This window comes from Microbacterium schleiferi, assembly GCF_020781975.1.
GTDB lineage: Bacteria > Actinomycetota > Actinomycetes > Actinomycetales > Microbacteriaceae > Microbacterium.
The window spans coordinates 1-56,372 of the sequence record NZ_JAJGNI010000012.1 but is presented as its reverse complement, the minus strand read 5'-3'; the positions used below and the strand labels follow the sequence as shown (position 1 = coordinate 56,372).

57 protein-coding genes (1 of these 57 running past the window's edge) are annotated in these 56,372 nt (G+C 67.2%); 28 read left to right on the top strand and 29 right to left on the bottom strand.

Going from position 1 to position 56,372, the window contains the following annotated elements:
- From LL236_RS13280 to LL236_RS13260, 5 genes are all read right to left on the bottom strand, one after another.
- Positions 1 to 1,088, bottom strand: the 5' portion of a protein-coding gene (locus LL236_RS13280; protein WP_228179304.1) for a serine hydrolase. Its footprint begins 244 nt before the window's first position; the window shows 1,088 of its 1,332 coding nt (coding positions 1–1,088); it begins with the start codon at positions 1,086 to 1,088; the stop codon falls past the left edge of the window.
- A 53-nt stretch (positions 1,089 to 1,141) separates the two neighbouring features.
- Positions 1,142 to 1,294 (bottom strand): hypothetical protein, encoded by a 153-nt coding sequence (locus LL236_RS15060; RefSeq protein WP_228179303.1) that lies wholly within the window; start codon positions 1,292 to 1,294, stop codon positions 1,142 to 1,144.
- A gap of 202 nt (positions 1,295 to 1,496) precedes the next feature.
- Positions 1,497 to 1,679, bottom strand: a complete 183-nt coding sequence (locus LL236_RS13270; protein ID WP_133177950.1) for a hypothetical protein — start codon at positions 1,677 to 1,679, stop codon at positions 1,497 to 1,499.
- Positions 1,676 to 2,881, bottom strand: coding sequence for a CPBP family glutamic-type intramembrane protease (locus LL236_RS13265; protein ID WP_228179302.1), 1,206 nt, complete (start codon positions 2,879 to 2,881; stop codon positions 1,676 to 1,678). Before LL236_RS13265 ends, LL236_RS13270 begins: the two co-directional genes overlap by 4 nt.
- An 8-nt stretch (positions 2,882 to 2,889) precedes the next feature.
- Complete coding sequence (locus LL236_RS13260) at positions 2,890 to 3,357, bottom strand: DUF6326 family protein (protein ID WP_195692604.1); 468 nt, start codon at positions 3,355 to 3,357, stop codon at positions 2,890 to 2,892.
- Between the two features lie 86 nt (positions 3,358 to 3,443).
- On the opposite strand from LL236_RS13260, the gene LL236_RS13255 reads away from it, so the two are divergent.
- The 5 genes from LL236_RS13255 to LL236_RS13235 all read left to right on the top strand — a co-directional run bounded on the left by LL236_RS13255 (position 3,444) and on the right by LL236_RS13235 (position 7,787).
- Positions 3,444 to 4,100, top strand: a complete 657-nt coding sequence (locus LL236_RS13255) for a TetR/AcrR family transcriptional regulator C-terminal domain-containing protein (RefSeq protein WP_195692603.1) — start codon at positions 3,444 to 3,446, stop codon at positions 4,098 to 4,100.
- Positions 4,101 to 4,462: 362 nt separating this feature from the next.
- The gene (locus LL236_RS13250; protein ID WP_228179301.1) at positions 4,463 to 5,665 is read left to right on the top strand and encodes an acyl-CoA dehydrogenase family protein; all 1,203 of its coding nucleotides are present in this window, start codon (positions 4,463 to 4,465) and stop codon (positions 5,663 to 5,665) included.
- 32 nt (positions 5,666 to 5,697) lie between these two features.
- Positions 5,698 to 6,273, top strand: coding sequence for a flavin reductase family protein (locus LL236_RS13245; RefSeq protein ID WP_228179300.1), 576 nt, complete (start codon positions 5,698 to 5,700; stop codon positions 6,271 to 6,273).
- Positions 6,274 to 6,328: 55 nt separating this feature from the next.
- Positions 6,329 to 6,715, top strand: coding sequence for a RidA family protein (locus LL236_RS13240; protein WP_195692601.1), 387 nt, complete (start codon positions 6,329 to 6,331; stop codon positions 6,713 to 6,715).
- A gap of 142 nt (positions 6,716 to 6,857) precedes the next feature.
- Positions 6,858 to 7,787: an alpha/beta hydrolase gene (locus LL236_RS13235; protein ID WP_228179299.1), complete on the top strand. Its 930-nt coding sequence runs from the start codon at positions 6,858 to 6,860 to the stop codon at positions 7,785 to 7,787.
- 232 nt (positions 7,788 to 8,019) lie between these two features.
- On the opposite strand, the gene LL236_RS15055 is transcribed toward LL236_RS13235, so the two are convergent.
- Positions 8,020 to 8,850, bottom strand: coding sequence for a helix-turn-helix transcriptional regulator (locus LL236_RS15055; protein WP_195692599.1), 831 nt, complete (start codon positions 8,848 to 8,850; stop codon positions 8,020 to 8,022).
- Positions 8,851 to 8,958: 108 nt separating this feature from the next.
- Between LL236_RS15055 and LL236_RS13225 the strand changes: the two genes are divergently transcribed.
- Positions 8,959 to 9,651 carry an AMP-binding protein gene (locus LL236_RS13225; protein WP_228179298.1) on the top strand — a complete coding sequence of 231 codons (693 nt, stop codon included), beginning with the start codon at positions 8,959 to 8,961 and terminating at the stop codon, positions 9,649 to 9,651.
- Here the strand turns inward: LL236_RS13225 and LL236_RS13220 are convergent.
- The 4 genes from LL236_RS13220 to LL236_RS13205 all read right to left on the bottom strand — a co-directional run bounded on the left by LL236_RS13220 (position 9,648) and on the right by LL236_RS13205 (position 14,024).
- Entirely contained in the window at positions 9,648 to 9,815 is a 168-nt protein-coding gene (locus LL236_RS13220; protein ID WP_228179297.1) for a hypothetical protein, read from the bottom strand. The two genes, LL236_RS13225 and LL236_RS13220, sit on opposite strands and share 4 nt — an antisense overlap.
- A gap of 2 nt (positions 9,816 to 9,817) precedes the next feature.
- Positions 9,818 to 11,788 carry a Mu transposase C-terminal domain-containing protein gene (locus LL236_RS15050; protein ID WP_228179296.1) on the bottom strand — a complete coding sequence of 657 codons (1,971 nt, stop codon included), beginning with the start codon at positions 11,786 to 11,788 and terminating at the stop codon, positions 9,818 to 9,820.
- Positions 11,789 to 11,801: 13 nt separating this feature from the next.
- Positions 11,802 to 13,045 (bottom strand): IS3 family transposase gene (locus LL236_RS13210; protein ID WP_374198034.1). Its coding sequence is split into 2 segments (ribosomal slippage): positions 11,802 to 12,733 and positions 12,733 to 13,045, totalling 1,245 coding nucleotides; the frame shifts between segments, so codons are not numbered across the junction.
- Between the two features lie 154 nt (positions 13,046 to 13,199).
- The gene (locus LL236_RS13205; RefSeq protein ID WP_036294967.1) at positions 13,200 to 14,024 is read right to left on the bottom strand and encodes a TnsA-like heteromeric transposase endonuclease subunit; all 825 of its coding nucleotides are present in this window, start codon (positions 14,022 to 14,024) and stop codon (positions 13,200 to 13,202) included.
- Positions 14,025 to 14,209: 185 nt separating this feature from the next.
- Between LL236_RS13205 and LL236_RS13200 the strand changes: the two genes are divergently transcribed.
- Positions 14,210 to 14,581 (top strand): ArsR/SmtB family transcription factor, encoded by a 372-nt coding sequence (locus LL236_RS13200; protein ID WP_228179294.1) that lies wholly within the window; start codon positions 14,210 to 14,212, stop codon positions 14,579 to 14,581.
- Positions 14,582 to 14,583: 2 nt separating this feature from the next.
- Entirely contained in the window at positions 14,584 to 15,564 is a 981-nt protein-coding gene (locus LL236_RS13195) for an SRPBCC family protein (RefSeq protein ID WP_228179293.1), read from the top strand.
- Between the two features lie 109 nt (positions 15,565 to 15,673).
- Here LL236_RS13195 and sufU read toward each other — a convergent pair whose 3' ends face one another.
- The 5 genes from sufU to LL236_RS13170 all read right to left on the bottom strand — a co-directional run bounded on the left by sufU (position 15,674) and on the right by LL236_RS13170 (position 22,324).
- The gene (sufU, locus tag LL236_RS13190; protein WP_228179322.1) at positions 15,674 to 16,120 is read right to left on the bottom strand and encodes a Fe-S cluster assembly sulfur transfer protein SufU; all 447 of its coding nucleotides are present in this window, start codon (positions 16,118 to 16,120) and stop codon (positions 15,674 to 15,676) included.
- Positions 16,117 to 17,400, bottom strand: a complete 1,284-nt coding sequence (locus LL236_RS13185) for a cysteine desulfurase (protein ID WP_228179292.1) — start codon at positions 17,398 to 17,400, stop codon at positions 16,117 to 16,119. The genes sufU and LL236_RS13185 overlap by 4 nt, the downstream gene beginning before the upstream one ends.
- Before the next feature lie 69 nt (positions 17,401 to 17,469).
- Entirely contained in the window at positions 17,470 to 19,467 is a 1,998-nt protein-coding gene (locus LL236_RS13180) for an APC family permease (RefSeq protein WP_228179321.1), read from the bottom strand.
- A 142-nt stretch (positions 19,468 to 19,609) separates the two neighbouring features.
- Positions 19,610 to 20,623: a LacI family DNA-binding transcriptional regulator gene (locus tag LL236_RS13175; RefSeq protein ID WP_228179291.1), complete on the bottom strand. Its 1,014-nt coding sequence runs from the start codon at positions 20,621 to 20,623 to the stop codon at positions 19,610 to 19,612.
- A 15-nt stretch (positions 20,624 to 20,638) separates the two neighbouring features.
- On the bottom strand, positions 20,639 to 22,324 hold the full coding sequence (locus LL236_RS13170) for a glycoside hydrolase family 13 protein (RefSeq protein WP_228179290.1): 1,686 nt from the start codon (positions 22,322 to 22,324) through the stop codon (positions 20,639 to 20,641).
- A gap of 118 nt (positions 22,325 to 22,442) precedes the next feature.
- On the opposite strand from LL236_RS13170, the gene LL236_RS13165 reads away from it, so the two are divergent.
- Positions 22,443 to 22,964 (top strand): adenine phosphoribosyltransferase, encoded by a 522-nt coding sequence (locus LL236_RS13165; protein WP_228179289.1) that lies wholly within the window; start codon positions 22,443 to 22,445, stop codon positions 22,962 to 22,964.
- A gap of 177 nt (positions 22,965 to 23,141) precedes the next feature.
- Here the strand turns inward: LL236_RS13165 and hpxO are convergent, their stop codons facing one another.
- The 4 genes from hpxO to LL236_RS13145 are packed head-to-tail and all read right to left on the bottom strand — an operon-like array spanning position 23,142 to position 26,210.
- Positions 23,142 to 24,320 (bottom strand): FAD-dependent urate hydroxylase HpxO, encoded by a 1,179-nt coding sequence (gene hpxO / locus LL236_RS13160; protein ID WP_228179288.1) that lies wholly within the window; start codon positions 24,318 to 24,320, stop codon positions 23,142 to 23,144.
- A gap of 46 nt (positions 24,321 to 24,366) precedes the next feature.
- The gene (uraH, locus tag LL236_RS13155; protein ID WP_228179287.1) at positions 24,367 to 24,690 is read right to left on the bottom strand and encodes a hydroxyisourate hydrolase; all 324 of its coding nucleotides are present in this window, start codon (positions 24,688 to 24,690) and stop codon (positions 24,367 to 24,369) included.
- 4 nt (positions 24,691 to 24,694) lie between these two features.
- A complete protein-coding gene (uraD, locus tag LL236_RS13150; RefSeq protein ID WP_228179286.1) occupies positions 24,695 to 25,210 on the bottom strand; it encodes a 2-oxo-4-hydroxy-4-carboxy-5-ureidoimidazoline decarboxylase in 516 nt (171 codons plus the stop codon).
- Positions 25,211 to 25,244: 34 nt separating this feature from the next.
- Entirely contained in the window at positions 25,245 to 26,210 is a 966-nt protein-coding gene (locus tag LL236_RS13145) for an IS481 family transposase (protein ID WP_228179285.1), read from the bottom strand.
- Between the two features lie 188 nt (positions 26,211 to 26,398).
- On the opposite strand from LL236_RS13145, the gene allB reads away from it, so the two are divergent.
- From allB to LL236_RS13120, 5 genes are read left to right on the top strand one after another with little or no spacing between them, the layout of a single operon-like run.
- The gene (gene allB, locus LL236_RS13140; protein WP_228179284.1) at positions 26,399 to 27,757 is read left to right on the top strand and encodes an allantoinase AllB; all 1,359 of its coding nucleotides are present in this window, start codon (positions 26,399 to 26,401) and stop codon (positions 27,755 to 27,757) included.
- The gene (locus tag LL236_RS13135) at positions 27,754 to 28,854 is read left to right on the top strand and encodes an acetamidase/formamidase family protein (RefSeq protein ID WP_228179283.1); all 1,101 of its coding nucleotides are present in this window, start codon (positions 27,754 to 27,756) and stop codon (positions 28,852 to 28,854) included. Before allB ends, LL236_RS13135 begins: the two co-directional genes overlap by 4 nt.
- Complete coding sequence (locus tag LL236_RS13130; protein ID WP_228179282.1) at positions 28,847 to 30,478, top strand: AtzH-like domain-containing protein; 1,632 nt, start codon at positions 28,847 to 28,849, stop codon at positions 30,476 to 30,478. Before LL236_RS13135 ends, LL236_RS13130 begins: the two co-directional genes overlap by 8 nt.
- Complete coding sequence (locus tag LL236_RS13125; protein WP_228179281.1) at positions 30,475 to 31,716, top strand: pyridoxal-phosphate-dependent aminotransferase family protein; 1,242 nt, start codon at positions 30,475 to 30,477, stop codon at positions 31,714 to 31,716. The genes LL236_RS13130 and LL236_RS13125 overlap by 4 nt, the downstream gene beginning before the upstream one ends.
- A gap of 3 nt (positions 31,717 to 31,719) precedes the next feature.
- Entirely contained in the window at positions 31,720 to 33,018 is a 1,299-nt protein-coding gene (locus LL236_RS13120; protein WP_228179280.1) for an allantoate amidohydrolase, read from the top strand.
- Positions 33,019 to 33,494: 476 nt separating this feature from the next.
- On the opposite strand, the gene LL236_RS13115 is transcribed toward LL236_RS13120, so the two are convergent.
- Together LL236_RS13115 and LL236_RS13110 are read right to left on the bottom strand one after the other, a co-directional pair.
- Entirely contained in the window at positions 33,495 to 34,373 is an 879-nt protein-coding gene (locus LL236_RS13115) for an endonuclease domain-containing protein (RefSeq protein WP_228179279.1), read from the bottom strand.
- A complete protein-coding gene (locus LL236_RS13110; RefSeq protein ID WP_228179278.1) occupies positions 34,370 to 34,579 on the bottom strand; it encodes a hypothetical protein in 210 nt (69 codons plus the stop codon). The genes LL236_RS13115 and LL236_RS13110 overlap by 4 nt, the downstream gene beginning before the upstream one ends.
- A gap of 270 nt (positions 34,580 to 34,849) precedes the next feature.
- Between LL236_RS13110 and LL236_RS13105 the strand changes: the two genes are divergently transcribed.
- Entirely contained in the window at positions 34,850 to 36,229 is a 1,380-nt protein-coding gene (locus tag LL236_RS13105; protein ID WP_228179277.1) for an amidohydrolase family protein, read from the top strand.
- Position 36,230: 1 nt separating this feature from the next.
- On the opposite strand, the gene LL236_RS13100 is transcribed toward LL236_RS13105, so the two are convergent.
- Positions 36,231 to 36,572 carry a TraR/DksA family transcriptional regulator gene (locus LL236_RS13100; RefSeq protein ID WP_228179276.1) on the bottom strand — a complete coding sequence of 114 codons (342 nt, stop codon included), beginning with the start codon at positions 36,570 to 36,572 and terminating at the stop codon, positions 36,231 to 36,233.
- A 110-nt stretch (positions 36,573 to 36,682) separates the two neighbouring features.
- On the opposite strand from LL236_RS13100, the gene LL236_RS13095 reads away from it, so the two are divergent.
- From LL236_RS13095 to add, 8 genes are all read left to right on the top strand, one after another.
- Positions 36,683 to 37,864 (top strand): XdhC family protein, encoded by a 1,182-nt coding sequence (locus tag LL236_RS13095; RefSeq protein WP_228179275.1) that lies wholly within the window; start codon positions 36,683 to 36,685, stop codon positions 37,862 to 37,864.
- 184 nt (positions 37,865 to 38,048) lie between these two features.
- The gene (locus LL236_RS13090) at positions 38,049 to 39,131 is read left to right on the top strand and encodes an ABC transporter substrate-binding protein (RefSeq protein WP_228179274.1); all 1,083 of its coding nucleotides are present in this window, start codon (positions 38,049 to 38,051) and stop codon (positions 39,129 to 39,131) included.
- A 98-nt stretch (positions 39,132 to 39,229) separates the two neighbouring features.
- The gene (locus LL236_RS13085; RefSeq protein WP_228179320.1) at positions 39,230 to 40,012 is read left to right on the top strand and encodes an ABC transporter ATP-binding protein; all 783 of its coding nucleotides are present in this window, start codon (positions 39,230 to 39,232) and stop codon (positions 40,010 to 40,012) included.
- Positions 40,002 to 40,835, top strand: coding sequence for an ABC transporter permease (locus LL236_RS13080; protein ID WP_228179273.1), 834 nt, complete (start codon positions 40,002 to 40,004; stop codon positions 40,833 to 40,835). The genes LL236_RS13085 and LL236_RS13080 overlap by 11 nt, the downstream gene beginning before the upstream one ends.
- 2 nt (positions 40,836 to 40,837) lie before the next feature.
- Positions 40,838 to 41,719, top strand: coding sequence for an ABC transporter permease (locus LL236_RS13075; protein ID WP_228179272.1), 882 nt, complete (start codon positions 40,838 to 40,840; stop codon positions 41,717 to 41,719).
- Positions 41,720 to 41,726: 7 nt separating this feature from the next.
- A complete protein-coding gene (locus tag LL236_RS13070; RefSeq protein WP_228179271.1) occupies positions 41,727 to 42,761 on the top strand; it encodes an adenosine deaminase in 1,035 nt (344 codons plus the stop codon).
- Positions 42,758 to 43,375, top strand: coding sequence for a helix-turn-helix domain-containing protein (locus tag LL236_RS13065; protein WP_228179270.1), 618 nt, complete (start codon positions 42,758 to 42,760; stop codon positions 43,373 to 43,375). Before LL236_RS13070 ends, LL236_RS13065 begins: the two co-directional genes overlap by 4 nt.
- Positions 43,372 to 44,412, top strand: a complete 1,041-nt coding sequence (gene add, locus LL236_RS13060; protein WP_228179269.1) for an adenosine deaminase — start codon at positions 43,372 to 43,374, stop codon at positions 44,410 to 44,412. Before LL236_RS13065 ends, add begins: the two co-directional genes overlap by 4 nt.
- On the opposite strand, the gene LL236_RS13055 is transcribed toward add, so the two are convergent.
- Positions 44,409 to 44,972 carry a hypothetical protein gene (locus LL236_RS13055; RefSeq protein WP_228179268.1) on the bottom strand — a complete coding sequence of 188 codons (564 nt, stop codon included), beginning with the start codon at positions 44,970 to 44,972 and terminating at the stop codon, positions 44,409 to 44,411. The two genes, add and LL236_RS13055, sit on opposite strands and share 4 nt — an antisense overlap.
- Positions 44,973 to 45,155: 183 nt before the next feature.
- On the opposite strand from LL236_RS13055, the gene LL236_RS13050 reads away from it, so the two are divergent.
- On the top strand, positions 45,156 to 45,698 hold the full coding sequence (locus LL236_RS13050) for an RNA polymerase sigma factor (RefSeq protein ID WP_228179267.1): 543 nt from the start codon (positions 45,156 to 45,158) through the stop codon (positions 45,696 to 45,698).
- Positions 45,695 to 46,162 carry a hypothetical protein gene (locus LL236_RS13045; protein ID WP_228179266.1) on the top strand — a complete coding sequence of 156 codons (468 nt, stop codon included), beginning with the start codon at positions 45,695 to 45,697 and terminating at the stop codon, positions 46,160 to 46,162. The genes LL236_RS13050 and LL236_RS13045 overlap by 4 nt, the downstream gene beginning before the upstream one ends.
- A gap of 165 nt (positions 46,163 to 46,327) precedes the next feature.
- Here LL236_RS13045 and LL236_RS13040 read toward each other — a convergent pair whose 3' ends face one another.
- Positions 46,328 to 46,960, bottom strand: a complete 633-nt coding sequence (locus LL236_RS13040) for a LysE family translocator (RefSeq protein WP_228179265.1) — start codon at positions 46,958 to 46,960, stop codon at positions 46,328 to 46,330.
- Positions 46,961 to 47,035: 75 nt separating this feature from the next.
- Between LL236_RS13040 and LL236_RS13035 the strand changes: the two genes are divergently transcribed.
- Both LL236_RS13035 and LL236_RS13030 read left to right on the top strand, forming a co-directional pair.
- Positions 47,036 to 47,380, top strand: a complete 345-nt coding sequence (locus tag LL236_RS13035) for a TfoX/Sxy family protein (RefSeq protein WP_228179264.1) — start codon at positions 47,036 to 47,038, stop codon at positions 47,378 to 47,380.
- Positions 47,381 to 47,500: 120 nt separating this feature from the next.
- A complete protein-coding gene (locus tag LL236_RS13030) occupies positions 47,501 to 48,322 on the top strand; it encodes an alpha/beta fold hydrolase (RefSeq protein WP_228179263.1) in 822 nt (273 codons plus the stop codon).
- A gap of 137 nt (positions 48,323 to 48,459) precedes the next feature.
- Here LL236_RS13030 and LL236_RS13025 read toward each other — a convergent pair whose 3' ends face one another.
- From LL236_RS13025 to LL236_RS13005, 5 genes are all read right to left on the bottom strand, one after another.
- Positions 48,460 to 50,025 carry a GMC family oxidoreductase gene (locus LL236_RS13025; RefSeq protein ID WP_228179262.1) on the bottom strand — a complete coding sequence of 522 codons (1,566 nt, stop codon included), beginning with the start codon at positions 50,023 to 50,025 and terminating at the stop codon, positions 48,460 to 48,462.
- Positions 50,026 to 50,038: 13 nt separating this feature from the next.
- The gene (locus LL236_RS13020; protein ID WP_228179261.1) at positions 50,039 to 50,656 is read right to left on the bottom strand and encodes a thiamine pyrophosphate-dependent enzyme; all 618 of its coding nucleotides are present in this window, start codon (positions 50,654 to 50,656) and stop codon (positions 50,039 to 50,041) included.
- Positions 50,653 to 51,153: a thiamine pyrophosphate-binding protein gene (locus LL236_RS13015; protein ID WP_195692721.1), complete on the bottom strand. Its 501-nt coding sequence runs from the start codon at positions 51,151 to 51,153 to the stop codon at positions 50,653 to 50,655. The genes LL236_RS13020 and LL236_RS13015 overlap by 4 nt, the downstream gene beginning before the upstream one ends.
- Positions 51,154 to 51,373: 220 nt before the next feature.
- Positions 51,374 to 52,795 (bottom strand): NtaA/DmoA family FMN-dependent monooxygenase, encoded by a 1,422-nt coding sequence (locus LL236_RS13010; protein WP_228179260.1) that lies wholly within the window; start codon positions 52,793 to 52,795, stop codon positions 51,374 to 51,376.
- Entirely contained in the window at positions 52,792 to 54,294 is a 1,503-nt protein-coding gene (locus tag LL236_RS13005) for an aldehyde dehydrogenase family protein (protein WP_228179259.1), read from the bottom strand. Before LL236_RS13005 ends, LL236_RS13010 begins: the two co-directional genes overlap by 4 nt.
- Before the next feature lie 309 nt (positions 54,295 to 54,603).
- Between LL236_RS13005 and LL236_RS13000 the strand changes: the two genes are divergently transcribed.
- A complete protein-coding gene (locus LL236_RS13000) occupies positions 54,604 to 56,358 on the top strand; it encodes a reverse transcriptase domain-containing protein (RefSeq protein ID WP_228179258.1) in 1,755 nt (584 codons plus the stop codon).
- Positions 56,359 to 56,372: the final 14 nt, after the last annotated feature.

Below are 56,372 nucleotides of genomic sequence, written 5' to 3'. Positions count from 1 at the left end.
ATTGGCGCAGTGGGCTGGAGTGCTGCCGCGCCTGGAGCTGTCCCGTCGAGGTTCGCTTGCGCCCAGATCGCCAGGTCGGATGCTGTGGTGAAGGTCGCTGATCCGGCGGGGAGGTACCCCTCTCCCCACCAGCGCGGGGCGCGCGTGCCGTTGAGAAGGTACCCGGGGACAGCATCCTCGGGTACCTGGTCGGCGGTCGCTGCGACGACGGTGTGGTCCATGCCGAGCGGTTCCGTGAGGCGTTCCCGGAGGAGCGTCGCGTAGTCGTCGACCCCTGCCGCTTCGACGAGTGCGGTGCCGATCAGGGCGACGGCGAAGTTCGAGTAGACCGTGCCCTGGTCGGGGTCGACGGGTGCGACGGCGGCGTCCGCGATCAGTTGTTCTGTGCTCGTCGAGGCGTAGGGGTTCTCGTTCAAGAGCAGGCTCTCGAGCGTGCTCGCGACGGCGGTTTCGCCCAGGCCCGGAAGACCCGAGGAGTGCTGCGACAAGGATGCGAGCGTCACCGCACCTGCGGGTGTTCCCGTCAGCGCGTCGAGGTATTGCGAGAGCGGGTCATCGGGGGAAACTTCGCCGCGCTCGATCGCGTCCGCGAACAGCGCGCCCGTGAAGGTCTTGGTAATCGATCCGAGCTCAAAGACCGTGTCTGGGCCGGGAGCGCCGGAATGTGCGGGATCCGCGTCGCCGATGCCCGCGAAGACAGGTCCGCTCGGACCGATCTCTGCGACAGACAGGGAGCGGAAGCCATCAAAGCTGCCGGGGAGGGACTGGATGCTGTCAGCGAGGCGTTCGTTCCCCGTCTGTGATGTGCTCACGGTCTGATGGTGTCCTCGACGAGGCGAGACGAGCCAACCGGCGCTGACGAGCTGGCGCAGGTGGTGATACAGCTGACCAGTGGAGGCGAACTGGTCGAGCTCGAGAAGCTCGGCTGTCGTCTGTGTGCCGGTGAGGATGCGGCGCACCAGTTCCAGACGAACAGGATGCCCGAGGGCCTCGACCGGACGCGCGAACTCGCTCCAATCCCTGTCGAGAAGGTCCTCGGCACGTAAGCCGTACTGCCAGCGGATCGGGCCGGCCGGCACCTCCACCACGCCAGCAGGTCTTAACCGCCCGTGTCGGTAACGCGGTGGGATGACACTGGATGTCACGCGTAACGGGCATGCGTTGAGAGCATCGAGCCGCCCTTGTCGTGACACTTTCCCGAGACGCCTTGCTCGAACTCGAGTCGGGCGTAGAGCGACCCGCGTCCGACGCGCTTTATAGACCTGGCTTTGAGTGGTTCGTCGACGACGGTCACTTCGATCCGCTCTTTGCCCGCGGGCGATGTGAAGGAATCCGGGGAGAGCGAAGACGCCGCGGAGGGCGCCGTGGGCCGAGGAAGGCGCCGCAGACGACGTCAACGCCGGGGATGCGGCCGAAGACGAGGAGGAGAATGCCGCGGAGGCGGATGTCGAGGCAGCGGCCGCGGCCGCGGATGTTGTCTCGCGAGGGGCCCGACGTCAGGTTGTCTCGTTGGTCATTGCCGCGTCGATTCGCTGAATGAAGTCGTTCGCCCACTCTGCCGCAAGTGATGCCATCGGGATCGCCGCAGCGGCCCAGATCCCCAGCACCTGCCGCACCGTGTACTGGAGATCGGAGTTGCTCGCAGTGGGTGGAGGAGTTGTTTCAGCGTAAGTAGTCACAGTGCCACCGCTTCCTCGTCGTTCACAACCTCGGCGCTGCCCGCGACGACCTGCCAGCGGCCCCCGACGATCGCCCACGAACGGCGATAGGTCATCGTCGCCTCCGCGAAGCGCCCGCGGTCGACAACGTGAACGCGTGATCTCGACACTGTGCTTCCCTTCCCTTTCTGCTGGTCCGTCGTTCGGTGCGTCTCGTCGATCTGCAGAAACCTCAGTGCTCCGGACGCGTGTGCGTGCAGATCGGCTGCGCGATCGACCACCGAACCGTCGGGCAGGCGGAAACGCAGATCCTCGGCAAGCAAAGCGCGCAGGGCGTCGACATCGCTCGTGCGCAGCGCTTCCAGCAGCGCATCCTCGGTTTCGTCGAGGCTGCGCCCGGTGACGTCTCGCGCGGGTGCGATAAGGAGGCGCCTTCGAAGAGCGAGCATCCCCGCCGCCGCGCCCACCCACGCCGCCCAGCCGAGAGCCTTATACACCCAGAACGCTGGATCGGGAAGTTGCGTCGCGGGTGTGACGAAGGCGGTCGACGCGAAGACGAGGACGGAATTGACCAGTGCATGGCCCCATGCAGCCGGCCACGCGCTCCCGGAAAGCTCGCGCCCGGCGCCGAGGACGAGTGAGGCCACCAAGAGGTCGACCGTCGTTCCGAGCACGGTTCGCCAGGACAGGTCCCCCTGAGCGCCGTATGCGACGAGCAGTGGGAGATGCCAGGCCGTCCAGACGGCACCGACAGCGAGGGCGGTCCACCAGAACCCACGATTCCCTCGGACGCGGGTCCAGAGGAATCCCCGCCAGCCGAACTCCTCACCTGTTGCGGAGAGGAAGGCGAGCAGCGCCACGGGGAGAACAAGCAAAGCGGTTTCGCCGAGGGCGGGATCGGGTGACCACGAGACGACGCCCACGGCGACGCCCACAACGATCTGCGCCGCGGCGACAACGAGGATGGCGGCCGTGGTGAGCCCGATGACAATCCAGGTGCGTGCCCCGCCGAAGGGTGAGGCGCGCCACAAGCTTCGTAGGGCTCGGCTGCCGCGCACGGGTCTGACCGCAAGAATGACCGCAAGTGCGGGAATCCACTGCGCAAGAGGCGTGGCAACCCCCAGGTAGTCGGCATCGACGCCGAGCAGCGCCGGGAGGCACAGCAGCAGGACAGCGCTGAAGGTGATGGTGAGGAACGTGCGCGCTTGTCGTGAGCGGGTCACTCGCGGGCTCACCCTCGCGCGTCCCGGGAGGTTCGGGCTGCCGCGAGGTCTCGCGCCGCGACCAGTGGAGTGTCCTTCCATCGGACCGCGACGGCGATGACCCCTGCGAGGAGTGCGAGCTCGATGCCGCTGGCAACGAGGTAGTAGCTCCACTCGCCGATCGCAGCGCCGATGATCGTGAGGGCGAACACTGCCGCGACCACGATTTGCATCAACCGATTGACCGTGCGCGGGATCAGTACCGACGCGGCGATCATCAGTGAGGGCACTGCGACGTACAGAACGATGCCCAACATGAAGGCTTCGTTGATGGTGAATACGAAAGCGCGTCCTGCCTCGATCTGCTCTCGGAGGTCAGCGCGGTAGAACGCGAAGATGTCGACGAACGCGACGAGGAACATGACGCTCGTCCAGAGCGCGGCGAGCCGGACTCTCGGGTCGAGCGGCCGGAACGGGGAAGAAGGATCGACGATCATGCGGGCTCCCAGCGATAAAACTTACACATGTAAGACTTGCCGCCCGATCCTACTCTTACGACCGTAAGTTACGCAAAGATGTCACAGTGAGCCGACGAGGGACCCTGACAAGGGAACGCGTGATCGCCGCGGCGGCTGCCGTCGCCGACCGGTCCGGTCTCGCTGGTGTCTCGATGCGCAGCGTGGGCGGCGAGCTCGGAGTCGAGGGCATGTCGCTCTATCACCACGTATCGAGCAAAGACGCTCTCCTCGACGCGCTCGCCGAATGGGCCATCGCCAAGATCGATCTTCCTCCGCCAGATGCGCCATGGCGAGAGGCAATGGAAACGCGCGCTCGATCCGCCCGCGCCGTATTCGTCGCACACCCGTGGTCGATCGCGATGATCGAATCACGGCCTGCGCCGAGCGCGGCCCTGCTGACTCATCACGACAGGGTCCTCGGATGGCTCTTCGCCGCCGGCTTCACCGCTCCACTGGCGACGCTCGCTTTTTCAACCGTGGACGCCTTCGTTTACGGCTTTGCGCTCAGTGAGACCAATCTCCCGTTCCAGCCCAACCCGGGCGCAGAAGCTGACTTCGCGGCAACCGTCTCACCCGACCCGGGCGCCTACCCGAACCTCTCACGGTCGCTGACCGAACTGCTGAGCAGCGGCGACTACACCTATCCGAGCGAATTCGACAACGGCCTCACCCTCATCCTCGACGCCATCCAGGCTCAGCTCGACGCCACCCGAGTCGCATAGGACCGCCGGAGAGGGGCCGTCAGGGATCGTTTCAGTTGTGGGCACGGCGTGGGCACGGAATTCGTCTCGCCTCGGTCACCCACTCGACTGCCGCGTCGCGCCCGTTCACATGCAGTGTTCTGTTTGCGCGATCCTCACGCGCCTGATTGGACCGGCGCACCGTGTCCGGCCTTCCGACGACATCATGTCTGGCCATCTCGCCTCCGAGGGTGTCCCTCGCGCATTCGCCGAGCGGACGCACCTGATCAGCGGCCCACCCCTGAATGGGGGTGATGACGTCGCTGCACTCCCTCGATGATGAGCGAGCAGGCAATGAGTTGGAGATTGTCAGCGACCAGTGTCGACCACGAAGGAGTCACTTGATGTCAGACGCAGGTATTCGGCCCGAAGTTGCCGCTGTTATCGACCGCATTGATGACATGCGTGCGGCGCTTGCGGCTGGAGGTAGGGCCGGCGAGGACTTGCGGCGGATCCCCGACGAGATGTTCTCTGCCGTCGCGAAGACCGGCGCATTCAGCGTTTCCGCCCCGACCAAGTTCGGCGGTCTTGCGGCAAACACGCGGGAGTGCAACGCCGTGGCGCGGGCGATCGGACGGGGCGACGGCGGCACGGCATGGGTTTGCGGAATCTTGGACTCGGGCGCCTGGGTTCTGAGCCTCATGAGCGAGCAGGCGCAGCAGGATGTCTGGGGCGGGGAGGGCGGTGTGGATTCCTTCATATCGATCGTTCTCGCGACGACATCCGACACGGAGCAGGTGCCCGGCGGGCTCAAAGTCACCGGCCGATGGGCGTACGGGACCGGGAGCCGTCACGCAGGTTGGTCGCTGCTCGGCATCCCTCTGAAGAATGACGCGGGGGAAGTGGTCGATGCTGGCCTCGCGCTGATCCCGACCACTGACCTGACGTTGGAGGACAACTGGTTCGTCGCTGGGATGAAGTCAACCGGCAGCGTCATCCAAGTAGCCGAGAACGTCTTCGTCCCAGACCATCGCATCTTGCCGCTCACTGCCGCCGTCGACGGCCAACACCTTGGCGACAATCCCGAACAGACCTACCAGACGGTGTTCGTTCCGTCGCTGTTCATGAAGCTGGTTGGACCCCACCTTGGGATGGGCCGCGCGGCACTCGATTTTGTGATCGCGAAGGCGGACACGAAGGCCATCGCCTACACCGGCTATGAGAAGCAATCAGACTCCGCCTCCTTCCAGGTACAGATCGCGAAGGCCGCGCTCCAGTTGGACGCAGCCGAACGGGTGGCGGAGGAGGTGGCGGATCAGATCTACGATGCCGCCGAGCGAGGCTACTATGCGCCGTATGCCGAGCGGATCGAGATGCGCGCGAAGGCCGGGTGGGTGGTCGAGACCATCACCACCATGATCCACGAACTGATGACCGCGCACGGGTCTGCGGGCTTCGCTGAAGCGTCCGTTCTCCAGCGCATATGGCGGGATCAGGCAACGGCGAGTCGCCATGGACACACCCTCGGGATGAGTGGGTACGAAGCATACGGAAAGGTGCTGTGCGGACGCGAAGAGGAAGCACGATTCGTGCTTCCGATCGTCTAATCGGCGCGCGGACCCAGCGAGAAGGACAATCGATGTCCCGAGAACGAGCCGATCAGAACATCTCCGCGGAGGAGTTCACCTACGCCTTTCGCCACCACCCCGCCGGGGTTGCAATTGTCACCGCCGACGCAGGTGACGGACCGGTAGCGATGACCGTCAGTTCGGTAGCCTCCGTCTCGATCGATCCGCCAACGCTGGTCTTCTCCGCCTCGGCGCGCTCGTCGAGCACCCCCACCATCGCGCGCGCCGAGACCCTGATCGTGCACATGCTGGCGTCGGACCAGGTTCAGCTTGCCAAACTGGGCGCTCGCAGCGGAGCTGAGCGCTTTGGTGAAGACATCGAATGGGACAGGCTCCCATCGGGGGAACCATACTACCCGCGAGCCAACTCGTGGATACGGGGACGAGTCGCGGACCGGTTCGAAGTGAGGGACGCCACGCTCGTCGTCGTAGAAGCCATCGGGGCAAGTCCACGTAGGGCGGACGGACCGTGCCAGGAGCCGAACCCGCTCGTGTACCACAACCGAAAATGGTTCGTGCTCGACAGAAAGTCGATGCTGCCCGAATCGCTGGTTCCGTTCTACGTCGTATATGGCCGTGGAGACTAGGCGATCCGCGCTACCCAAGATCGAGCCCATTCGACCGCATCCAAAGGAGAAATGAATGGCGAACGGAAGAATTGCGCATACGAGAGCGCCCGTCGTACCTGGCATCTCGGACAGTGTCCGAGTAACCGCAGGTGACCTTCTCTTCATCTCCGGCCAGGTCGGATTCGAAGCGGACGGTTCGGTCCCCAGCGATTTCGTTCGCGCCATCGAGCTCACCTATGCAGAACTCGAGCGCGCACTCGCGGCAGGCGGAGCGACCTACGAAGACCTCGTTCGCGTGAACGTCTACATCACACAGCTCGATCAAGACAAGCTCGCCATGTGGCGCCGGACTCGAAACGCAATTGTGCAAGTGGCCGAGCCCTCAGCGAGCACCGTCATCGGTGTGCACTCGTTGTACAACGGAGCAACAATCGAGATCGACGCGATCGCGGCGGTCTAGCCATAGGTGCGCACTGCCGAATCTCACCCAACAGCAAACTCACCCGCCGCCGGGGTATCCGGCGAACACAAGCCCTGCTATTCAGGGGAAAACCTGCTAGCGTCGGTTGCCGACTCGCGCAAATGAAAATGAAGGAGACACAATGACAGTGCACCCTGATGCCAGAAGGTTCCTCGACATCGTCGCAGGCTCACCGCCGGCGGACACTCAGACAGTTGAACAGAACCGCGCCGCCCTCAGCAACGCGCTCCCACTCACAGGTGCGACAACGGAACTTCCATATGTCGAGGACACGACGATTGCCGGCGTTCCCGTGCGGCTGTACAGCGCTACCCCTGTGGAGCATGACGCGCCAGCCGTGATCTACTTCCATGGCGGAGGCTTTGTTCTCGGCGATCTCGAAATCGCAGATACGACCGCACGCGACCTGGCGAAGTACTCAGGTGCCCTCGTAGTCAGCGTTGACTACCGAAGGGCGCCGGAGGCGCCATTCCCCGCCGCGATTCAGGATGCTCTCGCGGTAACTGAGGCCGTGCTTCGTGGAGACTCTGCGCTGCCGATAGACGTCTCGCGCGTCGCCGTCGCGGGAGACAGCGCCGGCGGCACTCTCGCAGCAGTCACTGCGCAGCAGCTTCGAGGGCACCAACCCGCGCTCGTGCACCAGGCGCTGATCTACCCCACGACCGAGCTATCGACTGACCTCACCGGAAGCTTCGAGGAGTTCGCGGAAGGTTACTTCCTCACGGCCCGCGATAGCGAGTACTGCTACTCGACATACGCAGGCGAAAACCGGCGCGATGTGTTGGCGTCGCCGGGCTTGAACCCAGATCTGAGCAACCTCCCCGACGCGACAGTGATCACAGGGGGGTATGACCCGTTGCGGGACCAGGGCGAGGCCTACGCACAGGCAATGGCGGAGGCAGGCAACACGGTAACTTCAGTCCGATTCAACGGGTTGGTTCACGGCTTCTTCTACATGGCGGGAGTCATCGATGGCGGCAACAGCGCGCGCCGATTCGTCGGTGTGCAGCTTCAGGCCGCGCTCATGGCCTCCCTCGTGAAGACGGGATGAACAAGCCGCGGGTCGGTGGCAATGTCGGAGTTCGAAAGGCGCTACCGCGCAAGCCGCAGGGAGCCGATCAGCACGACGGTGCGAGCACGCCCTGATCGCGCCAGGATGAAGGAGCGAACCCCCAGCGTCGGCGATCGCTGGGGGTTCGCTCTTGTTGCACCGGGCCGGCGTGGGCCGGGCCAGCAGGTGGTCCAGTCCCTCCGCCGTGGCGAGATGCACCGAAGTAGTCCGCTTAGGGGAGTTCGCCGATTGCCCGGGCGAGCGCGACGGCTTGCGTGCGATTGTGCGCGGACAGTCTGTGCATGATCGACCGCAGATAGCTCTTGACCGTCTCTGCCTCGATTCCGAGGCGGTCCGCGATCTCCTTGTTCGTGTAGCCCACCGCAACGAGGGAGAGCACGTCGATCTCACGGGGAGACAACACGCGTGAGCGATGGACTGCCTGCCCGCCTGACAGACCGTGCGAGATTCGCGCGAGGCGAACGCGTAGATCGCGGTCATCGGTTTCGCGGGCAAGAGCACGCAGTTCCGCATAAGCGGCGCTGACCGCCGCCCGGTCGGGATCGGCCGGTGAGGAACGCGCCGCTTCCGTGATCGTCGCAGCCTCAAGAGTGCGTAGTTGCCGGGCGACCTCGTCGGCGACGGCGATATCGAACTCGACCCTGCGAGCGATCTCGCGCACTCCACGCAAGACGGACGAGCCCAGTTCCGCTGGCACACGGAGTGCCCCGTACAGCATTGCCCGCACCGTTCCGTTGACGACAACGGGCACTACGACGATGGATCGCAAGCGCTCAGCAGCGACGGCGTGGTCGTACTCGTGGGTGATGCTGGGTTCCGATAGGTAGTCGGCGACGGCCGCGATCTTCGCCCCGCGCAGCGCTTTGCCTCCAAGTCCGTGCCCGGCACGAATCACGAGCCCGTTGAGCGCGCGACTCGCGTTTCCCACAGACTCGTTGATCACCATCCGTGTGCCGTTCGCGGAGACCTCGCCCCCGAAGGCGATAGGCAATCCGGTCTCGCGCCGCATCGACGCGAGGGATGACGATAGGACGGATTCCACTCTGAATACTCCCGTTCTCTACTGCGGTCAACTGTCACAGTTTTGAGATCGGTAATCCACCCCTGTATGGGGGTGATGAGGTCGCGAGAGTCCGTCGATGATGTGCGAATGAGCAATGAAGCACTCATCTCTTACGCGTCCGGCACCGGCACCTCACCTTTGCTCGGGCAGACGATCGGGGTACTCCTCGACCAGATTGCACAGGAATTCCCTGAGCGAGAAGCGCTTGTCGAGACCTTCAGTGGGAGGCGTTGGACGTTCGCAGAGTTGCTCCACGATGTCGAGGCGCTGGCTGCCAACCTGATCAAGGCTGGAATCGCAAGAGGCGATCGGGTCGGCGTATGGTCGCCCAATTCCGCAGAGTGGGTTCTCGTCCAGTACGCAACCGCGAAAATCGGCGCCATTCTCGTCAACGTCAACCCGGCGTATCGCACGACAGAGCTGGACTACGTCATCAAGCAATCAACCATGCGGCTGATGATCAGCGCGACCAACTTCCGCGACACCGACTACGCCGCCATGCTCGCCGAGATCAACTACCACGACGTCGTATTCGTTGGATCACCCGGCTGGACGCGACTCCTCCAACCCGGCACCACCGAGGACGTCGGCCGGCTGAGCGACCGGGCCGCGGAACTCACGTTCGACCAGCCGATCAATATCCAGTACACATCGGGAACGACCGGTTTCCCCAAAGGTGCGACACTCTCACACCACAACATTCTCAACAACGGGTACTCCGTTGGAGAAGGTCTGCACTACACGGAGTACGATCGCCTCTGCCTCCCGGTGCCGCTCTAGTCGTCCCGGGCCTGATCGTACGCAGCCCGCCCTCTCGTCGGCAGGGTGGAGTACTCGGCGAACGACAGCGGGGGAGGCGGGGGCGGAAGAGCGGTGAACGCCTCACGCAGTCCGAGCAGGGTGGTCTTGCGCGCGTGGTGTAGCACCAGAGGTTGGACGATCACCTTCAGAACTCCTTCACCGTGACGATGTCGTACTCCGGCGAGTCCCAGTCGATGTCACCGACATCGGCAGGGTCGGTCCATCCGTCCAGGTCGATCGGCTCCGGGTCCGTCGCGCCGGAATCGGACATATAGGGCGCCGTTGCGCCGGTGGCCCTGTCGCGAAGGTTGCGATTGCGGGCGCGCTTGTCGCTGCGCTCCCGCCTCTCCATGACATCCAGGAGCTCCGTCCTCTTCGGGGTCTCGCCTGGGTCACCGGAGCCGAATCGTTCGACCAGCTTGACTGCAGCCTCGGCGACCATCCACGCCGCCTTGTCGTCGAGCGCGGTGTCCCAGCACTCGATCCACTCGTCGGTCTCTGGGTGGCGCACCCACACGGCGTTGGAGTTGTAAGGGTCGTAACTGATGTCGAACTTCCGCGCCCGGGTTGAGCCGGTGGCCGCACCTGTCAACGAGCGGTCGCGCAGTTCGGCCAGCAACGGCGAGTCGTAGGTCCGGTTGTTGAACTCGATGCCTTCGCTGCTGATCACGCGGGGTTTTGTAGGCAGGAGGGCGAAGAAGTCCTCCGCGCGGAACGGCAACTGCACGCCCGGGCCGACCTCGAACAGTACTGCGTACATCTGGTTGGGAGTCCACTCCCGCCCCGGGAACAGCGGCGACTTCAACCCGCCGTGATGTGTGTTCAAGTAGACCGTCGTGATCCATGTCTCGAACGCAAGCCGCACCGAGTCAAGCGTCAGCGTCGGGTTATCCCGCTTACCCCTGTTCGCGACCGAACTGCCAGTCGCGCCGGCCAGCCAGGTCGCAAAGCTGGTCGATGTGGTTCCGAAGTTGCGCTCGACATGCGGCTTCACCGTAGCGGCGTTCGGGGGCGCCAGCACCAGGGTGATGCCGAACGCGCGACACGCAGCCTCAAACGTCGCAGAGCGAAAGTCGGCGCCTCCGTCGATCGTGATCGCGTGAGGGAAGATCCAGGGCACAGCCAACGAGTCGTCGTCGAGGTACGGATTCACTCTCTTCATCAGCTCAATGGGAAGAGTTGCGGATCCGGAAAGCACCGCGGCAGCGGACCCTGGAATCGCACGGCGCCCCACGATGGCACGAGCCAGCAGAAGTGAGTGATCGAATCCGTTCGGCGAGTTAGCGTGGATCGCCCATGCGAGAGGCACTCGACTCGCGACATCGAAAAGCACGGTCGCAGTGGGGCGGTAGGTGTTGCCCCTGTCATCCCACACCTGCACATCCAGCAGCGTCGAGTCGATCTCGCACACCGCTCCGAGTCGGAAGGCGCTGCCGGAGAAGTGTTGGCGATCCGGACTGTTCGCGGCCGTGCGCCGAGTGGTGGCCTTATCGAAGCTGTACCGACCCGCGTCTCGCTCATTGATGTAACCCTGCAGCGTGGTGTCAGTGATATCGCAGACCGGGTCGCCCGGGTACATGCTCTCCAGCATCCGACGCACCAGCAACGCGCAGTGGCGTCGAGTAGTAGTCGGCATATCCCTGCGATCGTCCAGCGCACGGTCGATGACGGCGACCAGTCGCGGATCTGCCCTCGCGATCACAAGTCTTCGCTTGCCCCGTCTGTGCATCCGGGCGTCCAGCCCCGCCACACCGTGCGATTGATAGACCTTCCAGAAGTTGAACAGCGCCTTCCGCGAGCGGGCCAATGACGTGCCGGCCGTCTCCGCGATCTTCGACGCAATCCGCTGCTCCTGTGTCGTAATGGCAGGGTCATACTGCGGGCGCGGCCCGGTTGCAGTCGGGGCCATCGGGATACCCCGAAATGCTTCCAGCAAGTGCCTCTCCATGTCGAGTACGTCACTTGGCCAATCGCCGCCAGCGATCCGCAGCGGAAGATCCACATCACGCTTCGAGCTGCCCGCATGAGCAAGTAACTCGGGAACCGAGATGACCATCCAGTCGTCGGCGGTTCCCTCGCGGCGCAACTTGGGGCCTTGACCCTCGATCGTGGACACGGTGTCGTTTCGGTTATGCCGCTTCCGCGAGGGTAGCTGACGCGGTCGCCGCGTAGGCGGCTTCGTAGGCGTTCGGGCTCACGTGGCCAATCGCGGAGTGACGCCGACGGGTGTTGTAACGGTTGGCCCACCGGAACACAGCCCGGTAGGCGGTGGCCTGGTCGGGGAACGCTGCAGCGCCTTCGAGGAGCTCGCGTTTCAGCGCGGCGTTGACGCTCTCCGCCAGGGAGTTATCGGCACTCGACCCCACCGCACCCATGGACTGCGTCACCTTCAGTCGCTCGCAGAGCTCGGCGTAGGCCTTCGAGGTGTAGACGCTGCCGTGGTCGCTGTGAAAGATCGCGCCGGCCAGTGACCCGCGATCACGGGCCGCGGCGCGCAGCGCATCTTCGACGAGCCCTACGCGCATGTGGTCGGCGACCTGCCAACCGGCGAGCTTGCGGGAGCCGAGGTCGATGCAGGTCGCGAGGTAGAGGTTCGACCCGTCCGCGATCGGCAGGTAGGTGATATCGCCGACGTACCGGCGGCCTGGCTCACCGATGGAAAAGTCCCTCCCGATGAGGTCGGGGAAGCGCCTCCCGGACTGGTCCGGGATCGTCGTCTTCACCCGTCGGCGCAGCCGGATCCCGGCGAGGTCGTTCTCGCGCATCACGCGGGCGACCCGCTTGTGATTCACCCGCTCGGCGGCCGGGACGCCGTCGTTGAGGTCGGCGGTGATGCGCGGTGCCCCATAGGCGCGATCGCCACCCTGATCGGGGTCCTGCAGGACACGAATCCGCGCCGCCAGCGCCGCATCGTCCGCCGCTCGCGCAGCCCGTCCCGGGGCCGCCGCGAGCCAGGCGTAGAACGACGACCTGGCGATCTCGATGACCTCGCACAACCGCTTCACGCCGTAGGCGTCCTTGTGGTCCTCGACGAACTGGAAGCGGTTCACCAGTTCGTCTCCCCGGCGAAATACTTCGCCGCCTGGCGGAGGATGTCCCGCTCCGTCTCCAGCTTGCGTTTCTCGGCTTCCGCGGCCGCGAGCTCGGCCTCGAGGCGGACGATCCGCGCCGCCTGCGACTCCGACCGCCCCGACGCCGGCACCGACGTCGATGCGGTCGTCGCACCGGTGCCGAGCTTCTCAACCCACTCCCGCAGCGCACCCCGGGAGATCCCCAGATCCGCTGCGATCGCTTTCAACGTCGCACCGGGCGTGGACTCATACAAATCCACCGCCCGCTGACGGAAATCGTCCGTGTAGTTCTTCCTAGCCATCCCTTGGATTCTCGCTTCCCCAGCGCCGTGCTGGAATCAGCGTGTCCAAGATCAGGGGTCAGGGGCCTTGGCCTCGGTACCCCGACGCACTCCTTCCCACGCCCACGACTCCCCGTCGATCTCAACGATGTCGCCCAGCCGCAGCTTGTGCTCTTCAGGCATTGGATCTCCCCCCTTCCAGAACGCGCTCCGACGACGTGAACACGGTGTCGCTGTTGAAGACAGCTCCTAGATCCAGGTGGAGAAGACGGCGCCACGCGAGGTTGTCGACCCAAGCTGCCGCCAGCGGTGGGCATTCCGGAGACGCGATCTCGCACAACTCGCGTCGAGTGCGCCCGCCCCGGGCGGCATCGAGGATCAGCGCTTCGATCTCAGGGACCGGCGCGCAGCGCTCATGGCGCGATGCAGACAAACAGTCGAGGTTCCGCGTCGCAAGCGTGTCGTGACCGGTGAGAACTCGGTAGTGCCAGCCGAGCGTCTCGCAGGTCTTAGCAGTTTCGTCGAACTGTAGACGCGTCGCGTGCTTCAGGCTTTCCTCCGGGCGGACATCGAACAGCCCGTAGCTACCGTCTGTGAACTGAGCCAGGAAGTCGGGAACGTGCGAATATCCCGCTAGGCGCGAACCGTGCCCAAAGGCGATCGCCATCGGCTGCGCCCAAAGGCGCTCCACCTGTGCACCGAAGTCGAGCCATAGCAATTCCCAGCGCTCCTCCTGAGACTCGCACCAGACATGGCTACGCGTCCGCTGCCAGAAGTACATCGAGTTGGTGAAGCGGTGCCGGACACCCTTCGATGTGCGAACACGCCTCGGATTTATCGACGCCCAGTCCCGCTCTCCAACGTCTCGTGTGACGATCGCGTAGTCCTGGCGAACGGGGGATCGGACCGTGTCGTCGATTGAGCGGGGCAGCCAGTGGGCCTCCGTGTACGGCGAGCGACGCCGCACCGTGATCTGCTTCGCAGTTTCGACTGGACGCACCGGGACCTCCTGGCACCGGTCTATATGCGGAGAGGCGGGTGACACGCGCGACTCGCGGAGTAAGTGACATTCCGTGTCATCGAGCTCATGCCGTATGTCAGGTAAAGAGCCGTTGTGTCACGCAAACCCGTTCCCGACATCTCCGGGGTTGACGGCGGCGTTCGCACGCTCTAACGTACAACCAAATGGTTGTACAAAAGGACCTCACGGATGACGAGATCGATCGCGTGTTTCACGCGCTCGCCGCGGCGACGCGGCGCGACATCCTGCGCCGGACTATCGAGTCCGAGCACTCGGTCTCGGCGCTCGCGCAGGACTACGACATGTCCTTCGCGGCGGTCCAGAAGCACGTCGCCGTCCTCGAAGAGGCCGGCCTCATCATCAAGCGAGCGGAGGGACGCGAGCGCCTCGTTCGCGCCGATCCGATCATGATCGCCAGAGCGAAAGCGCTCCTCGCCCGCTATGAGGACCTGTGGCGTGCGCGCATCGACCGACTCGACGACCTGCTCGCCGAGCCATCCGACCCATCGGCATCCATCACCACGAAAGGGAACTGACGATGCCCGTCACCACTGTCACCACCGACCCCGACGCACTCACGATGACACTCGTCGGCGACTTCGCCGCGCCCGTCGAGCGCCTCTGGCAGGCGTTCACCGAGCCTGCCCAGCTCGACCGCTTCTGGGGCCCTCCGGGGTGGCCGGCGACCTTCACGTCGTTCGACCTCACCCCCGGGGGCCGCGCGCAGTACCAGATGACCAGCCCGCAGGGCGAGGTGTCGCGCGGCGGCTGGGAGTTCACCGCGATCGATGCGCCACACCGATTCGAGGTGCTCGACTCGTTCCTCAACGGTGACGGCGACGTGCTCGAAGGCATGCCCACGATGCGCGTCGAGTTCCTCTTCGAGGCGACGCCCGAGGGCTCGCGACTCACCAACATCACCTACTTCGACTCGCTCGACGCCCTGGAGCAGGTCGTCGAGTTCGGTGCCGTCGAAGGGTCGACGCTCGCGATCAACCAACTCGACGCGGTGCTGCAGGACCTGCGGGAGTACGCGCAGGGCAAGGGCACGCAGACCGAGATCCTCAGCGATACGCACGTGCGGATCACGCGGCTGATCGACGGACCCCGAGATCTCGTGTGGCGGGCCCACACCGAGCCCGAGCTTATGAAGAAGTGGTTGCTGGGCCCTGATGGCTGGCGGATGACGGTGTGCGAGATCGATCCGACGGTCGGCGGGCGCTACCGCTACGAGTGGACGCCTGAAGAGGGCGTCGAGGGTGAGACCTTCGGCTTCGATGGCGAGACGCTCGTGAGCGAGGCTCCGAGGCGTGCGGTAACCACGGAGCACATGACCGGCACCGACTTCCCGTCGACGACCAACGACATGTCCCTCTACGAAGAGGATGGCGCGACCCTCATCACGCTCCTCATCGAGTACCCCGACAAGGACACCCGCGACATGGTCCTGGCCACGGGCATGACCGAGGGTATGGAGACCAGCTACGCCCGCCTGGAGCGGGAGCTCCTGCCGGCCTGAGTCGCCGCTTGCGGCATCCGTCTCACGCGAGGGGTCGCAACGCGCCGCTGCCACCGTGCAGCGCACGGCGTGTTGCGACCCTTCGGCGTTGAGGGTGGATGCGAAATCCTCAGGATGTCTGGGCGAGGCTCTCTTCGAGGGCGACCCAGGCGAGCATCGCGCACTTGACGCGGGCGCTGAACTTCGAGACGCCCGAGAGGGCTGCGGCATCCTCGTACACGTCCTCGTCGAGCTCGATCGTGCCGCGCGAGCGCAGCGCCTCGCGGAAACCGTCGATCAGTTCAGCTGCCTTCTCGCGCGGGACGCCGTCGATGAGGTCGACGAGCATGGATGCCGACGCCTGCGAGATCGAGCAGCCCTGGCCTTCCCATGTCACATCGCGAATCGTCTGACCGTCGTCCGAGACGCGCACCCGCAGCGTCACTTCGTCGCCACAGATCGGGTTGCGCTGATAGCTCGTGCCGGTGTGGTCATCGGCCTCGGCAAGACCGAAGCCGTGCGGACGCTTGGAGTGGTCGAGGATCAGCTCCTGGTACAGGGATTCAAGACTCATCAGGATGCTCCGAAGAATGCGCGGACGCCACGGGTTGCGTCCAGGAATCGGTCGACCTCATCGGGGGTCGTGTAGACGGATGCCGAGGCTCGGACCGATGCCGTGAGGCCGAACCGGCGGTGCAGGGGCTGCGCGCAGTGGTGACCCACGCGCACTGCCACACCCCGTGAGTCGAGGAACTGCCCCACGTCGTGAGCGTGGACACCGTCGACGGCGAAGGAGGCGAGTCCGACGCGCGGCGCGGCATCCGTGTCTCCGAGCAGACGGATGCCGGGAATCTCGCGCAACCCGTCGCGCATGCGCTGCTCGAGCTCGACCTCGTGCGCGTGGACCGCGTCCATCCCGAGCCGCTTCAGGTAGCGGGTGGCGGCGGCAAGGCCCACGGCCTGCGAGACCGGCTGCGTCCCGGCCTCGAAGCGCTGCGGCGAGGGCAGGTACTGCGCCTCATCGAGGGTGACCGTCGTGATCATCGACCCGCCGGTGAGGAACGGAGGCAGTGCATTCAGCAGCTCCCGCTTGCCGTAAAGTCCGCCGATGCCGTACGGGCCGAGCATCTTGTGGCCCGAGAACACGGCGAAGTCCACGCCGATCGCCGGGAGGTCGATGCTGAGGTGCGGCACTGACTGACAGGCATCCATCACCGTGATCGCATCGGCGCTGCGAGCCAGAGCGATGAGGTCGTCGATGGGGTTGATGATGCCCAGCACGTTCGACACGTGCGGGAACGCGACGATCCGGGTGCGGTCGCCGATCAGTTCGGCGGCGGCATCCATGTCGAGGCGTCCGTCGTCCAGCACCGGGATGTGGCGCAGCCGCGCACCCGTGCGGGCGGCGAGCTCCTGCCACGGGATGAGGTTCGCATGGTGCTCGGACTCCGTGACGACGATCTCGTCATCGGGGCGCAGGGCAAAGCGCCGCGCAGCCTCGCCGCCCCGCCCGAGGGTCGCATTCCCGATCGCGTATGCGACGAGATTGATGCCGGCGGTGGCACCGGAAGTCCAGACGAGCTCCCCCTCGCCGGCGCCCACGAACGCGGCGACCGCCTCACGGGCATCCTCGAACGCGTCAGTGGACTCGGCTGCGAGCGTGTGAGCACCGCGGTGGACCGCGGCGTTCGTGTGGGTCAGAAACTCGACCTCGGCATCGATCACCTGCTGCGGCTTCTGGCTCGTCGCGGCAGAGTCCAGGTAGGCGAGCGGGTGGCCATTCACCTCCTGCGTGAGCAAGGGGAAGTCGGCGCGGATGGCGGCGAGATCCAGCGGGGTCACGGCAGGAACGGTCACCCCTCCAGCGTACGCGCCGTACGTGTCGGCGGATCGGGTGGGCGGTTCCGGGGTGACGGATGCCGCGCGCTAATCCTGGGGACGCTCGAGGCTCGAGTGCTCGGCGTGCTCGAAGTTCTCGACCGGATCGTAGGGGCGCCCCGCCCGCTCCTGGCCGGGCAGGGGACGCGACCGGCGACCGTAGATCAACTCCGAGGAGTCGAGCAACCACGGCACGAGCGTGATCGTGACGCCGTGAATCAGCATGAGCTGCTGGGCGAGCCGCCGGGAGCGGCGGTTGTGCAGCAGCGTCTCCCACCAGTGCCCGACGATGTACTGCGGCAGGTACACCGTCATCACGGCCGGCCCGTTCTTCTCGCGGTAGCGCCGGATGAACTCGCCGATCGGGCCGGCGTAGGTGCGGTAGGGCGAATCGATGATGACGAGGGGGATGGGAACTCCGTGCGCCTTCCACTCCTCCTGCAGGTCGTCGGCATCCTCGTGATCGGTCGCAACGTGGAGCGCAATGGTCTTGTCGTGGCGCGCGGCCATCGCATAGTCGAGCGCCTTCGCCACCGGCTTCTGCAGCCGGCTGACCATGACGAGTGCAACATCGCCGTCCGAGCCGAAGTGGATCTCGTCATCCATCCGGATCTCGTGCTCGACGTCGCGGTAGTACCGGTTCACGCCGAGCATCAGGGTGGCAAGGATCGGGATCGCCAGGAAGACGAGCCAGGCCCCGTGCGTGAACTTCGTCACGGTCACGATGATCAGCACCGCGGCGGTGAAGGTTGCCCCGGTCGTGTTGATGATCAGGCCCGTGATCGCGCCGCGGCGCTCGAGGCCGGATGCCGGATCTCGCCGCGCTTCGATGCGGGTGGTGGCCCGGAGAATGCGGCGCCAGTGCCGCACCATGCCGATCTGGCCTATCGAGAACGAGACGAAGACCCCGATGATGTACAGCTGGATGAGTGTCGTGAGGTTGGCCTGGTAGATGACCAGCACGGCGATGGCGATGAGACCGAGCACCAGCATCCCGTTGGAGAACACGAGTCGGTCGCCGCGGGTGTTCAGCGCCTTCGGTGCGTACCCGTCGCGGGCGAGCACGGCGCCGAGAAGCGGGAAGCCGTTGAACGCTGTGTTCGCCGCCAGCAGCAGCACGAGCGCGGTGGCAGCCTGGATCAGGTAGAAGGGGATCGACCCCATGCCGAACGTTGCGGCAGCGACCTGTGCCATGAGGCTCGGCTGCGGTTGACTCGCACAGTCGAACCCGACGAGCGTGCAGGGGTCTTCGGCGTAGTGGACCCCCGAGATCAGGGCCAGTGCCGTGAGGCCCGCGAACATCAGGATCGCGACGCCGCCCATCATCGAGAGGGTGGTCTGGGCGTTGCGTACCTTGGGTCGGCGGAACGCCGGGACTCCGTTGGAGACCGCTTCGACACCTGTCAGGGCCGAGCATCCGCTCGAGAAAGCCCGCAGCACGAGCAGGATGACGGCAGCCTGTGACAGGCTCTCGGCCTGCACCGCGAATTCGGCGGATGACGCGACCGGCGGGTCGCCGAGCGCGGTGCGCACGAGCCCGGTGCCGATCATGAACACCACCGAGCCGATGAAGACATAGGTGGGGATTGCGAAGACGAGGGATGCCTCGCGCACGCCTCGCAGGTTGATGAGCACGATGACGACGACGAAGCCGATGGCAAGTTCGACCCGAGCCGGGTCGAGCCCCGGCAGCGCCGAGATGATGTTGTCGACCCCCGAGGCCACCGACACCGCCACGGTGAGGACGTAGTCGACCAACAGGGCGGCCGCCACGACGACACCGGGTACCTCGCCGAGATTGGTGCGGGCCACCTCATAGTCCCCACCGCCCGAGGGATAAGCCTTGATGAGCTGCCGGTAGCTGAGCACGACGACGCTCAGCAGCACGACGACAGCGGCGGCGATCCACGGCGAGAAGGCGAGAAAAGCGAGCCCACCGGTCAGCAGGATCATGAGCAGTTCCTGCGGCGCGTAGGCCACTGACGACAGCGCGTCCGAGGCGAAGATCGGCAGTGCCATCTTCTTCGGGAGCAGGTGCTCGTCCATCGCATCGGAGGACAGCGGCTGGCCCAGGAGGATGCGCTTAGCGACGGGCGTCTCGGGTACGCCCGATTCGGGCGCGTCAAGTGTCACGGCGGGCGAGACTACGCCTGCACGGGCGCCCGCGCAAGCTGCAGAAGACCCACGGTCAGGTGCCGATACGCGCGGTGCTGCCCCGCACGACGAGTTCGTAGGGCAGCTCTTCGCGGTCGGGGACGCTGCCTGCCGGTTGCTCGAGCTCGTGGAGGATCGTGGCAGCGGCACGAGCGCCCTGCCTCGCGGGGAACTGGTCGACGGTCGTCAGGTCGAAGAATCGGCCGAGTTCGTGACCGTCGATCCCTGCGATGGACAGGTCTGTGGGCACGCGGTATCCGAGGTCGCGAGCGGCGAGCATCGCCCCGATAGCCATCTCATCGGATGCCGCGAAGATGGCGGTCGGCGATGCTCCGGGCCTGCCCAGGAGCTGCTTCGCTGCGCGGAAGCCGCCCTCGATCGTGAAGTCGCCGGGCTCGAACAGCTCCGGTCGCGGATCGATGCCCGCTGCCCGCAGCGCCGACTCGAAACCGTGCCTGCGGCTGGACGGAATGTGGAAGTCGATGTCGAACTCGGGGTCGGCTCCGATGTGACCGATGTCGAGGTGTCCCATCGCAAGCAGGTGCTCGGTGGCCAGGCGCCCGAGGCCCACATCGTCGATGGAGAGCGTGGGAAGCAGTTCGTTCGGCCCGCCGATCGCGATCACCGGCATTCCGAGCGAGAGCAGCGCCCGCGACTCGTGCTCGCCGAGCTCCAGCGCAACAGCGATCACCCCGTCCACCCGCTGCCGGCGCAGGAAGGTGTCGAACACCTGGCGGCGGTGCTCCCGGTCGGGCGTCACGTTGTACAGCGTGATGTCGTAGCCCGCCCTCGTCACCTCTTCGGCGATGCCGCTGAGGAGTGTGCTGAAAAACCACCGGTCGAGGTGAGGGATCACGACGCCGATGTTGCGGGTGCGGCCGGATGCCAGGCTCGACGCCGACGAGGACACGACGTAGCCCAGGCGCTGCGCGGCCTCTTGCACGCGTTCGCGGGTCGAGTCCGACACGTTGTGCTTGCCGCTGAGCGCGCGCGACACGGTCGCGGTCGACACCCCGGCCGCTCGGGCTACCTCATCGATTCCGACCATGACGACCCTCGCGGCTTACTCGCCGGTCAGCCACACCGCCTGGTCGACCGGCAGCATCCTGCCGGCGAGCGGGCCACTGGAGACGACGACAACGCCTGAGGGCAGCTCGATGGGCTTGTCGCTCAGGTTCGCCACCACGGTGATCGAGCCGTTGCGGAAGGCCACGACATCCGGGCCGAGACCGTCTACCCACTCGAGGGTCCCCGCCCCGAGGCCCCGCGCCCGCCGCTCGGCGAGCAGGCTCTTGTAAAGGGTGAGCGTCGAATCGGGGTCGTCGCGCTGAGCGTCGCGGGCAAGGCCAGCCCACTCGGCGGGCTGCGGCAGCCAGGACTCTCCGGTGTCGTTGAAGCCGAAGGCGGGCCCGTCCGAGGTCCAGGGGAGCGGGACGCGGCATCCGTCGCGCCCGTAGCGCTGGCCGTTCGTGCGGAACCAGGTCGGGTCCTGGCGTGCCTCGTCGGGCAGGTTGATGACTTCGGGCAGGCCCAGTTCCTCGCCCTGGTAGAGGTAGGCCGATCCGGGAAGAGCGAGCATCAGCGTGGTGGCGGCGCGAGCGCGACGCAGCCCGACCTCGGGGATCGGCTTGCCCGGTGACTTCGGCCCGATGCCGGCGCCCTGCGGGTTCTCGGCGGTCAGGGCCAGACGCGACGCGTGGCGCACAACGTCGTGATTCGAGAGCACCCAGGTGCTGGGGGCGCCGACCGCGCCGTAGCCCGCGAGCGAGTCGGCGATCACAAGGCGCAGCTTCTCGGCATTCCACGGGGTCTCGAGGTATTCGAAGTTGAATGCCTGATGCATCTCATCGGGACGCACCCACAGCGCGGTCTGCGCGACCGAGGGAAGCCAAGCCTCGGCGCACAGGGCCCGGTCGCCGTCGTATTCGGCGAGCAGCGCGTGCCAGTCGCGATAGATCTCGTGCACTCCGTCCTGACCCCAGTAGGGGACTGCTGCCTCGCCGCCGCCCATCGAACCGGCATCCTTCGGCGGGGTGTAGTCGGGAAGACCCTCCTTCTTCACGAGCCCGTGCGCGACATCCACGCGGAATCCGTCGACGCCGCGGTCGAGCCAGAAGCGCAGGATGCGGCGGAACTCCTCACGCACCTCGGGGTTGGACCAGTCGAAGTCCGGCTGCGAGGCGTCGAACAGGTGCAGGTACCACTGGCCGGGCGTGCCGTCGGGCTCGGTCAGGCGCGTCCAGGCGCCACCACCGAACACCGACTCCCAGTTGTTCGGGGGCTGCTCGCCGTTCTCGCCCTTGCCATCGCGGAAGATGTAGCGCGCCCGCTCGGGGCTGCCGGCGGGAGACGCGACAGCCTCCTGGAACCACGCGTGCTGGTCGGACGAGTGGTTGGGCACGAGATCGACGATGATCCTGATGCCGCGCGCGTGCGCCTGCGCGAGCATCTCGTCGAAGTCGGCAAGGGTGCCGAAGATCGGGTCGACGTCGCAGTAGTCGGCGACGTCGTAGCCAGCATCCTTCTGGGGCGAGCGCTGGAAGGGGCTCAGCCAGATGGCGTCGACGCCGAGGGCGGCGAGGTCTCCGAGGTGGCTCGTCACCCCGCGCAGGTCGCCGATGCCATCGCCCGACTGGTCAGCGAAGGAGCGGGGGTAGATCTGGTAGATGACGGCGGTGCGCCACCATTCGCCGCCGGGAGCTTCCTCGCGGGAGAGCGCGGGGGTGGCGACGGATTCTGCAGAAGTCATAGAGCACACCATACTGCACCGATGTAAGCGCTTGCATAACGATGTGCGCTCGAATCCGCCCGGGGGATCTGCCTTCGTCCGACATGCCGCCGTCACGCGCACGCCGTAGTCTGGCCGCGTGCCCGACACCGCCGCCCTTGACCGCGCCGAGTCCCTGATCCGGACGATCCCCGACTACCCGAGTCCCGGCATCCAGTTTCGCGACATCACTCCGCTGCTGGCGGATGCGGCTGCCCTGCACGCCGTGACCCGAGCGCTCATCGAGCCGTTCGCTGACGGGTTCGATGTCGTCGGCGGGATCGAGGCCCGTGGATTCCTGCTCGCGGGCGCCATCGCCGCCGAGGCGGGAGTGGGTCTCGTGCCGATTCGGAAGGCCGGAAAGCTACCCCGACCCGCGGCATCCGTCTCGTACGCCCTCGAGTACGGCGAAGCAGCCATCGAGGCTCACGACGACCTCGCGCCGGGCACTCGGATCCTGCTGGTCGACGACGTGCTGGCCACCGGCGGCACGATCGCCGCTGCGCGCGAACTGATGACGACGCTCGGGACCGAGGTGATCGGCACGACGGTGCTCCTGGAACTCGAGGGATTGAACGGCCGTGCGGTCGCGGGCGATGTCCACGCCCTCTTCGTCGTCTAGCTGTACGACCCCCACGTTCGGTCGCGCCGTGTTGCGGGTCTGTTCGGCGCCCGCCGGCAGTATGGCGCGACTGAAAGATGAGTCTGGATTCTCGGTCGCGCCGTGTTGCGGGTCTGTGCGGCGCCGGACAGCAGCATGGCGCGACTGAACGGATGCCGCGGGGCGGCCCCGGCAGGGTCAGAGGGATCCGACGCCGAGGTTGATCGGGCTGCCCTCGATGTTGCCGACGATGCCGCGGATGATGTCGGTTCCGTCGGTGCCGCGCAGGCTCTCGTACCAGGCCTCGGTCGCACCGGGCACGAACCCATGCGTCTCGGCCGCTCGCTTGCGGGCCCGGTTGACGAGGTCTCCCGCGCGCTCGGTGCGCGAGCGCTCGTAGCGCAGCAGCGCATCCTCGACGGAGTTCGTGTTCGTTGCCAGCGAGATCGCGAGGGCGAAGGTGTCTTCGAGCGCCGAGCACGCGCCCTGACCGATGTCGGGCGCGGTGTTGTGGGCGGCATCCCCGAGGATCGCCACTCGTCCCTTCACCCACGTGTGGAACGGGTCGATATCCCAGATCTCGACGCGGTTGAGCGAGGATGCCGGGTCGATCGCCTCCAGCAGGGTCTGAACCCCGGGCGCCCAGTCGCCGAACGCCTCACGCAGCGCGGCGAGGGGCTCACCGGCCTCGGCGGCGTGCCCCGCCGGCTGGGGAATGTCGACGAAGAAGTAGAAGCGGTCGCCCGCGACCGGCATGACCGCGCAGCGCTTGCCGTCGCCGACGTAGGTCGTCCATTGGTTCGCGGGGCCGATCGCGGCATCCTGCGCCACCAGGCCGTTGAAGTTCGTGTACCCCGAGTAGGTGCGTTCGATGCCGCCGCCGGTCACGTAGTCACGCACCATCGATCGCGCCCCGTCGGCGCCGATCAGCAGATCACCGCTGTCGGTGGAGCCATCGTCGAAGGTCACCGTCACGCTCTGCCCGTGCTCGGCAACCGACACCGCCTTGCGCCCCAGATGGATGCGGTCCATCCCGACCGTCTCCATGAGCAGTGCCTGCAGCTCGGCCCGCGCCACGGGGTACGGGCGCTGACCGGTCTGCGCTGTGACCGGCTCCAGCGAGAACTGGCACATCGTCTCTCCGGTGAGGCCGTCGATGTAGGCCATGTCATCCATCCGGCCACCGAGCGCAGCCACCTCGTCGGCAAGCCCCAGCCAGTTGAGCACCTTCACCCCGTTCGACCACAGCGACAGTGCCGCACCGACCGGCTTGTTCTCGCGCATCCGGTCGTAGATGACGACCTCGTGGCCGAGCCGCGCCAGCGCGATCCCGGCACTGGCGCCGCCGATTCCTGCGCCGATGATGATGATCTTCATGTGGTGAACATTAGGGAGCGTGTGTCACGACCGCGTTACGCGGGTCTCAGCTGCCCCGATAGGTCGAGTACGAGAACGGGCTGAGCAGCAGGGGCACGTGATAGTGCCGGGCGTCGGTGATCGTGAAGTCCACTGTGACGCTCGGATAGAAGCAGTCGGTGCCGTGAGCTGCGAAGTACGCGCCGGTGTCGAAGGTGAGCGCGTAGGTTCCCGGAGCCAGCAGCTCAGGCCCGAGCCCCGCGCGACCGTCGGCATCCGTCACAGCCTCGGCGATCGTCCCACCGGATGCGTCGCGCAGTGTCACCGCTACGCCTGCGGCAGGCGTTCCGCCGGTCGTGTCGAGAACATGGGTGGTCAGGTGCGCTGTCACGGGTTCACTCTCCGGTCGAGGGGTCGGGATCGATGGCGGCGTGCAGGCGCAGCATCGCGATCTGCCGCAGCTGGTCGAGCGCCTCGTCGACCTCGGCGTCAACGGTGTTCTCCAGGCGCCGCTGCAGCTCGGCCAGGATCTCGTCGGGCGTGCGTCCGGCGGCACGGATGAGGAAGACCCGCCCGAATCGGGCCTCGTACTCGGCGTTGCCCGTGGCGATCTGCTGGGCCACGGATGCCGCGGCATCCGACATCGCGGACTGCTCGTGCCGCGACGCGTTAGCCTCGGCGCCCTCGCCGCTCGGACGTTCGCCGATGCGGGGATGGTGGGCGAGTGCGTCATCCAGCTCGGGCCGGCCCCATGAGCGCGCGAGGCGGTCGGCGGTGGCCTCGAGCTCGTCGACGGAGGCGAACGGGCGTGTGCCGGCCACGGCCTCGGCCCAGGCCGGGACGCGAGCCCACACCGAGACGACCTCGATCGCTTCGGCCTCGGGCAGGTCATTGAAGTGCGTCAGCTCCATGCGGCCACCGTAACGCGCTAGTTGTACCGGGTCATCACGTTGGTGCCAGTCGGGTGATCGGCGGGTGGCCTCCGAGGGCTGAGTGGCGTCGTCCAGTGTTGTAGTGCTCGAGCCAGGGGGCAAGCGCGGCTGTCCGGTCGGCGTTGGTGAGGAAGACGTGCCGGTAGGCCCATTCGGTCTGCAGGGTGCGGTTGAAGCGCTCGACCTTGCCGTTCTGCCAGGGGCAGTGCGGCTTGATGAACTTCTGCCGGATCCCGTGCGCGGCGCAGACCTCGCGCAGCGAGAACCTGTAGGCCCAGGCGTTGTCGGTGATGAGCCGCTCGATGCGGGGGATGCCGTGGGCGGCGAAGTAGGCGATCGCGCGTTCCAGGAACGCCGCGCAGGTGGCTCCCTTCTCGTCGGGCAGGACCTCCGAGTACGCGAGCCGGGAGTGATCGTCGACGAGTGAGTGGACATAGTCGTACCCGACCTTCGTGTTCCGGTCTCGCAGGATGGATCCGCTGGCGCGGCCGTGTGCTTTCCAGCCGCCGCCGTCGGGGATCTTGCCGAGCTTCTTCACGTCCATGTGGACCAGCTCGCCGGCCCGGTCCCGCTCGTAACGGACCGCGGTGGTCTTCGACGCGCGGATCACCTCCCCCGTGATCGGATCCAGCGCCCGCAGCGGCGGGATGCCGTGACGGGCGAGGATGCGCGAGACCGTCCGAGCCGACATGCCCAGTCGCGCGGCGATCTCCTCACGCCCGATGCGCTCCCTCTGGCGCAGCTCGAGCACTGCCTCCTCGCGCCCGGGACTCGTACGCGTCGGGCTGGTGTACGGACGCGAGGAACGGTCGACCAGCCCAGCCTCGCCCTCGGCGCGGTAACGCTCGATCCAGCGCTTCACGCAACGACGTGAGACTCCCATCGCCGCGGCGATGTGCGCCTGCTTCCAGCCGGCTCGGGCACGTTCAATGATCAACCGCCTGCCATGAACGGTCAGACGGGCGTTAGCGTGGGCCATGGGACCTCCGTGTGCTTCGTGAAGACGTCAGATATCTCCACTAAGCCCGGAGGTCCTCCCCATTCACAATCCCAACGAGGGGACCAACCTCATGGCCGGGTACAGCTAGACGCGCGACGGCGGCAGACGTGATCCGAAATGTTGGTACAGGTAACATGCGAGAAATGCGCGGATCATACGGTGACGGCATGTCGTCCCCGGCCCTCGCCCTCGCGTCACGCCGGGTGTTCCTTGACGGCGGCTTCTCGGCCGCGACAGTCCTCGTTCGTGACGGCCTCATCGCGGGGATCGCTCCGTTCGACCCGGATGCCGCGCTCGTCCTCTCTGACGACGAAGTGCTTCTCCCGGGACTCGTCGACTCGCATGTGCACCTGAACGAACCGGGACGCACCGACTGGGAGGGGTTCGAAACCGGCACGGCTGCAGCAGCGGCGGGCGGCATCACGACGGTGGTTGACATGCCGCTGAACTCGCTGCCCGTCACCACGACCGTCGAGGCGCTCGCCGCTAAACGCGCAGCGACAGCCGGCAAGCTCGCCGTCGACGTCGCGTACTGGGGTGGCGCCGTGCCCGAGAACCTCGGGTCGCTGCATCCCCTGTTCGCGGCTGGGGTGGTCGGGGTGAAGTGCTTCCTCTCGCCCTCGGGGATCGACGAGTTCGGGCACCTGGATGCCGCGGACTTGGAGTCCGCGCTGACCGAGCTTGCCGCCTTCGACGGGTTGCTCATCGCTCACGCCGAAGACCCCGCCCACCTGCACGATGACCCGGCTATCGGCAGCAGCTATGCACGATTCCTCGCGAGCCGCCCGCCGATCAGCGAAGAGTCGGCGATCGCCGCTGTCGCCGCTGCCGCCGGCCGCACCGGCGCGCGCGCCCACATCGTGCACGTCTCCGATGGGCATGCGCTCGATGTCATCCGTGAGGCCAAGGCTGCCGGCATCCGGCTCACGGCCGAGACCTGCCCGCACTATCTGACTCTGCGTGCCGAGGACCTTCCCGACGGATCGGGCACCGTGAAGTGCTGCCCGCCCGTGCGTGACGGCCACAACCAGGACCTCCTCTGGGAGGGCCTGCTCGACGGAACGATCGATGCCGTCGTCAGCGATCACTCGCCCGCGACTCGGGATCTGAAGGAGCGCGAGGACGGTGACCTCGGCCTCGCGTGGGGCGGGATCTCCGGAGTGCAAACCGGGCTCCGGGCGGTATGGACCGAGGCATCCCGCCGCGGCATCCCGCTCGAAACCGTGATCCCGTGGTTCACGACCGGGCCTGCCGCGATCGCCGGCATCCGTAGCCGCGGCGTGATTCGGGAGGGTGCTCCCGCGCACCTGGTCGCGTTCGCGCCGGATGCGGCATCCGTCGTTCGCGCCGCCGACCTCGAATACCGCAACAAGCTCTCGCCCTGGGACGGTGCGCGGCTGCGCGGCTCCGTGCGCGCGACCTGGGTCCACGGGGAGACGGCGTACACCGCGAACCGGGGGATCACGGGCCGCCAAGGGCGTGAGATCCTGGCCACCGATCCCGCTTCGGACGAAGGAGCCCAATGACCAGCTTTCCCTTTCCGATCCTCCAGCCCGGTGTCGGCGAGATCGCCGGTGACCATTACCTGCGCTCCACGCCCGACACCGTGATGTGGGGGCGGCTGCCGTGCGTCACCGACACGGCGGTGCTCGAGGTCGCATCCGGCGAGACGGTGACGATCGACACGGTCAGCCACGAGGGCATCCTTGACGATCACGGCACCGACCCGGTTGCGTACTTCGGCAGTCACGGCATTCCCCGCGAGGCGGTGCTCGACGACGCCGTCGAGGTGGCCTCGGCGCTGTCTCGAAACCCCGACACCGATGGCCCGCATGTCGTGACCGGACCCATTCGGGTGACGGATGCCGAACCCGGAGACCTCCTCAAGATCACCGTGGTCAGCCTCGCACCCCGCGTGCCGTACGGCGTGATCTCGAACCGTCACGGCAAGGGAGCCCTGATCGGCGAACTGCCGCGCGGCGCGCACAACGTCAGCGTCTTCACTCCCGTCGAGGCGCGGCCCGAGGGCCTCGTGGGCGTGCTGCCGGTGACCGAGGGCGGCGAGGGTCGAATCGAGTTCCCGCTTGCACCCTTCCTCGGGATCATGGGGGTCGCGGTCTCCGACGACGAGCGCCCGCACTCGGTTCCCCCTGGGCCGCACGGCGGCAACATCGACATCAAGCTACTGACGGAAGGGTCGGTGCTCTACCTGCCGGTGCAGGTTGCCGGCGCTCTCGCGTACGTCGGTGACCCGCACTTCGCGCAGGGTGACGGTGAGGTCGCGCTCACGGCGCTCGAGGCATCCCTTCGCGCGACGCTGCAGTTCGAGGTCGTCCCGCGTGAGGTCGCGCTCGCCGAGTTCGGTGAGATCGTCGGTCCCCTCGTGCGCACCGACGAATACCTCGTTCCCACGGGCATGGATGTCGACCTCAACGTCGCGATGCGCAACGCCGTGCGCGCAGCCGTGAAGCTCATCGAGGCTCGTTGGGGCCTGGACGAACACCTCGCGTATGCATACCTGTCGGCCGCGACAGACTTCGACATCTCGCAGGTTGTGGACGTCGTGTGCGGTGTGCATGCGCGGATTCGTGAGGCCGACTTCGCGAAGCTGGACCGTGACTGACGTGACCGTGCCGGGTGGCTTTCCCGACGACATCCCCGCCGACCTGTTCACGGCTTTCGACGCCTATGAGCGGGCGATCCTCGCGAACGACCTCGACGCGCTGGATGCCGCATTCGCCCCCGGGGAGGGAACGATCCGCGCCGACGGCGCCGGCCTCCTGGTCGGCCACGACGCCATCAGCGCGTTCCGGGTCACCCGCGGCGGCGTTGCCCCGCGCACGATCGAGCGCCTCGAGTACCGGCCGCTCGGGCCTGACATCGCGCTGCTGGTCGCCGAGTCACGCTTCCACGGCGGCGGACGCGGCATCCAGACCCAGGTGTGGCAGCGCATCGATGGACAGTGGCTGATCACGGCGGCACACGTCACGCCCCGCACCCCGGCGTTCGACCGGTCGATCTGGCGTAGCGTCGGCGACCCGCTCTGGCAGGGCGCGTGGGAGGGGCCGCTCGCCGGCCTCACCGTGGCGGTGAAGGACCTGTTCGCCCTGACCGGCTTCCGCATCGGCGCCGGAAACCCCACCTACCTGCGCGAGGCGCGGGCAGAGAAGACCACGGCGCCTGCGCTTGCCGACCTGATCCGAGCCGGCGCGTCCGTGCGGGGTCTCGCGCGCACCGACGAGTTCGCGTACTCGATCGCCGGCGACAATGCCCACTACGGCACACCGCCGAACGCCGCCCTCCCCGGGGCGCTTCCGGGTGGCTCATCCAGCGGAGCGGCGAGCGCCGTCGCGCTGGGTCAAGCGGATGTCGGACTTGCCACCGACACCGCGGGATCCATCCGCGTGCCCGCGTCGTACCAGGGCCTCTGGGGGCTCCGCACGACCCACGGTCTCGTGCCGCGGCAGGGCGTTTTGCCCCTCGCGCAGAGCTTCGACACCGTCGGGTGGCTGACCCGCGACGGCGCGACTCTGCAGCGTGTGGCGGAGTGGTGCCTGAGCTACGACGGGTCTGATTCCACCGAGAGTGTCTACGGCGAGTCCGGGGATGACCTGCCGTGGCGCTTCCTCGTGCCCGATGAGGTCGTGGATGCCGCCGACACGGCGACCCGCGAAGCCTTCGACTCCCTCGTCGCGCGGCTCGCGGCATCCGATGATCCCCCGCGTCTGGCGCGGGTCGAGATCGGCGACCTCGACGAGTACGTTGCACCCTTCCGGACGGTGCAAGGCGCCGAGGCGTGGCGCAACAACGGCGAGTGGCTGCGTGAGCATCCCGGCGCAGTGGGACCGGCCGTCGCCGAGCGCTTTCGGCTTGCCGCGTCGGTCTCTCCCGCGGCGGAGGCCGACGCTCGCGGGGCGCTCGCCCCGCTGCGTGAGAGCCTGCACCACCTCGTTCGTGACGCCGTGCTGCTGCTGCCGACCGTCCCGGGCCCCGCGCCGGCACGCACTGCCGCTCCCGCCGAGATCGACGCCACGCGCCTCTCGACCCTGCGGATGACGACCCCCGCCGCCGTCGCGGGGTTGCCTGCGCTCTCGATCCCGCTGCTCACGGTGCGCTCGCCCCTCGGCCCCGCGCCCGTCGGGGTGTGCCTGATCTCGCGCGCGGGCACCGATATCGCCCTTGTTCGCCTGGCCCGGCGGCTTGCGGCTCTCGTCGCGACCGACCCGGCCGAAAGGACCCTGACATGACCGACCAACCCCTGTCGACCATCCCCGGACCGATCGACCCGCCGCGCCGGCTCCTCATGGGCCCCGGGCCCGTGGATGCCTACCCCGGCGTGCTGCGCGCGATGTCGGCGCCGCTGGTCGGCCAGTACGACCCGTTCATGACGGCGACGATGACCGAGACCCAGGAGCTGTACCGCGGCGTCTGGGGCACGACCAACGACGCGACACTGCTGATCGACGGCACCTCGCGCGCGGGGATCGAGGCGGCGATCCTCTCGCTCATTCGTCCGGGGGACCGTGTGCTCGTCCCCATCTTCGGGCGGTTCGGGCACCTGCTCGCCGAGATCTCCGAGCGGGCGTTGGCCGAGGTGCACACGATCGAGACGGAATGGGGGCAGGTCTTCACGCCCTCAGCGATCGAGGAAGCGGTGGTTCGGGTCAAGCCCACCCTCCTCGCCCTCGTGCAGGGTGACACGTCCACGACGATGCTGCAGCCCCTCGATGAGATCGGCGAGATCTGCGCCCGCCACGGCGTGCTGTTCTACTCCGACGCGACCGCGTCCCTCGGCGGCAACCCGTTCGAGGCCGACGCGTGGGGGCTGGATGCCGCGACCGCGGGCCTGCAGAAATGCCTCGGCGGACCCTCGGGGTCGGCGCCGATCACTCTCAGTGACCGCGCCGTCGAGGTGATCTCGTCGCGCAAGAAGGTGGAGGCCGGCATCCGGGAACCCGGTGACCCGTCGTCGCCGGACTTCGTGCGCTCCAACTACTTCGATCTCGGCATGATCTTGGACTACTGGGGGCCACGGCGCCTGAACCACCACACCGAGGCGACCTCGATGCTCTACGCCGCTCGCGAGTGCGCGCGCCTGCTGCTGCTCGAGGGCCGGGATGCCGTCATCGCCCGTCACCGCCGGGTGGGGGCGGCGATGCTCGCCGGTGTTGAGGCGATGGGCCTGCGGGTCTTCGGCGACGTCTCGCACAAGATGAGCAACGTCGTCGCGGTCTACATCCCCGAGGGTGTGCCGGGCGACACGGCGCGCGCCGCGATGCTCGAGGACTTCGGGATCGAAATCGGCACTTCGTTCGGGCCGCTGCACGGCAAGGTCTGGCGGATCGGCACGATGGGCTACAACGCGCGTCCGGATGCCGTGCTGCAGACCCTCGTCGCGCTCGAGGCAGTGCTCCGCCGATTCGGCGCGGCAGTGCCTGCCGGTGCCGGTGCGGATGCCGCATCCGACGCTCTGGCGGTCGGCTGACCCATGCCTTTGCTCGAAGCATCCCCCGACCGCATCGCGGCCGCCGCCCGTCGGGTGATGGCCCGCTGCGACGAACTCGCGCGGGTGAGCGCTCAGTCGGGGGCGATCGAGCGTGTGTATCTCTCACCCGAGCACGCCCGGGTCAATCGGCTCGCGGCCGAATGGATGCGTGAGGTGGGCCTGCGAACCTGGCAGGACGCCGCGGGAAACCAGCTCGGACGCATCGAGCGCAGCGCCGATCCTGACCCCGCGGCGCCGGCGCTCATGATCGGTTCGCACCTGGACACCGTCAAGGATGCGGGGCGTTTCGACGGCATCATCGGCGTGCTCATGGCCCTCGAAGTCGTTCGGCTCCTGCGCCAGGAGAGTGACGGGGTCTCGCGGGTGCCTCTGCCGTTCGCCGTCGAGGTCGCTGCCTTCTCGGATGAAGAGGGCACGCGCTTCGGCAAGGCCCTCCTGGGGTCCTCGGCGGTTGCGGGAACGTGGAATGACGCCTGGTGGACGCTGGCCGATGAGGACGGCGTGACGCTGCGGCAGGCGTTCCTCGAGTTCGGACTCGACCCGGGACGGATCGGCGAAGCCGCGCGGCGACCCGATCACCTCGTCGCCTATCTCGAGGCGCACATCGAACAGGGCCCCGAGCTCGATCGCGCCGGCGAGCCGCTCGCCGTCGTGTCCTCGATCGCCAGCGCCCGCCGCTTCCAGCTCACGGTCGAGGGCGAAGCCCGCCACGCCGGCGGCACTCCCTACGACATGCGCCGGGATGCGCTGCTCGGCGCGAGCGAGGCGGCCCTCGCTGTGGAACGCATCTGCCGCAGCCAGCACCACATCATCGGGACGGTCGGCCAGCTCGAGGCATTCCCCGGCGCGGTCAACGTCGTCCCCGGCGAGGCTCACCTGAGCGTCGACCTGCGCGGCGAGCTCGACGGCGAACGAGACCGGGTCTGGGACGAGATCAGCCGCGAGCTCGACGACATCATGGGCCGCCGGGGATTGCGTTGGCAGGCGCGGGAGGTGCACAACGCCCCGGCGGTCCGGTGCGGTCTGCTGCTGCAGGACGTCGTGCGCGAGGGCATCGTCCACGCCGTGGAGCGCCGCAGCGACGAGCCGCCTGTCATCTTCAGTCGCGCAGGCCACGACGCCATGGCGATCGGCTCGATCACGGATGTCGGGATGCTGTTCCTGCGGAACCCCGACGGCGTGAGTCACCACCCCGACGAAGCGGTTTCGGCCGCAGACGTTGCCCTCGGCATCCGTGCCCTCACCGAATCCGTGCTCCAGCTGGCAGCCGACCGTCTCTGACGTGCGGAGCATTACGTTCGGTCGCGCCTTGTTGTGGGTCCCGTGAGCATGCACCCGCACATCGGCGCGACTGAACTTCGTCGGGCGGTCGTTCGGGTGGTGTCCCCTGGTTCGGTCGCGCCTCGTTGCGGGTCTGTCGGGTGTCACCCCGCATTTCGGCGCGACTGAAGCTGGGCCAGCATTTTCGGTCGCGCCTTCGTGCGGGTCCCGTGAGCGTGCACCCGCATTTCGGCGCGACTGAAGCGAAGGTCACCACGCTTCTTGTTTCTCCTCGCCGCACGAGACCTGGGCCGACTCTTCGTTCGGTCGCGCCTTGTTGTGGGTCCCGTCGGTGCAACCTCGCACTTCGGCGCGACTGAATTTCGTGGCGAGGTCGTTGGGGTGGTTGCCCCACAGTTCGGTCGCGCCTTGTTGTGGGTAGCTCCGGTGCCATCTGCATTTGGGCGCGACCGAAGAAGCGCGATTGAGTAGACCCGTCATCGGGCAGCGTCGATGGCGCGACGGATGCGGGCCACGAGAAGCTCGGGTGTTCCGAAGAGGTCTGACTGTGTCACTCGCATGACGCGCCAGCCGAGTTCGATCAAGCGCTCCATCCGCGCAATGTCCTTTGCCCACTGCACGGGGTCGGTGAGGTGGTGCTCGCCCTCGTACTCCAGCGCAAGCCGGATGCGGGGAAGCGCGAAGTCGACCTGCGCGATCCACACACCTCCGTCCAATACATCGAAGTTCGGCAAGAACCCACCGAGGCCAGCCCGACCGAGCAGAAGACGCATCAGGGTCTCCGGACGCGACCGCGATCGGGGGTGAGCCAGGGGCAAGGCGTTACGAAGAACATCACCGCCGATCCGCCGACCAGCGTCAGCGGCGGCCTCGAGTTCAGCGAGCCCGGCAAGCGGCGGCGGATCGTCCGGATGCATCTGCTCGCGAATGATCGCGTCCGCCGCGACGACGGCATCATCGACCCACTGGTAGTGGGAAGACAGCATCGCCCAGGTCGACGCCGGTGATGACACGGCGACTCCCAGCACCGGATGCTGCACCAGCTCGCACATCCACGGTCGCAGTGCGTGCCCGCGCACGCCTCGTCCGGCCGGTGCGCGACGCGGCCAGATCACTGAGACGTCAAGAACTCCCGCGCGCAGCATCCGTCGCGGAAGCGGCACGCCCCAGGCGACCGCGGCGGAGATATGACTGAAGAACTCGTGCTCGGTCATCCGCTGCGCGTAGGCGTCCAGCGACTCGAGCAGAAGCGACTCGCCACGGTCGGGGCTGTCGGCGGGGGGCTCGAGGCGCTGCCGCCGAACCGCGCGGAACGGCATCTCAAGGTCGGATGCCCGAAGCCGAGACGACGTCACACCACGTTCGCGGGCGCGCTGGACGGAGAACGTTCGTCCGAGGTCTGCGGGAAGCTCTCGGGGCTGCACTCCTCCACCGTGAACGCGCGGCGCTTGCCGAGCGGACGCTGGGACAGAACCGGGGACAACTGCCCGTCGGCGCCAGCGGGGGAGGAGCCGCCGGCCGCGACATCCGTCACGATGCTCGCGGGGTTTGGACGGGTCACCTTTCGTTCGGTCGCGCCATATTGCGGGTTCTGGGGAAGGGCACTCGCAACAAGGCGCGACTGAACTGAGCTGCACGCACGAGAAGGTGCGACCCTGTCCGGTTCGGTCGCGCCGTGAGGTCGGACTTGGCACACAGCACCCGCAATATGACGCGACTGAACAGAGAGGGCTGGCGGATCGAGGTCCAAAGCGCGCGGGAGCCCCTGGCGTAGCAGCAGCGAAACATGGGAGCGGTAGCGTTGCGAGACCCTCGCACCACCGGAGAACTTATGGCATCCCTGCTCGTTATCAACGCTCGTCTTATTACGGTCGCCGCCGGCGCCGACGACCTCGGCTACCTCGATGAGGGCTGGATGCTGGTCGAAGACGGCATCATCGCCGCGACCGGAGCAGGTCAGCCTCCCGCGGGCACGACCGCCGACGAGACCCTCGACGTCGCCGGCGCGTTTGTTGCGCCCGGGTTCATCTCCAGCCACAGCCACCTGTTCACGAGCGGTCTGCGCGGGCTCGGCGCGAACGAGACCCTCTACGGCTGGTGCGACTCGATGCTCGGGTTCACCGCGAACCTCAGCCCCGACGACATGTACTGGTCGACCCTGCACGGGTCGCTCGACTTCCTCGCGAACGGCGTCACGACCGCCTACAACTTCACCGATCCGCTGCAGGCGTGGGAGTCGATGGTCGACGGCAAGCGCCTCGGCGGCAACGCACCGCTGCGGCCCGTCGAGTACCACACGCGTCAGGCCGACGGATGCCGCGACGCCGGCCTCCGGTTCGTCGACGCGATCGGCATGGATGTCTCCACCGGCACCGATGACGAGATCTTCGACCGCTTCGCCGCGGAGGTAGCGCACACCCGCGCCATGGACCCCGCGCTCGCGCTCGGCGCCTCGATCATGGGCCAGGTGCAGTGGTCGCCGCGCCCCGAGGCAGCCGAGCTCGAGGTCGAAGCGATGCGCCGGTTCGGCGTGACCAACCAGGCCCACTTCCTCGAGTCTCCCGAAGCGGTTCCGGTGCAGCAGGCCAAGTTCGCGATGTATCGGGATGCCGGAGCGCTCGGCCCCGACATGATGTTCGGCCACTTCATCCAGACGACTCCCGAGATCATCCGGGCCACCGCCGAGGGCGGCGCGTCGATGTCGTGGCAGCCGGCGTCCAACGGACGCCTCGCGTCGGGCGTCGCGCTCGTTCCCGAGATGCTCGAGCTCGGCATCCGTGTCGGGATGGGCCTCGACGACCAGGCCTGCACCGACCTCGCCGACCCGTGGGGCAACATGCGTGCGGGGATCTTCATGCAGCGCGCCCGCACCAAGGACCCGCTGTCGATGACGCCCGAGACGGTGCTGCGCCTGCACACCCTCGGTGGCGCCGAGATCTTGGGCGTCGCCGACCGGGTCGGCAGCCTCGAGGTCGGCAAGTTCGCCGACTTCGTCGTCGTCGACCCACGGATGCCGGATGTCGGACCGCTCTGGCACCCGGTGCGCACCTACGTGCTGTCGATGAGCCTGCGCAACCTGAAGCAGGTCTATGTCGGCGGGGCGCTCGCGAGCGAGAACGGCGTCTCGACCAACCCCCTGGCTGCCGAGGCGTCAGCCCGCGTGCACACCGACCTGCCGGCGCGCGCAGCGCAGTTCGGCCACCCGCGCTGAGTCACGCGCGCTGGGCCGACGCACAGGGGACGCACATCGTCGCCGTCGGCCTGACCTCGAGCCGCGCCGCCGGAATCGGCTGCCCGCACCTGACGCAGATGCCATAGGTGCCCGCGTCCACGCGCGCCAGCGCATCGACCACCGCCGCGTGGTCGCGCAGGGCCGCATCCCGAAGCGCCTCGACCCGCTGCCACTCGCCCGAGAGCGTCGAGCCTTCGGGGTCGTGCTCGTCATCGGCAGTCGCGGCAGCGCGGTCGGCGCGCAGCGATGCGGCGTCAGCGTCCAGCCGCGCGAGCTGATCATCCAGCCCGCGCAGGCGCTCGGTCAGCACGGTGCGGTTCACGTCCCGAGGCTACGCCCCGCCACCGACGTCCGGGCCGGCGTTCTGCTCGAGACGGCTGTCGCAATCTCGAAGAAACACCCGGATGATAGGCAGGAGTCCGGGAGGTGAGCATGCGAGAGATTCTTGGTCCGGCCGCGGCCTGGGTCGCCGAGGAGCGTCAGTTCGCGCTCGCGGTGCTCGTCTCGGCGCAGGCGAGCTCGCCGCGCGAACTCGGCGCGGCGATGATCGTGGATGCCGACGGCGTCGTCTTCGGCAACGTTTCGGCCGGCTGCGTCGACGGTGACGTGCACGATCTGTGCCTCCAGGCGATCGAGTCCGGCGAATCGACCCGCGTTCGCTACGGCATCTCCGATGAGACCGCGTTCGAGGCGGGCCTTAGCTGCGGCGGCGTCATCGACGTGCTCGTCCTCCCTGTCCTCCGCGGCACGTCGGCCGCGGCAGCGATCGCCGACCTCCGCGCCGCGATCCTTCGTCGCGAACCGTGCGCGCTCGGCGTCGTCACTGCCGGGCGCAGCCGCGGCACCCTCGTCCTCGCTCGAGAGGGCGCGGATGCCGAGACCGACGTCCCCGCGACGGCCGATCCCGGCATCCGCTCCGCACTCACCGCTGACCTCGAGCGCCTCCGCACCGATGCCCACGCGCTCACGCTGCGCTACGGAACCGACGTCGACGCGATGGAGGTGCTCGGCCTGCCGTTTCCCCACGCGCCGCGCCTGATCATCATCGGTGCCGTCGAGTTCTCGGTCGCGCTGAGCAGGCTCGGGGCGGCATCCGGATTCGAGGTCACGGTCTGCGACCCGCGGGAGGCCTTCGCTTCGCCCGCGCGTTTCCCCGACGCCCACGAGGTCGTGCACGAATGGCCGCACGACTACCTCGCGCGCACGCCGATCGATGCGCGCACCGCGATCTGCGTGCTCACGCATGATCCTCGGTTCGACGTCCCCGCGCTCGCTGTCGCGCTGCGCAGCCCGGCTGGGTATGTGGGTGCGATGGGCAGCAGGCGCACGCACGACGACCGAGCTCGCCGACTCACCGACGCGGGGCTGACGGATGCCGAAACCCAGCGACTCCGCTCGCCGATCGGCCTGGCACTCGGGGGTCGCACCCCTGAGGAGACCGCGCTGTCGATCCTGGCCGAGATCGTCATGGTGCGGTCGGGGGGACGCGGCGGTGCTCTGCGAGACACGACCGGTCCGGTGCATCCCGCAGTGTCGACCCCTCGCGAGCTGACGGTGCAGCCGGGCGCAGAAGAGGGCATCTCCTGTGCCCCCGGCGCCGGCGTTCCGCGCTGACCGCGCCGCCCGCTTTGCGGGATCCGACGCTCGTCGCATCCGACATTCGGTAACGCAGACGAAACAGTCCGGCGAGTGTTCATGAAATCTACATCTCATAGCGTCGGACTCGACGACCCGACGAGTCCCGCAGTCGCGCGTCACCGAGTGTCCCATTCACCCGCGATCAGGAGACGCAGCAAACATGACATCTCTTTCCTCTCGAATCGTGCGCCGGTCAGCCATGGCCGTCGCAGCCGTCGCCGTGTCGGCGCTCGCCCTGAGCGCCTGCGCCAGCGGTGGCGAGTCCACCCCGGCTGAGTCCACCAGCGGCGACGCTGCGGAGGGCTTCGGCACGCTTGCCGTTCAGCTCAGCTGGATCAAGAATGAAGAGTTCGCCGGCGACTTCTTCGCCATGGAGAACGGTTACTACACCGAGGCCGGGTTCGACGAGGTCACCCTCACGCCTGGTCCGACGACCGGTGCCGCCGAGCTCATCTCGGGCACGGCTGACATCGCCTTCTCGGACGCGGTCTCGATCGGCTCAGTCGTGGCAGCCGAGGGCGCCCCGCTGAAGATCATCGGCTCGGTCTACCAGAAGAACCCGTTCACGATCCTCTCGCTGGCTGACGGCGGCAACATCACCACGCCCGAAGACCTCAAGGGCAAGAAGATCGGTGTTCAGGACTCCAACACCGCGCTGTTCAAGGCTCTGCTCGCCGCCAACGGCATCGACGAGTCCGAACTCGAGATCGTGCCCGTGCAGTACGACCCGGCACCGCTGACCAACGGCGAGGTCGATGGCTTCATGGCGTACCTGACCAACGAGTCGATCACCGTCGCCGCAGCCGGCTTCGAGGTCGCCAACCTGCCGTTCGCGGACAACGGTCTGCCGTTCGTTGCCGAGACCATTACGACGACTGACGACATGATCGCCAACGACCGCGAGAAGCTCAAGGCGTACCTGGTCGCTGAGATCAAGGGCTGGACCGATGCGGTCAACGACCCCGAAGAGGGCGCTCGCCTGGCATACGAGATCTACGGAGCAGACCTCGACCTGAACCCCGAGAACTCGATCGCTGGGTCCATCGCTCAGTCCGAGGAGCTCGTCGTCTCGGCTGACACCGAGGAGTTCGGCCTCTTCTGGATCACTCCGGAACTGCAGGAAGCGACCATCGCGAGCCTCGCCGGTGCCGGTATCACCCTCACCGCAGCCGACCTGTTCGACCTGTCGCTGCTCGAAGAGGTCTACGCCGAGAACCCCGACCTGGTCGCCTACGCGGGCTGATCAGAAACACGCAAGGAGAATCCATCGTGACCGAACCCACCGCATCCGGTTCAGTACTCACGACGGGCTCTGCAACGACCGGTGCCCAGGGCGAGTCCCTGGGCACCGGCCTGCAGATCTCCGGACTGAACAAGGTCTTCACCACCGGAAGAAAGACCGTCACGGCGCTCCAAGACGCCAACCTACACACCGAGCAGGGCACCTTCCTGTCCCTCCTCGGACCCTCAGGATGCGGAAAGTCGACGATCCTGCGCATCCTCGCCGGTCTCGAGCAGCCCACCAGCGGCACGACCCGCGTGGACGGGAAGAGCCCGAAAGAGTTGCGCAAAGAGAACAAGCTCGGCATCGCCTTCCAGGACTCGGCACTGCTTCCCTGGCGCAGCGTGGTCTCCAACATCCGTCTCCCCTTCGAGATCGCTGGCGCGTCGGTCGACAAGGCGTATGTCGACGAGATGATCGCCCTCGTGGGACTCAAGGGCTTCGAGAAAGCCAAGCCTGCGCAGTTGTCGGGTGGCATGCGGCAGCGTGTGTCCATCGCGCGATCGCTGATCATGAAGCCCGAGGTGCTGCTCTTCGACGAGCCCTTCGGCGCGCTGGACGACATGACGCGCCAGAAGCTCAACCTCGAGCTCCTGCGCATCTGGACTGAGAAGCCCGCGACGACACTGCTGGTGACGCACGGCATCTCGGAGGCGATCTTCCTCTCTGACCAGGTGGCAGTCATGAGCCCGCGCCCGGGCCGGATCAAGGAGGTCATGACGATCGACCTCCCGCGCCCCCGTACCCCCGAGATGATGCGCACCCCCGAATTCCACGCCTACGTCGACCAGGCATCCGAGCTGCTGTTCGGTGTCGGAGGAGCAGCGGCGGATGACCACTGAGAGCCCCACGCGCGGTCGCGCGATCGAGTGGGAAGACTTCCGTCTCCCGCCGTGGCTGATCGGTGTCATCGGCGGTATCGGCATCATCCTGCTGTGGTGGATCCTCGCTGCCACCGTGTTCTCCAATGTCGGTCCCTCGGGTGCCAGCGCGATTCCCACCCCGTTCCAGGTCGTTCAGATCATGGTCGAGACGGGCCCGCAGTACTACCTCAACAACTTCGCCGTCACTCTCGCTGAGGCCGGTATCGGCTACCTGTGGGGGAACGGCCTGGCGCTTCTGCTTTCGGGGTTCGTGCTTCTCGTCCCTCGACTCGAGGGGGTCGCCATGCAGCTCGCAATCCTCACGTACTGCATCCCGATCGTTGCGATCGGCATGCTCGCGGTCATCGTCATCACCCCTCCCAAGGTCGGTGAGCCCAGTGGCACAGCTATCGTGCTGGCCGCGCTCTCGGTGTTCTTCACGACGGTCGTCGGCGCGCTTCTCGGCCTCAAGTCAGCTGACAAGTCGAGCCTTGACCTGGTCACGGTCTACGGCGGATCGAAGTTCACACAGCTCATCAAGGTGCGGCTGATCGCGGCCCTTCCCGCGACGCTCAGCGCGCTGCAGATCGCTGTTCCCGCTGCCTTCCTCGGTGCCGTCCTCGGTGAGTTCTTCGGCAAGATCGAGGTCGGGGTGGGGCTCGCGATGATCCTCGCGCAGCAGGCGTCGAACGGGCCACAGGTATGGGCGCTGGCGCTTCTGAGCGGGGGCGTCGCGCTTCTCGGTTTCGCGCTCGTCGGGTGGATCGCCAAGGCGATCGCCCCCTGGTCGAAGGGACGTTGACGATGGCGCAGATCACGCTCACCGGAGCCACCGACATCCAGGCGGAAACAGCGAAGCTCACCGCCAAGCTGCGCACCCAATCCACCCGCGCCGTACTGCGTGCGCTCGGCTGGTCGACGCTCACCCTCGTGCTCACCATCGTCGCCGTTCTGGTGATCTGGGTGGGCCTGCTGTGGGCTCTTCAGCTCTCGCCCCTGATCGCCAAGGGGCCTATCGACGTCTGGAACTGGCTGTTCACCGTTCCGGCTGCCGAGGCCAACCGCACGATGTTGCTGGGGAACCTCATGGTCACGCTGGGCGACGCCGCGATCGGCTTCGTCGCAGGCCTCGTCGTCGCTCTCCTTGCCGCCCTCGCGTTCGAGCTGAACAAGGGCATCGAACACGCCCTCATGCCGGTGGCGATGCTCCTGCGTTCGGTGCCGCTGATCGCGATGGCTCCGGTCATCATCCTGATCTTCGGTCGCGACTTCTGGACGGTAGCCGTCATCGGTGGCATCGTCGTTCTCTTCCCGGCTCTCGTGAACATTTCGTTCGGACTCAAGTCCGCGCCGCCGATGATGAACGACCTCGTGGATGTCTACGGCGGCGGAGCGTTGACGAAGCTTCGCAAGGTGGCGTTCCCCTCCTCACTTCCCGCCTTCTTCGCCGCGGTGCGCATCTCGGTTCCCGGTGCCATCACCGGAGCCCTGCTCGCAGAATGGCTCGCGGTCGGCGGCGGAATCGGTGGCTCGATCGGCGGATTCGTCCCGCAGGCGCAATTCGCGGCACTGTGGGCATCGGTTGTGGCGGTCACCGGCGCATCCCTGGTGCTCTACAACCTCATCCAGATCGTCGAAGATGTCGTGCTGGCGCGTATGGCGATGCATCCGCAGAAGGGCGTTTGAGCGCACCATGGCACCGTCTGAGCTGGCGAGCTTTGCCCGCGGGCTTCCCAAGGCCGAGCTGCACCTGCACCTGGAGGGCACACTCGAGCCCGACATGATGTTCGCGCTCGCGCAGCGCAACGGGCTGACCCTGCCCTACAGCGATGTCGCAGCGGTGAAGGCTGCCTATGACTTCACTGACCTGACGAGCTTTCTGGCGGTCTACTACCCGGCGATGGGTGTGCTCCAGACCGCGGATGACTTCCATGACCTTGCCTGGGCGTACCTGCTTCGGGCGAAGGAGCAGGGCGTCGTGCACGCCGAGCTGTTCTTCGATCCGCAGGCGCACACCGGTCGCGGCATCCCGTTCGCGACCGTGATCGGCGGCTATCGCCGCGCGGTCGTGCGGGCTCAGGCCGAGCTCGGGATCTCGGCCGAGCTGATCCTGTGCTTCCTGCGGGACCTCTCGGCCGAGCACGCGATGTCGACGCTGCTCGAGGCACTGCCGTACCGTCACTGGATCGTCGGCGTGGGCCTTGACTCCGATGAGCGCGACAACCCGCCCGCGAAGTTCGCCGCGGTCTTTGAGAGGGCGCGCGCTGAGGGGTTCCTGGTCACGATGCACTGCGACATCGACCAGCCAGGGTCCATCGACCACATCCGTCAGGCGCTCGAGTTCGGCGTCGACCGGATCGACCACGGCACCAACATCGTCGAAGATCCCGACCTCGTCGCTCTCGTGGTCGAACGCGGGATCGGGCTGACCTGCTGCCCGGTGTCCAACTCTTTCGTCACCGAGCAGATGAAATCCGACGAGATCATCTCGCTGCTGCGCGCAGGCGTCCGCGTGACCATCAACTCCGACGACCCGGCCTACTTCGGCGGTTACGTCGGTGACAACTACGTGGCGCTCGCCGAGCAGGCGGGGCTCTCGGCATCCGATCTGGTCGAGCTTGCCCGCAACTCGTTCCACGCCTCGTGGCTCACCCCCGCGCGCCGATCCGCCTACCTCGAGCTGGTGGACGAGTACGCGATCGCGGCCGGGGTACGCTCGGCCGCATGAGCGTGCCCGACGGTCTCGACGAGCGTGCCGCAGGCGCTCGCCTGGGAAGCCACATCCGGATGCTGCGCAAGACCCGCGGGCTGACCCTCGTGCAACTGGCCGAGCGCACTGAGCTCTCGCATCCGTTCCTCAGCCAGCTCGAGCGCGGGCTCGCGCAGCCGAGCCTGGGGTCCCTGCGCCGTATCGCGATCGCGCTCGAGACCAGTCCCATCGAGCTCATCGCCGCCGCTGACGCACCGGAGGAGTCCGGATCATTCGTCGAGGTCAGCCGCCCCGGCGAGGGGGAGATCCCCGACGGTTTCGCCTCGGGAACGGCACGGATGCTGGCGCAGCGCGCGCGCACGTTCCACCCGATGGAGGTCGTGGCAGACAGCCTCGAGCCGGGTGAGCGATTCGTCCACGCCGAAGACGAGTTTCTGTATGTGATCGAAGGCCAGGTGCGCATCGAACTCGGCGATCAGACGTGCGATCTCGAGCCGGGGGCATCGGTCTACTACACCGGCGGCACCACCCACCGGTGGTGGTCGGCCGACGGGAAGCCGTATCGACTGCTCGTCGTGAAACAGGTTCCGGGGCGATCCCCGCCTCGCGCTTCCGGAGAGGTGACCGCGTGATCTCGTACGCCGACTATCTGCGCCTGCTGCCCAAGACCGAGTTGCACTGCCACTTCGCGTCGACGATGAGCGCCGAACTGTTCATCGAACTGGCAGCCAAGCACGGAGTCGAGCTGCCGACCACCGACCCTGACGAGCTGTTCGACTTCGCTCACCTGGTCGACTTTCTGGTCGCATTCCGTTTCGCGCATGATGTGCTGCGCGATCCCGAAGACTTCGAGCGTGTCGCCTATGCCGGTGTCGCCGAAGCCGTCGCCGACGGCAATCTGCGCTATCGCGAGTACTACGTCAACCCGCAGTACTTCGCCGACCGGGGCCTCGACTACACCGACGTGATCGACCCGATCATCGCGGGACTTGCCCGGGCCGAGAAGGACTTCGGCGTCGGGTTCCGGGTCGTCGTCGCGATCAATCGGCGAGCTGACGCGGCATCCGCTGTCGACCTCGTGCGCGAGATGATCGCGCATCCGCGCCCCGAGGTGGTGGGGCTCGGTCAGGACGATCTGACCCCCGAGAACACGGAAGATCCGGGACGGTTCGTCGAGGCTTACGAACTGGCTCGCGAGCACGGCTTTTTGTTGACGGCGCACGTCGGTGAGACCGACCATGCGACCCCGGATGCCGTCCGCGTCGCCATCGAAGAACTGGGCTGCGACCGGCTCGACCATGGGTATCGCATTGTGGACGACCCGGAGATCGTCGCGCTGGCCCGCGACCGCGGTATCGGGTTCGCTGCGACGCCGCTGTCGACGACGATCTGCTCGGGGTGGACGATCGACACCGATCACCGCATCCGTCGCATGATCGATGCGGGGCTCGCGGTGAACGTCTCGACCGACGACGCGATGTTCTTTCGCACCGACATCGGCCGGGAGTACACCGAGGGGCTCCGCCTCATGGGGGTGACGGCAGACGAAGCCAAGCAGATCGCCCTCAACGGCATCGATGCGGCCTTCTGCGACGACGCTCAGAAGGCGCGGTTACGGGCGGACTTCCGCGCTGCCTTCCGGGCGCTGGATGCCGCTCTGGAACCTTAGGCAGCCCAGCGGATAGACGAGGCCTGGTCGTTCATGGCGCTTCCGACATACGACGAGTTCGTGTAGTAGCCGTAGGACGATCCGCCGTAGTTCGTGTTCGCGAAGATGGCTGTCCGGCAGTTTGAGTACGACCGGAACGATGAGATCCGGTTGTCCCAGCCGATCGAGCCGAGGTTCGTGTAGCCGTGTGAGTACCCGTAGCATCCGTTTTGGCTGACGCTGGCGACGTACGAGGCACCGTCGTAGCCGGAGTTCTCGTAGAAGATCCCGATGACGGTGCTCGCGAGAGCGACGACCCCCGCGCGGGCATCGCGCGTGGCCTGCCGCTTGACGTCCGATCCCACCGCGCCGTCGGGAGTCGAGATCGCGATGCCGTAGGCGTCGTAGACGGCATTCGCGAGGTCGGCGGATGCCGCGACACACAGCGATCGTCCGGTGTCGAGCTCTTGCCAGCAGCTCTGGGTGCGGTCGGGGGTGCTGGCGCTGGCGGCAGATGCGGTGAGGGCTACGCTGCCCAACACGAACAGGGCGGTGGCGACGGCGCCAAGTGACTTTCTCATGTCGGTGGCTCTTTCTCGGGTGCGACGGATGATGGAGCCAGGTTCCCAGGAATTGCGGTCGGCGCACCAGAGCGCTTTTCGCTGTTGAGGCCGGACCTCTCCCGCACCACCAGCGAATGGGAACCCGCCGCGGGGGAGAATAGGACGCGTTTGATCGGTGCGCATCGTCGGAAGGAGCCTCGAGTGGTCGATTCCGCACAGGCCTTCCCCAGTGCGTGGGGACGCTGGTCGGGCGACTACCCCCGTGACGACACCGCCCTCCTCGACCGGCTGCGAGCCGGCGACGATTCAGCGCTGAGTGCGCTGCACGAACGGCATGTGCGCGTGGTGCACGGCATCGTCACCGACCTCGTTGCGGCACAGCCCGACGCCGAGGAGGTGACCCACGACGCGTTCTTGACGCTCTGGCGCAAGAGCCGGCGGATCACGTTCGTCGGCGCCTCATGCTTGCCTTGGCTGGTGGTGACAGCCGATACTCGTGCCAGGGAACTCGCGCACCCTGACCGGTCTAGCCGGAGACACCGCGCCGCCGTCGACACGCTAGATCGCGCGGGTGAGCTCGCCGATTCTCGGGGGTCGGATGGATGGCGGGAAGTTCAGCGGATCGTCGCGACGCTGAGCTGGCCCGATCGGGAGGTATTTCGGCTCTGCGCCGTCGACGGGCTCAGCTATCGACAGGCCGTACGGCGGGTGTCGGACTCTGTGGGGGATCGGAGGGGGCGATGACGGCAACGGGGCCGGACTTCGACCGGATGCGGACAGTGCTCATGCACGACGTCCAGCGTCTTCGTGTGCGGTCCCGCGTCCGCAAGAAGGTCGGCGTCTTCGTGGGAGCCGGTGTGCTCGTTGCCGCGACCACCGCGGGGACGCTGCTCGCCCTGGCTTCAACGGAGTTGCGTCAGAACTCGGCATCCTGCTTCGAGGCGGCATCCCTCGACAGCGTCGTGCAACAGGTGGGCGACCCCTCGGCTGCGGGGGAAGATCGGGTCTCTCGGGCGATCGACCTCTGCGCATCCGTCTGGAGCATCGGCCTCATCGGTGCCGGGCTCGACGGGCCCCCACCGAACGACGGGCAGACCTACCCGGTGCCAGACCTGTTCGTCTGCGTACAGCGGGATGACACGCTAGCGGTGTTTCCCGAGACCGCGGGCGTGACCTGCGACGACCTCGGACTTCGGGCGGCCGACTGACTCGACCGAGCGCGCGTCAGGCTTCTTCGGTCGCGCCTTCGCGCGGGCCTAGGCCGCCGCAACCCGCACCACGGCGCGACCGACCGTAGAGCCGAGCTTCTTCGGTCGCGTCTTCGCGCGGGTCTGGGGCGCCGCTACCCGCACTACGGCGCGACCGAGCGCGCGTCAGGACTTGGATCCGGTGAGTGCGAGCGCGCCGCCGAGGCCGATCATCATGACGCCGCCGGTGGCCGACAGGGTCGAGATGCGTCGGGGTGAGCGAGCGAACCATGCGCGTGCGGTGCCCGCGGCAAGGGCCCAGATGCTGTCGGATGCCAGCGCGATCGCCTCGAACACGAGACCGAGTAGAAGAAGCTGCAGCCAGACCGGGCCCGCCGTCGGATCGACGAACTGCGGGAGCACCGCGACGAAGAACGCAATCGTCTTCGGGTTGGTGAGTCCGACGATGAACCCTTCGGCGAGAAGGCGGCGGGCCCGGGTCGGCCGCTGCTGGATGCCGGGGATGTGCGCGTGCCGATGGCGGATTGCCTGGATGCCGAGGTAGACGAGGTAGAGAGCGCCGGCGATCTTGATCACGGTGAACGCCACGACCGAGGAAGCGACGATCGCCCCAACACCGAACGCGACGGCGATGACCGCGGGGACCGTGCCGAGTGCATTGCCGACGACGCTCAGCACGCCCGCGCGGCGGCCGAGCGCAATCGCGCGGCCGATGACGAACAACACGCTGGGGCCGGGGATCACGATGATCACCAACGACGTGAGCATGAACGCCACCAGGTTCTCGATCGGGATCATGAACGAACGTTAGCGGGTCGGTGTTTCGGGCGGAGTACGCTCGCGCCAAGGCGGTGCGAGGCCGGAGGGGGCAGGATGTCGGCATCCGACGAGCGGGAGCAGCTGGCGGCGCGGATCCGCGGGATGATCACGGATGTCGACGTCCGCGAGATGCGCATGTTCGGGGGCGTCGGATTCATGGTGCGTGAGGCGCTCGCGATCGTCGCGGAGCGCGGCGGCAGCGCGTTGGTGCGGACCGACCCGGTGAAGCGAGACGAGCGCCTGGCGCGCGGTGCGATCCCCGCCACGATGGGCAACGGCCGGGTCATGGGCGATGCCTGGCTCCGGGTTCCTGCCGAGCGGTTAGCCGACGACGCCGAGCTCGCGGACTGGGTTGCCATCGGCATCCATGCGGGCGATGTCTTGCGCGGCGAGGCCTAGCGCGAGTCGAGTTTCATTCGGTCGCGCGCTATTGCGGGTGCGGATGCAGGGTGCTCGCGTTTTGGCGCGACCGAAGTGGCTCCGCGGGATGTCGTATGCCGCTGCAACGGTGGATGCACGATGACTCCTCTGTCGCACTCCTTCGACTGGCGCGGCCGCAGCGTGGCCTGGGATCGGCTCGGCGACGGGCCTCCGCTCGTTCTTCTCCATGGCACGCCGTGGTCGTCAGAGCTCTGGCGTCCGGTCGCACGCGTGCTGGCGCGAACCCACACCGTCTACCTCTGGGACATGCCCGGATACGGACAGTCATCGATGCATCCTGACCATGCGGTCGACATCGGCGTGCAGGCCGAGCTGTTCGCAGCGCTGCTCGAACACTGGGGTCTCGAGCGACCGTGCGTGATTGCGAACGACATCGGTGGCGCTGTCGCGCTGCGGGCCCGGCTGTGCCACGGAGCGCGCTACGCCGCCCTTGCGCTTGTGGATGTCGTCGCCCTCGCGCCGTGGGGGTCGCCGTTCTTCCGTCTTGTGCGCGAGCACGCAGAGGTCTTCGAGCAGATCCCTCCCGCCATCCATCGCGGCATGGTCGAGACCTACATCCGTGGTGCGAGTGCTCGGGGGTTGCGGGACGACGACCTCGCGATGCTCGTCGAGCCGTGGACGAGTGAGGCGGGACAGGCTGCGTTCGTACGGCAGATCGCGCAGGCATCCGAACGCTTCACCGACGACATCGAGCCGCGCTACGGTGAGATCGACGAGCCGGTGCACATCGTGTGGGGGACGGCTGATGCTTGGATTCCCATCGATCGCGCACATCGCCTCCAGCGGGCCATCCCCCACGCCTCCCTCACCCTGATCGAAGGCGCCGGTCACCTCGTGCACCTGGATGCTCCGGCTGAGCTCGCCGGCGACCTCGTGCGCTGGGCTACCGCTACTCGTTGAGTCGCGCCGTTCTGCGGGAAATCATGGCTGCAACCCGCACGATGGCGCGACTGAGTCGGGTGGCGCACCGTTCGGTCGCGCCGATTTGTGGGTGAGGATGCCGGGTGCCCGCGTTTCGGCGCGACCGATCGGTGGAATCAGTCCGCGGCGATGAGTTCCGCGGCGCGCTCGGCGATCGCCACGGTCGGGGCTTGCGTGTTCGCGGTCGGGATGATCGGCATGACCGAGGCATCCGCAACCCACAGCCCCTCGAGTCCGCGCACCCGCAGCCCAGGGTCGACGACGGCGAGCTCGTCGGTGCCGATACGGGCGGTGCCGACGCCGTGGAAGAAGCTCCCGACGTTCTCGCGCACGAACTGCACGCGCTCGGCGCGGTCGGTCATCGACGGCGGAGGCGTCAGCGGTTCCGGATGCAGGTCGGCATACGCGGGACCGGCGACAAGCTCTTGTGCGACATCCATCGCCTCGACCATCGCGACGAGATCCTTCGGGTCGGCGAGGTAGTTCGGCTGGAACTCGGGCGGCACGGTTGGGTCGGCCGACCGCACCCGCACCCACCCGACAGAGCGGGAGCCGTAGAGCCCCGGCACGAGCGCGAACATCTGATCGCCGCCGAGGTCGTAGCGCGCGTGCAGGGCCTCGTCGCCGCGGGAACCGTGCGCGATGACGGTGTGCAGGTCGGGGCCGCGTTCGGCGTAGGAGCTGCGCCAATTGAGCATCGTGCCGCCGCCGTTGCCGATGACCGGCCCGAGTCCTTCGCGGGCGCGGAAGTTCACACCCAACACGAGCGGATGGTCTTGGAAGTTCTCTCCGACGCCCGGCAGCGCATGGCGGGGACGGATGCCGACAGCCGCCAACCGGTCAGGATCACCGATCCCCGACAGCTGAAGCAGGCGCGGGGTGTCCAGGGCGCCGGCGGCGAGCACGATGCGGTCGGCGGTCGTGGTGACTTCGCGTCCGTCGATCAGGTGCGTCGCGCCGGTCGTGCGGGAGCCGGCGAGGTCGATCCGGTGCGCGGGGCTGTCGACGAGCACGTCGAGGTTCGGCCGCCCAAGGGCTGGCTCGAGGTAGGCGCGGGCGGTGCTCCAGCGCTCGAACGATCCGTCGTCGCCCTCGATGGCGTTGTAGTCGGCGAACACGGCGCCTTCGTTCGACGGGCCGTTGGCGTCATCGAGCACCGGCAGTCCGCGGGCTGCCGCGGCATCCAGGAGCGCCGTCGCGATCGGATGCACGCGCGAGAGTGGCGCGACCCGCACCGGTCCGTGGAGGCCGCGGTAAGCGGGGTCACCGCCGGGTCGAGTCTCGGACCGCCTGAAGTAGGGGAGCAGGTCGTCGTAGCCCCAGCCGGTCGCGCCGGCATCCGCCCACGCGTCGTAATCGGCGCGGGCGCCGCGGTACCAGAGCATCGCGTTGGTCGACGAGCTACCGCCGAGCACCCGCCCGCGCGGCATCGCGATCGAACGCCCCAGCACATGCGGGGTCGGTGCCGATCGGTAGCCGTAGTCGAGACGGCCGCCGATGAGGGCATCCCAGTGTGCGGCATCCAGAATCTCGCGCAGCCCGCGATGATCGGGGCCTGCCTCGATGAGCAGCACGCGCGCGTCGGGGTTCTCGCTCAACCGCGCGGCCAGCACGCACCCGGCAGCGCCGGCGCCCACGACGAGGTAGTCGTAGGCGCCGGTCGGGGCCGTGACGACGCCCATCAGCCGCACCCCATCAGTTGTGCTCGCTGGGGCCCATGATCGTGATGCCCTCGATCTTCTCGACGTGGCGCACGAAGATGTACTTGTCTTCGCGGCCGTCCGAGTGCTTGCGCTTGATGCCGGGCTGCAGGATGCCGTCGGTCTTCGCGACCACGATGTAGGGCTCGGTCGCGGCAAGGCCGGCGGCGCAGTGCGCGTCGAACTCCTCGAGCGTGTGCGCCGTGAACGCTTTCTCGACCCCGGCGCCGCGGGCGATCGCGGCGAGGTCGACGCGTCCCTTCGCGGTGTGGGTCGCGGGTCCGCCGATCGACTGGTACTGCTCGTTGTCCCACACGACGATGAAGAGGTTTTCGGGCTGCTCGTTGCCGAGGGTCGCGAGGATGCCGAGGTTGAACAGCAGGCCGCCATCGGTGTCGAGCGAGACGATCTGGCGGTGGGGCAGGCCGACGGCCAGGCCGAAGGCTTCGCCGCTGACGCATCCGAGTTGCTGCTGGAACAGGCTCGCCTCGCGCATGTGCGGGGCGGCGTTGTACCACTCGTCGACGGCGCCGCCGAGGGACAGGATGACGAGAGCGTCGTCGGTGAGGCGCTTGCCGAGAAGCTCCATGGCCTCGAATCTGCTGTAGCTCATCGGACGAGCCCTCCTCCCAGGACGACGGCGGCGTGGTAGTACGACGAATAGGCGGTTTCGTAGGCGTCCACGACCGCCTGCTCGACCTCGTCGACCTCACGCACGATGCGGTACGGGGTGCGCAGGGCTCCGAGGAGGGGCTCCATCGTGATGCCGTGCGGGATCGCCCACCAGTTGTTTTCGCCGAGCTCGCCCCGGTAGCTCATGATCATGACGACCGGGATGCCGGCGCCCAGGCCCAGGCGCGCGAGGTGTTCGGTCGCGGCGCGCAGGCCCGAGTTCTCCATGACGAGCACGGCGCGCTTGCCCGAGAGGAACACGCCCCCGGCGATCGCGGCGCCCTCGCCCTCGTTGGTGACGGGGATCGTGCGGATGTCGGGGTCGGCATCCAGCGCGGGGTACAGCTCCTTCAGGAGCGAGTCGGGCAGGTAGGTCGCGACGGAGACCCCGGCGCGCTTGAGCCCGCGGATCACCGCCTCGACAGCTTCGGCTTTCATACGTGCAGTCCTTCGGGTTGGGGGTGACGTCTCGGCGGGGTGGTGTTTCTGCAGTCCCCCTTCGTTTGCCGCAACACGCCGTGCACTGCTGGGGTGCGGTGCGTTTTGGGGCAAACGAAGGTGGGTTGTCTGGACTGGGGTCTCGGTCGTTCCATTTCGTTTGCCGCAACACGCCGTGCGCTGCTGGGGCACGGGGCGTTTTGGGGCACACGAAGGCGGGTCATGTCGCGGCGGCGGCAAGCGGCGCGGTAACGGATGCCTCGGTCGCGGCATCCGTGGCGGTGAGCCGATGCGCGCGGTGGGTGGGGGCGAGGCGCGGCGAGCCCGAAAGCCGCTCGCGCAGGGTCGCGCCCTCCGGGGTTCCGGCGCGCCCACGCTCGATCAGGATCGGAAGCACCAACTCGATGAACGCCTCGTACGACGCGGGTCCGCCGAAGGTCGGTTCGAGCATGATGCCGTCGATGCCGGATCCGTCGACGATCGCGATGATCTCGTCGGCGACCTGCTCGGGCGACCCGGTGATCTGGAACCCGCGGATCGCCTTCGTGCGGAACTGATCGAGCACCGCCCGCACCCGGATGTCTGGATTGGTGCGCGCGTACCGGTTGATGAGGGTCTGCCCGAGGTCGGTGTGCAGGTCGGCGACGCGGGTGTCGGGGTCGATGCCGGTGAGGTCGATGCCGGTGATCCCGGCGAACATGACCGCCGCGTCATCCAGCCCCAGCACCGCTTCGTACTCGGCCCGAAGCGCCTGGGCCTCTGCCTCGGTGGCGGCGACAGTCACCGTCATCCCGGTGATGACCTTGACGTCTTCGGGGCGGCGGCCCTGCGCCACGGCCTGCGCGCGGATGTCGGCGACGTGGGCTGCGGCGGTCGGAATCGACTGCCCCTGGATGAACACGGCCTCAGCGTTGCGGGCGGCGTACGCCCGGCCGCGGTCGGAGGTCCCGGCCTGGAACAGCACAGGCGTGCGCTGCGGCGTCGGCGGCACCGCGAAAACGCCCTGCGCCCGCTGATAGGTGCCGTTAACCTCGACGCGGTGCAGCATGCTCGGGTCGGCATACACGCCGCGCGAGCGGTCGCGGACCTCGGCATCCTCGTCCCAGGAGTGCTCCCAGAACCGTAGGCACGTGTCGAGGAACTCGTCGGCCGCGTCATACCGCTCGTCGTGGCTGAGCTTCTGCGTCACGCCGAACAGCTCGTCGGTCGTGGCCTGGGAGGAGCCGGTCACGACGTTCCAGCCGATGCGGCCGGCGGTGAACCGGTCGAGGGTCGCGAACCGGCGGGCGGTGCCGTAGGGCTTTTCGACGGTCGTCGGCGAGGTGACGACGAACCCGAGTTGGCTGGTCGCGTGGGCCAGCGCCGGGATGGCGAGCATCGGATCTAGGGCCGGGAACTGGATGCCGTGAGCGGCGACCTCGTCAGGCATCCGTCCGTCGAGCGTGGCGTAGCCGTAGGTGTCGGCGAAGAAGAGGAAGTCGAAGCCCGCGGCATCCAGCATCGTCGCGAGCCCCAGCCAGTAGGAGAGGTCGTCCCAGTCGTCGCCGCGCCCGCGGGGGTCGGTCCAGGTCGGCATCCCGTTGTTGGGGTTCATCATTTCGAACGCGCCGAGCAATATGCGCTTCGGGGAATCTGCGCTCACAGCACCATCACCACCGTCTTCGTCTCTAGATAGTTCTCGAGGCCCTGCGGGCCGTTCTCGTAGCCCCAGCCCGACTCCTTGTGGCCGCCCTTGGGAAGCTCGGGGCCGAGGAAGGAGTGGCAGTTGACCCACACGGTGCCGGCTTCGAGCTGCGCGGCGATGCGGTGGCCGTTGCTGAGGCCTTCGGTCCAGACGCTCGCGGCCAGGCCGTACGGGGAGTCGTTGGCCCACCCGACCACCTCGTCGAGGTCGTCGAACGGGGTGACGACGGCGACGGGGCCGAAGATCTCTTCGCGCATGAGGCGCATCTGCGGGGTCACGTCGGTGAGCACGGTGGGCGTATAGAAGGTGTCGGCCTCACGGATGCCGCCGCTCACGACCCGCGCACCCTCGGCGCGGCCCTCGTCGACGTAGCCGGCAACCCGGTCGGCCTGCGCCTTGCTGACGAGGGGCCCGAGGTCGGTGCCCTCGGCGAGGCCGTGCCCGAGGTGCAGGCCGCTGCCGAAGTCGGCCATCCCGGCGAGGACGTCGTCGTAGACATCCCGGTGCGCGTAGATGCGGGCGCTGGCGACGCACACCTGGCCGCCGTTGTCGAAGATGCCGCGCGAGACGCCTTCGATCGCGGCGGGCAGGTCGGCGTCCGGCATGATGATCGACGGCGACTTGCCGCCGAGCTCCAAAGTGAGGCGGGCCAGCCGCGTGCCGGCCGACTGCACGAGGCGTTTGCCGACGGCGGTCGAGCCGGTGAAGGCGATCTTGTCGACATCCGGATGCTCCGCCAAAGCCTGCCCCGCCTCGTGACCGTACCCCGTGACGATGTTGACGACCCCGGCGGGCAGTCCAGCCTCGAGCATGAGCTGGCCGAGGTAGATCGCGGTGAGGGGCGTGTTCTCGGCGGGCTTGAGCACGATCGTGCAGCCGGCGGCGAGGGCGGGGGCGAGCTTCATGGCCGTCATGATGAGCGGCGAGTTCCACGGCACAATCGCGCCGACGACGCCGACCGGCTCGCGGCGCGTGTAGGCGAAGACCTCTTTGCCGGGAGGGGTGCGCGACAGCGACGTGGGGATCGTGTCGCCGAGGATCTTCGTCGGCCAGCCCGCGTAGTAGCGGAACTGGTTGATCGCCGCCGGAACCTCGCCGAACCGCGACGTGCGCAAGGACTTGCCCTGGTCGAGCGTCTCGAGCTGTGCGAGGTCGTCCAGGTGCTCGGTCATGAGGTCGGCGATGCGCCACAGCAGCGTGCCACGGTCGGCAGGGCGCATGGCGCGCCATGCGGAGGAGCGCAGCGCGCCCTTCGCGGCGCGGACTGCCTCGTCGACATCCCGTGCCGTGCCGCGGGCGACCTCGGCGAGGGCGTTGCCTGTGGCCGGGTCGATCGTGGTGAAGGTCGCGCCATCGGATGCCGGGAGCCAGTCACCGTCGATCAGTAGCTCCGTGCGCCCCGACGCCAGAAACTCCTGCACGCGCGGGTGCAGGGTGAACTCGTCAGTTGTTGTCACACCGCGATGCTAGGAGGCAATCATTGATTGCTCATGGCTATCACGTTTCGTGGGTGTTTCGCGCGGTGGGACCGACGCGCAGTGTCGCATCTGACGCCCGGTGTCTGCGCAAAGCAAGGGGCCGGTCGTGGGCATTGCGCGCGCGTCGAATGGGTTGCGTGCTAAATCAGCGAGTCTTGACCTCGCCAGTGGGCCCGCCTTCCTTCTTTGGTAGCGACGCCAAATTCAGCTATTGGTAGTAGATCGCGCGACTCGCATGCATTGTAGGCGAGTGATACGCTCATCTGAGCGATATCGGTCAGGTGAGCGATGAATGAGGACAAGTACGTTACGGCTGAGGAGGCTGCAGCCCTCTTGGGCGTGTCCGTCGCTACCGTCAAGCGGAGATGTAGATCAGGTGAGATAGCAGCGGAGAAGGTGGGCCGCGGCTGGCTCGTGGTTGCCTCAGGTCTGCCAGCTTCGAGGAGGACGCCTCCGAGAGCTAGAACTTCGTCAAATCCCGCACGCCTCGTCGATTTCGAAGCATCCATTCGACATCTCAAGGGCCAGGACATCCGGCGCGACCTCTGGGTGCCTGACGTACTCCGTCACGAGGATGATTTCGCCAACCGTGAGTCTCTCGTGGATCAGGCCGCCGCGCGTGTGGACAGGATGACCCCACCTGACCCTGCCACACAGATCCCTGTTCCCAAGAGCCCAATCTTCCTGCGCAACGCTGTGAACCTGTCCCTCGTCGACCGACTGGCTTATCACGCCGTCGTGCTGGCCTGCGCGCCGACACTTGACTCCCAGATCGGTTCACAGGCTTATGCCGCCCGCTTCAAGGGGCGGGCTCGCTTCGTTGGTTCGGGCACGACGGCTTGGAGGAAGTGGAAAGCCGACGTCCAAGAACGCGCACGCAAGCTCGGCGGGTACGTGATCGAGACTGACATCACCGCCTTCTTCGACTGTGTGTCTCACGCGATACTTCTTCGGGAGATGGAGGACGTAGGGGTCCCGCAGGAACTGGTTTCGAGCCTGAGAGAGATGCTACGTGTCTGGGCCGTTGCGCCCAACACCGGTCTACCGCAGGGCCCAGACGCTTCGAGACTGCTTGCCAATTTCTACATGCACCAGGTCGATGACGTCCTCACGGCGCTTCCCGGGGTAGCGTACTTCCGCTATATGGATGACGTTCGCATCGTGGCGGCGGAACGGCACATCGCCATCGCGGCACTCCGGGTGCTGGATACGGAGTGCAAGCGCCGCAACCTCGTGCTTTCTACGAAAAAGACAGCGTTGCTCACGGCGCAGGAAGCAATAGATTCACTTGACGACGCGCTTCTAGACTCAGCGAACTACGCATACGAGGACCTGACAGATGGACCCAAGGCGAGAGCGAAGCTCGTCGAGGTGTTCCGCGCGGCGCTGAAGCGCGATGGATCCATCGACACGAAACGGATGAGGTTCAGCCTGTTCCGACTACGGGCTCTGCGCGAACGCTCGGTGCTCAATCTCGTGCTCGACCGCCTTGAGTCGCTCGTGGGGATGGGGTGGCTCGTCCCGAGCTACATACTTCCATGGCTGAGCAAGAGACGAGTAGCTGACGCTGTGGCGTCCTTTCTGGAGGATCCCGAGCGGAACACAGCAGAGTACCTGAGCTGCTGGCTACTCGCTGGCTTCGCCGACGAGCCGCGCGGGATCACCCCACGGATCCTTCGGTATGCGCGCGCGGTCGCCTATGATCCGTCCGCAGCCAGCTTTCATCGCGTGATCGCGATGCAGGTCGCTGCTGTGGGTGGCACAGCCAACGACGAGACAAGGCTGAAGGACATCATCAGTCGGGAATATCACCCGGAGATCGTCAGAGGCGCGCTCGTCGCACTAAGACGCATAGCGAAGCTGGACAGAGCCACAGCCTCAAGAGCCACGCGCATTCCGGGAATGGCTTCAACGGTCGAGTTCCTTCGGCAACGCCACGACCTCCCCTCGCTGCTATTCGGGGAGCAACGGGTGCCACTTAGCCTCGATCCACCGATGGACGGGGCGTTGAGCGAGCGTCGTGACGTAGAAATGCCCCTCTGATCAGGAAGAATAGA

What these genes read in the sequence shown, in the direction of transcription:
- hpxO (WP_228179288.1), bottom strand. Translation starts at nt 24,320, where the DNA reads ATGAAGATCATCATCATCGGCGCAGGAATCGGCGGCGCCAGTGCCGGG.
- LL236_RS13035 (WP_228179264.1), top strand. Translation starts at nt 47,036, where the DNA reads ATGTCGGCATCCGACGAGCGGGAGCAGCTGGCGGCGCGGATCCGCGGG.
- LL236_RS13095 (WP_228179275.1), top strand. Translation starts at nt 36,683, where the DNA reads ATGCGAGAGATTCTTGGTCCGGCCGCGGCCTGGGTCGCCGAGGAGCGT.
- LL236_RS13045 (WP_228179266.1), top strand. Translation starts at nt 45,695, where the DNA reads ATGACGGCAACGGGGCCGGACTTCGACCGGATGCGGACAGTGCTCATG.
- LL236_RS13125 (WP_228179281.1), top strand. Translation starts at nt 30,475, where the DNA reads ATGACCGACCAACCCCTGTCGACCATCCCCGGACCGATCGACCCGCCG.
- LL236_RS13015 (WP_195692721.1), bottom strand. Translation starts at nt 51,153, where the DNA reads ATGAAAGCCGAAGCTGTCGAGGCGGTGATCCGCGGGCTCAAGCGCGCC.
- LL236_RS13055 (WP_228179268.1), bottom strand. Translation starts at nt 44,972, where the DNA reads ATGAGAAAGTCACTTGGCGCCGTCGCCACCGCCCTGTTCGTGTTGGGC.
- LL236_RS13000 (WP_228179258.1), top strand. Translation starts at nt 54,604, where the DNA reads ATGAATGAGGACAAGTACGTTACGGCTGAGGAGGCTGCAGCCCTCTTG.
- LL236_RS13245 (WP_228179300.1), top strand. Translation starts at nt 5,698, where the DNA reads ATGTCCCGAGAACGAGCCGATCAGAACATCTCCGCGGAGGAGTTCACC.
- LL236_RS13225 (WP_228179298.1), top strand. Translation starts at nt 8,959, where the DNA reads ATGAGCAATGAAGCACTCATCTCTTACGCGTCCGGCACCGGCACCTCA.
- LL236_RS13105 (WP_228179277.1), top strand. Translation starts at nt 34,850, where the DNA reads ATGGCATCCCTGCTCGTTATCAACGCTCGTCTTATTACGGTCGCCGCC.
- allB (WP_228179284.1), top strand. Translation starts at nt 26,399, where the DNA reads ATGTCGTCCCCGGCCCTCGCCCTCGCGTCACGCCGGGTGTTCCTTGAC.
- uraD (WP_228179286.1), bottom strand. Translation starts at nt 25,210, where the DNA reads ATGGAGCTGACGCACTTCAATGACCTGCCCGAGGCCGAAGCGATCGAG.
- LL236_RS13250 (WP_228179301.1), top strand. Translation starts at nt 4,463, where the DNA reads ATGTCAGACGCAGGTATTCGGCCCGAAGTTGCCGCTGTTATCGACCGC.
- LL236_RS13075 (WP_228179272.1), top strand. Translation starts at nt 40,838, where the DNA reads ATGGCGCAGATCACGCTCACCGGAGCCACCGACATCCAGGCGGAAACA.
- LL236_RS13135 (WP_228179283.1), top strand. Translation starts at nt 27,754, where the DNA reads ATGACCAGCTTTCCCTTTCCGATCCTCCAGCCCGGTGTCGGCGAGATC.
- LL236_RS13070 (WP_228179271.1), top strand. Translation starts at nt 41,727, where the DNA reads ATGGCACCGTCTGAGCTGGCGAGCTTTGCCCGCGGGCTTCCCAAGGCC.
- LL236_RS13040 (WP_228179265.1), bottom strand. Translation starts at nt 46,960, where the DNA reads ATGATCCCGATCGAGAACCTGGTGGCGTTCATGCTCACGTCGTTGGTG.
- LL236_RS13030 (WP_228179263.1), top strand. Translation starts at nt 47,501, where the DNA reads ATGACTCCTCTGTCGCACTCCTTCGACTGGCGCGGCCGCAGCGTGGCC.
- LL236_RS13025 (WP_228179262.1), bottom strand. Translation starts at nt 50,025, where the DNA reads ATGGGCGTCGTCACGGCCCCGACCGGCGCCTACGACTACCTCGTCGTG.
- LL236_RS13175 (WP_228179291.1), bottom strand. Translation starts at nt 20,623, where the DNA reads ATGGTCGGAATCGATGAGGTAGCCCGAGCGGCCGGGGTGTCGACCGCG.
- LL236_RS13195 (WP_228179293.1), top strand. Translation starts at nt 14,584, where the DNA reads ATGCCCGTCACCACTGTCACCACCGACCCCGACGCACTCACGATGACA.
- LL236_RS13235 (WP_228179299.1), top strand. Translation starts at nt 6,858, where the DNA reads ATGACAGTGCACCCTGATGCCAGAAGGTTCCTCGACATCGTCGCAGGC.
- LL236_RS13240 (WP_195692601.1), top strand. Translation starts at nt 6,329, where the DNA reads ATGGCGAACGGAAGAATTGCGCATACGAGAGCGCCCGTCGTACCTGGC.
- LL236_RS13065 (WP_228179270.1), top strand. Translation starts at nt 42,758, where the DNA reads ATGAGCGTGCCCGACGGTCTCGACGAGCGTGCCGCAGGCGCTCGCCTG.
- LL236_RS13090 (WP_228179274.1), top strand. Translation starts at nt 38,049, where the DNA reads ATGACATCTCTTTCCTCTCGAATCGTGCGCCGGTCAGCCATGGCCGTC.
- LL236_RS13170 (WP_228179290.1), bottom strand. Translation starts at nt 22,324, where the DNA reads ATGACTTCTGCAGAATCCGTCGCCACCCCCGCGCTCTCCCGCGAGGAA.
- LL236_RS13020 (WP_228179261.1), bottom strand. Translation starts at nt 50,656, where the DNA reads ATGAGCTACAGCAGATTCGAGGCCATGGAGCTTCTCGGCAAGCGCCTC.
- LL236_RS13260 (WP_195692604.1), bottom strand. Translation starts at nt 3,357, where the DNA reads ATGATCGTCGATCCTTCTTCCCCGTTCCGGCCGCTCGACCCGAGAGTC.
- LL236_RS13120 (WP_228179280.1), top strand. Translation starts at nt 31,720, where the DNA reads ATGCCTTTGCTCGAAGCATCCCCCGACCGCATCGCGGCCGCCGCCCGT.
- LL236_RS13200 (WP_228179294.1), top strand. Translation starts at nt 14,210, where the DNA reads ATGGTTGTACAAAAGGACCTCACGGATGACGAGATCGATCGCGTGTTT.
- LL236_RS13145 (WP_228179285.1), bottom strand. Translation starts at nt 26,210, where the DNA reads ATGGCCCACGCTAACGCCCGTCTGACCGTTCATGGCAGGCGGTTGATC.
- LL236_RS13080 (WP_228179273.1), top strand. Translation starts at nt 40,002, where the DNA reads ATGACCACTGAGAGCCCCACGCGCGGTCGCGCGATCGAGTGGGAAGAC.
- LL236_RS13180 (WP_228179321.1), bottom strand. Translation starts at nt 19,467, where the DNA reads ATGGACGAGCACCTGCTCCCGAAGAAGATGGCACTGCCGATCTTCGCC.